Annotated in this window: 44 protein-coding genes, 4 tRNA genes and 1 pseudogene (2 of these 49 running past the window's edge); 20 read left to right on the forward strand and 29 right to left on the reverse strand. The window is 67.7% G+C overall.

Annotated features, from left to right (window positions below; genetic code table 11):
- On the reverse strand, positions 1–238 hold the 5' portion of the coding sequence (locus tag ACAM26_RS12065) for a (2Fe-2S)-binding protein (protein WP_369613756.1). 227 nt of this gene lie to the left of the window's left edge; only the first 238 of its 465 coding nucleotides appear in the window; the start codon lies at positions 236–238; its stop codon lies off the left edge, out of view.
- Between the two features lie 288 nt (positions 239–526).
- On the opposite strand from ACAM26_RS12065, the gene ACAM26_RS12070 reads away from it, so the two are divergent.
- Together ACAM26_RS12070 and ACAM26_RS12075 are read left to right on the forward strand one after the other, a co-directional pair.
- The gene (locus ACAM26_RS12070; protein ID WP_123142900.1) at positions 527–1,615 is read left to right on the forward strand and encodes an efflux RND transporter periplasmic adaptor subunit; all 1,089 of its coding nucleotides are present in this window, start codon (positions 527–529) and stop codon (positions 1,613–1,615) included.
- Positions 1,612–4,719 (forward strand): efflux RND transporter permease subunit, encoded by a 3,108-nt coding sequence (locus tag ACAM26_RS12075; RefSeq protein ID WP_369613757.1) that lies wholly within the window; start codon positions 1,612–1,614, stop codon positions 4,717–4,719. Before ACAM26_RS12070 ends, ACAM26_RS12075 begins: the two co-directional genes overlap by 4 nt.
- Here the strand turns inward: ACAM26_RS12075 and ACAM26_RS12080 are convergent.
- Together ACAM26_RS12080 and pgl are read right to left on the reverse strand one after the other, a co-directional pair.
- The gene (locus ACAM26_RS12080; RefSeq protein WP_369613758.1) at positions 4,676–8,143 is read right to left on the reverse strand and encodes an EAL domain-containing protein; all 3,468 of its coding nucleotides are present in this window, start codon (positions 8,141–8,143) and stop codon (positions 4,676–4,678) included. The two genes, ACAM26_RS12075 and ACAM26_RS12080, sit on opposite strands and share 44 nt — an antisense overlap.
- Before the next feature lie 177 nt (positions 8,144–8,320).
- Positions 8,321–9,007 carry a 6-phosphogluconolactonase gene (pgl, locus tag ACAM26_RS12085; RefSeq protein WP_123141013.1) on the reverse strand — a complete coding sequence of 229 codons (687 nt, stop codon included), beginning with the start codon at positions 9,005–9,007 and terminating at the stop codon, positions 8,321–8,323.
- Between the two features lie 158 nt (positions 9,008–9,165).
- On the opposite strand from pgl, the gene ACAM26_RS12090 reads away from it, so the two are divergent.
- Together ACAM26_RS12090 and ACAM26_RS12095 are read left to right on the forward strand one after the other, a co-directional pair.
- Positions 9,166–10,173 carry a response regulator gene (locus ACAM26_RS12090; protein ID WP_369613759.1) on the forward strand — a complete coding sequence of 336 codons (1,008 nt, stop codon included), beginning with the start codon at positions 9,166–9,168 and terminating at the stop codon, positions 10,171–10,173.
- 338 nt (positions 10,174–10,511) lie between these two features.
- Positions 10,512–11,462 carry a serine hydrolase gene (locus ACAM26_RS12095; protein ID WP_123141015.1) on the forward strand — a complete coding sequence of 317 codons (951 nt, stop codon included), beginning with the start codon at positions 10,512–10,514 and terminating at the stop codon, positions 11,460–11,462.
- Positions 11,463–11,942: 480 nt separating this feature from the next.
- On the opposite strand, the gene cysS is transcribed toward ACAM26_RS12095, so the two are convergent.
- Positions 11,943–13,331 (reverse strand): cysteine--tRNA ligase, encoded by a 1,389-nt coding sequence (gene cysS / locus ACAM26_RS12100; RefSeq protein ID WP_369613760.1) that lies wholly within the window; start codon positions 13,329–13,331, stop codon positions 11,943–11,945.
- 58 nt (positions 13,332–13,389) lie between these two features.
- A complete protein-coding gene (locus ACAM26_RS12105) occupies positions 13,390–13,887 on the reverse strand; it encodes a hypothetical protein (protein WP_369613761.1) in 498 nt (165 codons plus the stop codon).
- Between the two features lie 284 nt (positions 13,888–14,171).
- On the opposite strand from ACAM26_RS12105, the gene ACAM26_RS12110 reads away from it, so the two are divergent.
- Together ACAM26_RS12110 and ACAM26_RS12115 are read left to right on the forward strand one after the other, a co-directional pair.
- Positions 14,172–14,660 (forward strand): peptidylprolyl isomerase, encoded by a 489-nt coding sequence (locus ACAM26_RS12110; protein ID WP_123141017.1) that lies wholly within the window; start codon positions 14,172–14,174, stop codon positions 14,658–14,660.
- A gap of 74 nt (positions 14,661–14,734) precedes the next feature.
- Complete coding sequence (locus ACAM26_RS12115) at positions 14,735–15,472, forward strand: UDP-2,3-diacylglucosamine diphosphatase (RefSeq protein WP_123142903.1); 738 nt, start codon at positions 14,735–14,737, stop codon at positions 15,470–15,472.
- On the opposite strand, the gene ACAM26_RS12120 is transcribed toward ACAM26_RS12115, so the two are convergent.
- The 7 genes from ACAM26_RS12120 to ACAM26_RS12150 all read right to left on the reverse strand — a co-directional run bounded on the left by ACAM26_RS12120 (position 15,469) and on the right by ACAM26_RS12150 (position 24,069).
- Positions 15,469–18,093, reverse strand: a complete 2,625-nt coding sequence (locus ACAM26_RS12120) for an ATP-binding protein (protein ID WP_369613762.1) — start codon at positions 18,091–18,093, stop codon at positions 15,469–15,471. The two genes, ACAM26_RS12115 and ACAM26_RS12120, sit on opposite strands and share 4 nt — an antisense overlap.
- A gap of 48 nt (positions 18,094–18,141) precedes the next feature.
- Positions 18,142–18,612 carry a rhodanese-like domain-containing protein gene (locus ACAM26_RS12125; RefSeq protein WP_123141020.1) on the reverse strand — a complete coding sequence of 157 codons (471 nt, stop codon included), beginning with the start codon at positions 18,610–18,612 and terminating at the stop codon, positions 18,142–18,144.
- Positions 18,613–18,781: 169 nt separating this feature from the next.
- Positions 18,782–19,444: a response regulator gene (locus tag ACAM26_RS12130; protein ID WP_132229417.1), complete on the reverse strand. Its 663-nt coding sequence runs from the start codon at positions 19,442–19,444 to the stop codon at positions 18,782–18,784.
- Positions 19,444–21,057, reverse strand: a complete 1,614-nt coding sequence (locus tag ACAM26_RS12135; RefSeq protein WP_369613763.1) for a histidine kinase — start codon at positions 21,055–21,057, stop codon at positions 19,444–19,446. Before ACAM26_RS12135 ends, ACAM26_RS12130 begins: the two co-directional genes overlap by 1 nt.
- A gap of 12 nt (positions 21,058–21,069) precedes the next feature.
- Positions 21,070–22,863 carry an ABC transporter ATP-binding protein/permease gene (locus tag ACAM26_RS12140; RefSeq protein ID WP_369613764.1) on the reverse strand — a complete coding sequence of 598 codons (1,794 nt, stop codon included), beginning with the start codon at positions 22,861–22,863 and terminating at the stop codon, positions 21,070–21,072.
- A gap of 205 nt (positions 22,864–23,068) precedes the next feature.
- A complete protein-coding gene (locus tag ACAM26_RS12145) occupies positions 23,069–23,533 on the reverse strand; it encodes a hypothetical protein (RefSeq protein WP_369613765.1) in 465 nt (154 codons plus the stop codon).
- 98 nt (positions 23,534–23,631) lie between these two features.
- Positions 23,632–24,069, reverse strand: coding sequence for a hypothetical protein (locus ACAM26_RS12150; RefSeq protein ID WP_369613766.1), 438 nt, complete (start codon positions 24,067–24,069; stop codon positions 23,632–23,634).
- Positions 24,070–24,094: 25 nt separating this feature from the next.
- On the opposite strand from ACAM26_RS12150, the gene ACAM26_RS12155 reads away from it, so the two are divergent.
- From ACAM26_RS12155 to ACAM26_RS12185, 7 genes are all read left to right on the forward strand, one after another.
- Entirely contained in the window at positions 24,095–24,805 is a 711-nt protein-coding gene (locus tag ACAM26_RS12155; protein ID WP_369612975.1) for an IS1 family transposase, read from the forward strand.
- A 766-nt stretch (positions 24,806–25,571) separates the two neighbouring features.
- Complete coding sequence (locus tag ACAM26_RS12160; RefSeq protein WP_369612975.1) at positions 25,572–26,282, forward strand: IS1 family transposase; 711 nt, start codon at positions 25,572–25,574, stop codon at positions 26,280–26,282.
- A 117-nt stretch (positions 26,283–26,399) separates the two neighbouring features.
- Positions 26,400–26,750 carry a S24 family peptidase gene (locus ACAM26_RS12165; protein ID WP_369613767.1) on the forward strand — a complete coding sequence of 117 codons (351 nt, stop codon included), beginning with the start codon at positions 26,400–26,402 and terminating at the stop codon, positions 26,748–26,750.
- Positions 26,750–27,802 carry an efflux RND transporter periplasmic adaptor subunit gene (locus tag ACAM26_RS12170; RefSeq protein ID WP_369613768.1) on the forward strand — a complete coding sequence of 351 codons (1,053 nt, stop codon included), beginning with the start codon at positions 26,750–26,752 and terminating at the stop codon, positions 27,800–27,802. The genes ACAM26_RS12165 and ACAM26_RS12170 overlap by 1 nt, the downstream gene beginning before the upstream one ends.
- 27 nt (positions 27,803–27,829) lie before the next feature.
- Positions 27,830–28,459 carry a hypothetical protein gene (locus tag ACAM26_RS12175; RefSeq protein ID WP_234526269.1) on the forward strand — a complete coding sequence of 210 codons (630 nt, stop codon included), beginning with the start codon at positions 27,830–27,832 and terminating at the stop codon, positions 28,457–28,459.
- A gap of 36 nt (positions 28,460–28,495) precedes the next feature.
- Positions 28,496–31,549, forward strand: a complete 3,054-nt coding sequence (locus ACAM26_RS12180; protein ID WP_369613769.1) for an efflux RND transporter permease subunit — start codon at positions 28,496–28,498, stop codon at positions 31,547–31,549.
- Between the two features lie 148 nt (positions 31,550–31,697).
- Positions 31,698–33,506: a diguanylate cyclase gene (locus ACAM26_RS12185; protein ID WP_369613770.1), complete on the forward strand. Its 1,809-nt coding sequence runs from the start codon at positions 31,698–31,700 to the stop codon at positions 33,504–33,506.
- A gap of 12 nt (positions 33,507–33,518) precedes the next feature.
- On the opposite strand, the gene ACAM26_RS12190 is transcribed toward ACAM26_RS12185, so the two are convergent.
- Entirely contained in the window at positions 33,519–34,301 is a 783-nt protein-coding gene (locus ACAM26_RS12190; RefSeq protein WP_123143082.1) for a c-type cytochrome, read from the reverse strand.
- 261 nt (positions 34,302–34,562) lie between these two features.
- Between ACAM26_RS12190 and ACAM26_RS12195 the strand changes: the two genes are divergently transcribed.
- The 3 genes from ACAM26_RS12195 to ACAM26_RS12205 all read left to right on the forward strand — a co-directional run bounded on the left by ACAM26_RS12195 (position 34,563) and on the right by ACAM26_RS12205 (position 38,748).
- Positions 34,563–37,430: a ribonucleoside-diphosphate reductase subunit alpha gene (locus ACAM26_RS12195; RefSeq protein ID WP_369613771.1), complete on the forward strand. Its 2,868-nt coding sequence runs from the start codon at positions 34,563–34,565 to the stop codon at positions 37,428–37,430.
- Positions 37,431–37,541: 111 nt separating this feature from the next.
- Complete coding sequence (locus ACAM26_RS12200) at positions 37,542–37,745, forward strand: 4-oxalocrotonate tautomerase family protein (protein WP_369613772.1); 204 nt, start codon at positions 37,542–37,544, stop codon at positions 37,743–37,745.
- 55 nt (positions 37,746–37,800) lie between these two features.
- On the forward strand, positions 37,801–38,748 hold the full coding sequence (locus ACAM26_RS12205; RefSeq protein WP_132229433.1) for a zinc metalloprotease HtpX: 948 nt from the start codon (positions 37,801–37,803) through the stop codon (positions 38,746–38,748).
- Positions 38,749–39,418: 670 nt separating this feature from the next.
- Here the strand turns inward: ACAM26_RS12205 and ACAM26_RS12210 are convergent.
- A protein-coding gene (locus ACAM26_RS12210) for an IS1 family transposase (protein WP_369613789.1) occupies positions 39,419–40,128 on the reverse strand; the annotation gives its coding sequence in 2 pieces (ribosomal slippage) (positions 39,419–39,847 and positions 39,850–40,128; 708 coding nt in all).
- Positions 40,129–40,204: 76 nt separating this feature from the next.
- Here ACAM26_RS12210 and ACAM26_RS12215 point away from each other — a divergent pair.
- The gene (locus ACAM26_RS12215) at positions 40,205–41,503 is read left to right on the forward strand and encodes a methyl-accepting chemotaxis protein (protein ID WP_123143086.1); all 1,299 of its coding nucleotides are present in this window, start codon (positions 40,205–40,207) and stop codon (positions 41,501–41,503) included.
- Between the two features lie 31 nt (positions 41,504–41,534).
- Here ACAM26_RS12215 and ACAM26_RS12220 read toward each other — a convergent pair.
- Positions 41,535–41,639 (reverse strand): annotated as a pseudogene (locus ACAM26_RS12220) (IS481 family transposase); the annotation flags it as partial.
- A 426-nt stretch (positions 41,640–42,065) separates the two neighbouring features.
- On the opposite strand from ACAM26_RS12220, the gene ACAM26_RS12225 reads away from it, so the two are divergent.
- Together ACAM26_RS12225 and ACAM26_RS12230 are read left to right on the forward strand one after the other, a co-directional pair.
- Positions 42,066–42,245, forward strand: coding sequence for a PLDc N-terminal domain-containing protein (locus tag ACAM26_RS12225; protein ID WP_062271220.1), 180 nt, complete (start codon positions 42,066–42,068; stop codon positions 42,243–42,245).
- Positions 42,246–42,293: 48 nt separating this feature from the next.
- Positions 42,294–43,973 carry a diguanylate cyclase gene (locus ACAM26_RS12230; RefSeq protein ID WP_369613773.1) on the forward strand — a complete coding sequence of 560 codons (1,680 nt, stop codon included), beginning with the start codon at positions 42,294–42,296 and terminating at the stop codon, positions 43,971–43,973.
- Positions 43,974–43,981: 8 nt separating this feature from the next.
- Here ACAM26_RS12230 and ACAM26_RS12235 read toward each other — a convergent pair whose 3' ends face one another.
- The 11 genes from ACAM26_RS12235 to ACAM26_RS12285 all read right to left on the reverse strand — a co-directional run bounded on the left by ACAM26_RS12235 (position 43,982) and on the right by ACAM26_RS12285 (position 53,186).
- A complete protein-coding gene (locus tag ACAM26_RS12235) occupies positions 43,982–44,860 on the reverse strand; it encodes a hypothetical protein (protein ID WP_123143088.1) in 879 nt (292 codons plus the stop codon).
- A gap of 19 nt (positions 44,861–44,879) precedes the next feature.
- Positions 44,880–46,631: a VWA domain-containing protein gene (locus ACAM26_RS12240; RefSeq protein WP_369613774.1), complete on the reverse strand. Its 1,752-nt coding sequence runs from the start codon at positions 46,629–46,631 to the stop codon at positions 44,880–44,882.
- Positions 46,628–47,317, reverse strand: coding sequence for a sensor histidine kinase KdpD (locus ACAM26_RS12245; protein ID WP_123143090.1), 690 nt, complete (start codon positions 47,315–47,317; stop codon positions 46,628–46,630). Before ACAM26_RS12245 ends, ACAM26_RS12240 begins: the two co-directional genes overlap by 4 nt.
- 44 nt (positions 47,318–47,361) lie before the next feature.
- Positions 47,362–48,981, reverse strand: coding sequence for a tetratricopeptide repeat-containing response regulator (locus ACAM26_RS12250; protein ID WP_123143091.1), 1,620 nt, complete (start codon positions 48,979–48,981; stop codon positions 47,362–47,364).
- A gap of 263 nt (positions 48,982–49,244) precedes the next feature.
- Positions 49,245–49,321, reverse strand: a tRNA-Met gene (locus ACAM26_RS12255).
- A gap of 73 nt (positions 49,322–49,394) precedes the next feature.
- Positions 49,395–49,471 (reverse strand) — tRNA-Met (locus ACAM26_RS12260).
- Between the two features lie 73 nt (positions 49,472–49,544).
- Positions 49,545–49,621 (reverse strand) — tRNA-Met (locus ACAM26_RS12265).
- Positions 49,622–49,695: 74 nt separating this feature from the next.
- A tRNA-Met gene (locus ACAM26_RS12270) sits at positions 49,696–49,772 on the reverse strand.
- A gap of 108 nt (positions 49,773–49,880) precedes the next feature.
- A complete protein-coding gene (locus ACAM26_RS12275) occupies positions 49,881–51,257 on the reverse strand; it encodes a hypothetical protein (RefSeq protein WP_369613775.1) in 1,377 nt (458 codons plus the stop codon).
- A gap of 32 nt (positions 51,258–51,289) precedes the next feature.
- Entirely contained in the window at positions 51,290–52,417 is a 1,128-nt protein-coding gene (locus tag ACAM26_RS12280; RefSeq protein WP_369613776.1) for a lipocalin-like domain-containing protein, read from the reverse strand.
- On the reverse strand, positions 52,398–53,186 hold the full coding sequence (locus ACAM26_RS12285; protein WP_123141364.1) for a M48 family metallopeptidase: 789 nt from the start codon (positions 53,184–53,186) through the stop codon (positions 52,398–52,400). Before ACAM26_RS12285 ends, ACAM26_RS12280 begins: the two co-directional genes overlap by 20 nt.
- Positions 53,187–53,329: 143 nt before the next feature.
- Here ACAM26_RS12285 and ACAM26_RS12290 point away from each other — a divergent pair, with 143 nt between their 5' ends.
- On the forward strand, positions 53,330–53,722 hold the full coding sequence (locus tag ACAM26_RS12290) for a DUF3775 domain-containing protein (protein ID WP_123141365.1): 393 nt from the start codon (positions 53,330–53,332) through the stop codon (positions 53,720–53,722).
- A 40-nt stretch (positions 53,723–53,762) separates the two neighbouring features.
- On the opposite strand, the gene dapB is transcribed toward ACAM26_RS12290, so the two are convergent.
- The 3 genes from dapB to dnaK all read right to left on the reverse strand — a co-directional run.
- Positions 53,763–54,578 carry a 4-hydroxy-tetrahydrodipicolinate reductase gene (gene dapB / locus ACAM26_RS12295; RefSeq protein WP_123141366.1) on the reverse strand — a complete coding sequence of 272 codons (816 nt, stop codon included), beginning with the start codon at positions 54,576–54,578 and terminating at the stop codon, positions 53,763–53,765.
- 63 nt (positions 54,579–54,641) lie between these two features.
- The gene (gene dnaJ, locus ACAM26_RS12300; RefSeq protein WP_123141367.1) at positions 54,642–55,784 is read right to left on the reverse strand and encodes a molecular chaperone DnaJ; all 1,143 of its coding nucleotides are present in this window, start codon (positions 55,782–55,784) and stop codon (positions 54,642–54,644) included.
- Positions 55,785–55,906: 122 nt separating this feature from the next.
- Positions 55,907–57,671, reverse strand: the 3' portion of a protein-coding gene (dnaK, locus tag ACAM26_RS12305; RefSeq protein ID WP_369613777.1) for a molecular chaperone DnaK. The gene runs 179 nt beyond the window's last position; only the last 1,765 of its 1,944 coding nucleotides appear in the window; its start codon lies off the right edge, out of view; its stop codon occupies positions 55,907–55,909.

The raw sequence follows: 57,671 nt of genomic DNA on the forward strand, positions 1-57,671 counted from the left end.
CGTCGGGCGAGAGCCCCTCGATGGTGGTCACCTCGCGCCCCGCGACCTCGCCCAGGGTCACGCCGCAGGAGCGCACCGGATCGCCGTCGAGGTGCACGGTGCAGGCGCCGCACTCGCCCTCGCCGCAGCCGAAGCGGGTGCCGGTCAGCCCGAGATGATCGCGCAGCGCCCACAGCAGGGGCATGTCGGGGTCGAGATCGAGCCGCACCGGCTCGCCGTTGAGGGTCAGGGTGATCATGGCATCCATCGCGTTCGGGTCGCGACCGGGCGAGACGCACCGGTCCCCAACCGGCCGGACCGCGCCGCGGGGTCCGCCGGAACCTGCCGCGGGGCCCGCCTGACGGCGACGCCGGTCTCTGTGGCGAGCACCCGGACGGCGCGTTAGGATTGCAAATTTCCACCCCGGGCGAAAGGGAGTCGACCGCGCCCGCGCGCTGAACCATTGCTCACCGGCACTGCCTCACTCGGGGTGAGACCGGTGCAGCGACACCCGCGCCACCGACCCAGCCGTCACAGGATCGACGTCATGCCCGTACCGCACCGCGCCCCCCCGCCCCACCCATTGCCGCTGCTGCTGACGCTGCTGTGCGTCGCGCCGCTCCTCGCCGCGGCGCCGCCGAGCGGGGTGATCGTGGCCACCGCCGCGCAGACCGAACTGGCCGAGCGCGTCGAGGCGCTCGGCACGCTGCGCGCCAACGAGTCGGTGATGATCACCTCCAGGGTCACCGAGACCATCGCCGCGCTGCACTTCGACGACGGCCAGCGCGTCGAGCGCGGCGCGCTGCTGGTGGAGCTGACCAGCGCCGAGGAACAGGCGCTGCTCGAGGAGGCGCAGGCGCGCCGCGCCGAGGCCGAGCGCCAGTACCGTCGGGTGAACGCCCTGGTCGCCCAGGACTCGGCCGCCGTGTCGCTGCTCGACGAGCGCCAGCGCGACCTCGAGACCAGCCGCGCGGTGCTGGTGGCGCTCGAGTCGCGGCTGGCCGATCGCGTCATCCGCGCCCCCTTCGCCGGGGTGCTGGGGCTGCGTCAGGTCAGCCCCGGCGCGCTGGTCGAGCCCGGCGACCCGATCACCACCCTCGACGACGACGCCGAGATGAAGCTCGACTTCACCGTGCCCAGCCGCTATCTCGCCGGGCTCACCCCGGGGCTGCGGGTCGAGGCGCGCACCCGCGCCCATGGCGAGCGGGTGTTCGTCGGCGAGGTGCGCGGCGTCGACAGCCGGGTCGACCCGGTGACCCGCGCGGTGCTGGTGCGCGCCATCCTGCCCAACCCCGAGCGGCGGTTGCGCCCGGGGCTGCTGATGCGTCTGGAGCTGCTGTTCGATCCGCACACGGCGGTGGTGGTGCCGGAGGCGGCGCTCCTGCAACGCGGTCAGCGTCACTTCGTGCTGGTGGTCGCGACCGACGGGACCGGACGGACGGTGGCCGAGCAGCGTGAGGTGCACATCGGCATCCGCCGTCCCGGCGCCGTCGAGATCCGCGACGGGCTGGACGTCGGCGAGCGGGTGATCACCGATGGCCACCAGCGGGTGCGTCCCGGCGCCGAGGTGCGGGTGCTCGCCGTCGATACGGGCGATGCGCCGCTGCAGAGGCTGCTCGAGGAGTCGGAGACGTGATCCTCTCCGATCTCGCCGTCACCCGCCCGGTGCTGGCCACGGTCTTCGCGCTGCTGCTGGTGGTCTTCGGGCTGGTCTCCTTCGACCGTCTGGCGCTGCGCGAGTACCCCGACATCGATCCGCCGGTGGTGTCGATCGAGACCGGCTATCCGGGGGCCGCGGCCAGCGTCGTCGAGACCCGCATCACCCGGCTGATCGAGGATCGTATCGCCGGGGTCGAGGGCATCCGCACCCTGGAGTCGAGCAGCGAGGACGGGCGCTCGACCATCACCGTCGAGTTCACCACCGATCGCGACATCGACGGCGCGGCCAACGACATCCGCGACCGCGTCTCCGGCGTGCTCGACCAGCTCCCCGACGAGGCCGAGCCGCCCGAGATCCAGAAGGTCGACAGCAACGAAGACGTGATCATGTGGCTCAACCTCACCGCCGAGGGGTTGAGCGTGCCGGCACTCACCGACTATACCCGGCGCTATCTGGTCGATCGGCTCTCGGTGCTCGACGGGGTGGCGCGGGTGCGCGTCGGCGGCGCCCAGGTCTATGCCATGCGCATCTGGCTCGACCGCAACGCGCTGGCCGCGCGCGGGCTCACCGTGGCCGACGTCGAGCAGGCGCTGCGCGCCGAGAACCTGGAGCTGCCCGCCGGCAGCATCGAGTCGCGCGACCGTCAGTTCAGCGTGCGCCTGAGCCGCGCCTTCGCCACCGCCGAGGACTTCGCCCGGCTGGTGGTGACGCGCGGCGACGACGGTCATCTGGTACGTCTCGGCGACATCGCCCGGATCGAGCGCGGCACCGAGGAGGACCGCACGCTGTTTCGCGGCAACGGCGTGGCCATGGTCGGGCTCGGCATCATCAAGCAGTCGACGGCCAACACCCTCGCCGTGGCCGAGCGCGCCAAGGCCGAGATGCGCCGGCTCAACACCAGCCTGCCCGAGGGCATGGTGATCCGCCAGAGCTACGACTCCTCGGTGTTCGTCGCCGAGGCCATCGCCGAGGTCTACAAGACGCTGGCGATCGCCATCGCGCTGGTGGTGCTGGTGATCTATCTGTTTCTCGGCAGCGTGCGCGCGATGCTGGTGCCGGCGGTGACGGTGCCGGTGTCGCTGATCGCCACCTTCACCGTGCTGCTCGCGCTCGGCTTCTCGGTCAACATCCTCACCCTGCTGGCGCTGGTGCTGGCCATCGGGCTGGTGGTCGACGACGCCATCGTGGTGCTCGAGAACATCCACCGCCGTATCGAGGAGTATGGCGAGAGCCCGCTGGTGGCGGCCTATCGCGGCGCCCGTCAGGTCGGCTTCGCGGTGATCGCCACCACCCTGGTGCTGATCTCGGTGTTCGTGCCGATCGCCTTCCTCGAGGGCGATCTGGGGCGGCTGTTCGGCGAGTTCGCGCTGACCATGGCCGCGGCGGTGGCCTTCTCCTCGCTGGTCGCGCTCACCCTCTCGGCGAGCCTGGCCGCACAGATCCTGCCCGCGAGCCACCAGCCCGGCGCACTGGCCCGCACCGTCGACCGCGGCTTCGTCTGGCTGCGCCGCGGCTACGCGCGGCTGCTCGGGGTGCTGCTCGCGCGCCCCTGGGTGGTCGGACTGGCCTTCGCGCTGACCCTCGGCGGCGCCGCCTGGCTGCTCGATCAGCTGCCCCAGGAGTACACCCCGAAGGAGGATCGCGGCGCCTTCTTCGTACTGGTCAATGGTCCCGAAGGCGCCTCCTTCTCCTACATGGAGGAGTACATGGACGAGATCGAGCGCCGATTGCTGCCCTATGCCGAGTCGGGCGAGGCGATCCGCGTGCTGGTGCGCGCGCCGCGCGCCTTCGGCACCCTGGAGCGCTACAACTCGGGGATCGTGATCATGGTACTCGCCGGCTTCGATGCGCGCCGCTCGGGCTGGGCGATCATGGACGAGGTGCGTGCGCGGCTTGCCGACCTGCCCGGGGTGCGCGCCTTCCCGGTGATGCGCCAGGGCTTCGGCGCACGCATCCAGAAGCCGGTGCAGTTCGTCATCGGCGGCGGCACCTACGACGAGCTGGCCGCGTGGCGCGACGCCCTGGTCGAGTCGATCGAGACCGACAACCCCGGCCTGGTCGGGCTCGACTGGGACTACAAGGAGACCAAGCCGCAGCTGCGCGTGGCGATCGACTACGACCGCGCCGCCGACCTCGGGGTACGTATCGAGACCATCGGGCGCACCCTCGAGACCATGCTCGGCTCGCGTCAGGTCACCACCTATCTCGACGACGGCGAGGAGTACGACGTCATCCTCGAGGGCGAGCGCGACAGCCAGCGCACCCCCGGCAGTCTGGAGAACCTCTATGTGCGCTCGGCCCACGGCGACGCCCTGATCCCGCTCTCCAATCTGGTGCGGGTCAGCGAGCAGGCCGACTCCCAGCAGCTCAACCGCTACAACCGCATGCGCGCCATCACCCTCTCGGCCAACCTCGCCCCCGGGGTCTCGCTCGGCGCGGCGCTCGATGCGCTCGATGCGCGCGCCGCCGCGCTGCTGCCCGAGCACGCGCGCATCGACTACCGCGGCGAGAGCCGCGACCTGCGCAGCGGCGCGGCGGGCATGGCGCTGGTGTTCGGGCTCGGGGTGCTGGTGGTCTTCCTGGTGCTGGCGGCGCAGTTCGAGAGCTGGATCCACCCGCTGGTGATCATGCTCACCGTGCCGCTGGCGATGGCCGGGGCGCTCGGCGGGCTGTGGCTGAGCGGGCAGACGCTCAACATCTACAGCCAGATCGGGCTGATCATGCTGGTCGGGCTGGCGGCCAAGAACGGCATCCTCATCGTCGAGTTCGCCAACCAGCTGCGCGATCAGGGACGCGAGTTCCGCGACGCGCTCACCGAGGCGGCCGACGTGCGCCTGCGCCCGATCGTGATGACCGGCATCACCACCGCCGCCGGCGCCGTGCCGCTGCTGCTCTCGAGCGGCGCCGGGGCCGAGACCCGGGTGGTGATCGGCACGGTGATCCTCGCCGGGGTGATCGCCGCGACCCTGTTCACCCTGTTCGTGGTGCCGGTGGCCTACGACCTGCTCGCCCGGCGCACCGACTCACCGGCGGCGCTCAGGCGCCGTCTGCAACGCGAGGCGGCGGCGCGGCGCGACTGAGCCAGTCGCGCTCGAGCACCTCGGGGTCGAGCGGGCGGGCGTAGAGGAAGCCCTGTACCTGGTGACAGCCGTGACCGCGCAGGAAGGCCGCCTGCGCCTCGGTCTCGACGCCCTCGGCGATGGTCTCGAGGCCGAGCGCGGCGCCGAGTGCGATGGTCGCCTTGACGATCTCGGCGTCGCTGGGGTTGTGGGTGACGTCCTTGACGAACTCGCGGTCGATCTTGATCTTGTCGGTGCGCAGGTTGCGCAGATACTGCAGCGACGAGAAGCCGGTACCGAAGTCGTCGATGGCAAAGCGCACGCCGATCTCGGAGAGACGGATGATGTCGGCCTGGGTGCGCGCATCGGCCTGGATCAGCACCGTCTCGGTGAACTCCAGCTCCAGCTCATCGGGCCGCGCCCCGGTGCGCTCGAGCACCGCCAGGATCTGCTCGGCGAAGGCGTCGTCACCGACCTGCTCGGCGCACAGATTGACCGCCACCCGCCCGAAGACCAGCCCGCGCTCGCGCCACGCGCGCGCCTGCCGACACACCGCCTCCAGCACCCAGGCCGAGATCGGGCGGATCATGCCGCGCCGCTCGGCGACCTCGATGAAGGCGCCGGGGTGGAGCAACCCGCGCTCGGGATGGCGCCAGCGCACCAGTGCCTCGACCCCGACCAGCGCGCCGCTGCGCAGATCGACCTGCGGCTGGTAGTGCAGCCACAGCTCCTCGTGCTCGAGCGCGCGCACCAGCTCCGAGGCGATCTGGATCTCGTGGCGCAGCTGCTCGGTCATCGCATCGGCGAAGAAGGCATGGGTCCCCCGCCCCGCCTCCTTGGCCTTGTACAGCGCGACATCGGCGCGCGCGATCAGGTCGTCGACATCGAGATCGTGACGGTCGGCGACGGCGATGCCGATGCTGGTGTTGGTGCTGATCGCGCAGTCGGCGAGGGCGAAGGTGTCGGTAAAGCAGGCCACCACCTTCTCGGCCAGCGCCGCGGCCTCGCCGGGGTGCGTGATCGGCACCTGCAGCAGCGCGAACTCGTCGCCGCCGAAACGGGCGAAGACGTCGCTGGCGCGGACCACCCCGCTGATGCGCCGCGCCACCGCGCACAGCAGCTCGTCGCCGACCGGATGGCCGAGGCTGTCGTTGACGTCCTTGAAGTGGTCGAGATCGAGCATGTGCAGCGCGAAACGCTGGCCCGAGCGCCTGAGCAGCGCCAGCGCCCGGTCCACCTCCTCCTTGAACAGCATCCGGTTGGGCAGCCCGGTGAGCCCGTCGTGGAAGGCCAGATGCTGGATCTCGGCCTCGACGCGCTTACGCTCGCTGATGTCGTGGAAGGTCACCACCGCACCCTCGATCCGCCCCTCGCGCAGGATCGGAGTCGACCAGTACTCGACCGGGAAGTGACTGCCGTCGCCGCGCCAGAACACCGCGTCGCTGACGTGATAGGCACGGCCCTCGCGCATCGCCCGCAGCATTGGGGTGTCGGTCTCGCCGATCGCACTGCCGTCGGGGTGTGAGTGATGGATCAGGGCGTGGATGGCACGCCCGGTGAGCTGCTCGGCCGGGATGCCGAGCAGCCGCGCGGCGGCCGGGTTGACGAAGGTCGCGCGCGCCTCGGAGTCAAGCCCGAACACCCCCTCGGTGCTCGAGTCGAGCAGCAGCCGCGCGCGCTCCTCGGCCTGGCGGGTGGCGCGCTCGACCCGGTCGTGCTCCATCACGATCGCCGCCAGGTCGGCCGCCGACTCGATCAGTTCGATGTCCTCGTCGCTGGGGCTCGAGACCTCGGTGGCATAGATCGCGAAGGTGCCGAGCACCACACCGTCGGGGGCGATGATCGGCTGCGACCAGCAGGCACGCAGCCCGGCCTCATCGACCAGGGCGCGGAAGTCGCGCCAATAGGGGTGCTGGTGCAGATCGCTGGCGACCACCCGCTCACCAGTGCTCACGGCATGGCCGCAGGAGCCGACGCCGCGACCGACGACGACCCCGTCGACAGCCCGCATGTAGGGCTCGGGCAGGCGCCGCGCGGCGGCATTGTGCAGGGTGCGGGACGTCGGCTCGTAGCGATGAATCGAGCACAGCGCCCACGGCGAGATCCGCTCGATATAGTCGATGATCGCCTCCAGCACCGCCCGCTGGGGACGACCGCGCGCAAGCATCTCGAGCACCCGGTTGCGCCCGTCGAGCAGGGTCCGCGAGCGGTGATAGTCGGTGATGTCGTGGGCGACGCTGACAAAGCCGATCACCCGTCCCTGCGCATCGCGCCGGTAGTTCCACTCCACCTGCAGATCGATGACCCGACCGTCACGGGTGAGGTTGCGGTTGAAATAGGTCGTCGGCGGTGGCTGCAACCGGGCGAAGCGGCGCAGGTCCTCGGCAAGCCTGTCTCGGTCCTCGGCAAAGACCAGCTCGGTGGCGTGCATCCCCACCAGCGCATCGCGGCGGTAGCCGAGCAGCCGCGAGGCGGCCGGGTTGGCATACCGGATCACGCCATCGAGATCGAGCTCCATGACCGCGTACTGCTGCACCTCGACCAGGGTGCGAAATCGTCCCTCGCTCTCACGCAGCGCGGTCTCGGCGGCGCGCTTGCGATCGAGCATGCGCGCGGCGGCGCGGGCGATCAGCGCCGACTCGCGAAAACGCATCCGTACCGGCTCCAGCGCCAGCTCGGGATTGCTGCCGGCGCGCGCGAAGAAGCGTACGAAGGCGACGACATCGGCGCGGGCATCACGCCCGACACGCCATGCCAGCACCAGCACGACGAGCAGGATCAGCCCCAGCCCGACGGCCAGGGTAAGCAGCTTGGCGCGCAGATCGGCGCCGACGGCGCGACGACGCTCCGCGACCACCTCCTCGAAGCGATCGAGCAGACAGCCGGCACCGACATACCAGCCCCAGGGCGCGATCGACTCGACATAGCTCAGCTTGGGCGCGGCACGCCAGCCCGGGAAGGACGGCATCAGATACTCGACGAAACCGCCGCCGGACTGGGCCGTGGCGATCAGCTCGCGCACCACCGGGCGTCCGCTGGCGTCGGTGACCCTGAGCACATTGCGCCCGCGCACCGGACCGAGCAGCGAGATCCCGTCCCAGCGCCCGGCGAACAGCAGCGCCTCGCTGCCCTGGTTGCGGATCTCCAGCCATTCCAGTACCCGGCGTTGCGCCTCACGTTCCAGACGCGCGGCCTCGGCGCCGCGCGCCGCCTCCACCGCGAGCAGCTGGCGCTGATAATGGGCGAAACGCACCGCCTCGCCGACCCGCGCCTGCAGCCCGGCGCGAACCTCGCGCAGATGGTAGGCATGCAGCGACTCGGTCTCCTGGTACAGGGCATGGAGATCGAACACCACCACCGTGATCATGCTGAACACGGCAGCGGCGATGGAGACGACGAGGGTCTTGCGAGTCAGGCTCGCGACGAAAGAGGCGGAACTGGGCATGGATTCGGGTACATCGGCATCGGCCAGCGACGCCGGCGCAGCGACGTCCGCGGAAGAGAACGGCGCCCGATCCCCGGACGCATGTCACACATCAACGGACGTCGCTTCCATGGCGTCACCCGATCAAGTCCTGCATTCTAGCCGCGCTGCAGCAAGCGGAAAACAGCAGCGCCGCGATCATCCCCAGGCCGCCGCATCGACCAGCACCTCGGCCCCGGCGGCCTCGGCCACCCGCGCCACCGGCAGCCCCGCCCCGGCGCGCCAGCGCATCAGCGCCTCGCGCTTGCCCGCGCCGGTGACCAGCACCAGCGTCTCGCGCCCGGCGGCCAGCGCGCCCGGGGTCAGACTGACCCGGTCGGCGGGCGGCTTGGGGGCCTGATGGACCGCCATCGTCAACGCCTCATCCTCGGGCATGGCGTGCCCGGGGAACAGGCTCGCGGTGTGACCGTCCTCGCCCATGCCCAGCAACACCAGATCGAACGGCAGCAAGGGCGCGATCAGCTCGGCGTAACGACGCGCCGCCGGCTCGGCACCGAGTTCGGCGGGGATCGGCAGGTGGTTGCGCGGCGGCAGACCGACCGGGTCGAGCCAGGCGGCGGCGATCGCGTGGCTGTTGCGCTCCGGATCATCGGCGGGGAGACAGCGCTCGTCGCCGTGCAGCACCAGCCAGCGCGACCAATCGCTGCGCGCGCGCGCCAGCCGCGCATAGACCTGCAACGGGGTCCGCCCGCCGGCGGCCACCAGCACGAAGCGTCCGCGCGCGGCGATCGCCCGCCGCGCCGCCTCCAGAACGCGCGCGGCGACGACCTCGGCCAGCGCCTCCGGGGTGTCATGCAGCTGGAATCCGACACCGGTGACAGACATGCTAGGATCTCCTCCAGTCATTACACTAAATGCGGATGGGGGCGCGGGCGCGGCGCGCCAAGCCCGCACCGCGCGGCTCGACACCCGCCGGCACGCGCCGACACACCATATTCGCACGTCACCCCGCCCAAGGGACGGGGCTTCTCGCGGAGGATTGGATGAAGATACTGCTGGTCGATGACTCCAAGTCGGCGCGCTATGCGCTGCGGCTCCAGCTCCAACGCCATGATGTCGAGGTCGAGACCGCCGACTCGGCCGAGGCCGCCTTCGAGATCCTCGAACGCGAGCTGCCCGACGCCATCCTGATGGACCACATGATGCCCGGGCTCAACGGCTTCGAGGCGCTCGAGGTGCTCAAGCAGAACCCGCGCACCGCCGCGATCCCGGTGGTGATGTGCTCCTCGCACGAAGAGGCCGACTTCGTCGAGACCGCGCGCCGCAAGGGCGTGCTCGGGGTGCTGCCCAAGTCGGTCGCCCCGGAGCGCCTGCCCGAGATCCTCGAGGAGCTGCGCACGGCCTTCGCCCAGCCGACGGCCACCGCGCCCGCGGCCACCACGACGGAACCGACACCGCCACCGGCACCGACCACGCCCCCCCCCACGCCGGCCAGCGCACCGGCCATCGACATGGCCGAACTCGATGCCCGCGTCTCCGCGCAGATCACCCGCACCCTCACCCCGCTGCTCGAGGACCTGCGGCGCGATCTCAGCGAGCAGCTGCGCGCCGAGGTTCGCCAGCAGCTCGACGCTCGTCAGGATATCTCCGAGGCCGAGCTGCAGGCACAGATCCGCGCCGCCCTGCCCGACCTGCTGCCGGACCTGCTGCGCATCGAACTCGAGGGCGAGCGCGCCCGGGTCGAGGAGATGATCGACGCCAGCCACCCCCAGCCCGAGGCGCTCTCGACCCTGGTCGAGCAGGCGCTGCAGGCGCACCTCGACCCGCTCGCCGAGCGCACCACCCGCCAAGCGCTGGTCGCCGCCCGACGCGAGGTCCAGGAGCAGAGCGAGACGATCGCCACCCAGGCCCACGCCGAGGTCGCCGAGGGGCTCGCGGCGCTACAGGCGCAGCTCAAGGTGGTGCGGCTGTGGGCGCTCTTTGCCGCGCTCGTCGGTATCGCCGCCGCCACCGTGGTGTGGCTGCTGCTCGGCGGTCTGGCTGCGGGATAAGCCGCGCGCGCTCATCCCGCCCCGGGATATCAAGCCGCTTCAAGTTACGCGCTGATGGCATTGAGACATCAGCGCTTTTCTAGTGCACACTCCTTGTCATTTCGATGTCGCCCGCCTATCCTTTTGCGGGTTCGTCACGGCCCGTGACGAGTGCGATCATCACAACACCCGCCGGCGCCACGCCTCGCACCCCTGCCCGGCGTCTCGTACCGGCGGCACGCACGGCCCCCTCCATGCTCGACGCTCGCCGCCAGCGAGGAAGGCGTGGCCCGGTGAAACACACGCGGCCGCGCCCCGCCGACCGCGTCATGCAATCCTTGCCTCGGAGGGTTCGAGTTATGTATGAGTTCGCGGACGGCGGCGAGCAGCCGGCTGCCGACGACAACGGCTTCTTCATCGATCGTCGCAACTTCCTCGCCGCACTCGCCGCCACCTCGGCCGGCCTGCTCGGCGGCAGTCCCAGCTTCGTCGAGGCCGCCGCGCGCGATCACTCGCTCAACCACCAGGTCAACGACCTGGTGCAGCGACTCCGCCGCAAGGGCATCGTGCAGCCCAACGAGCAGACCTCCTGGTCGGTCTACGACTTCAGTACCGGCAAGAAGCTGGTGGCGATCAACGAGGACGTGCAGCGCCAGGCGGCGAGCATGATCAAGCCCTTCGTCGCCCAGGCCTACTTCTATCAGGTCACGCGATCGAGCCGGGTGCGCTACAACGACGATGTGCGCCATCACATGGAGCGGATGATCCAGCGCAGCAGCAACAGCGCCACCAACTGGCTGATCGATCGGGTCAGCGCAAACCGGGGGCGGCGCGGTCCGCGCGACGTCGAGGCCGAGCTCAAGCAGCATGCCCCCGGCATCTTCCGCCAGACCCGTATCATCGAGAAGATCCCCCCGGGCGGCGGCACCTACGCCAACAAGGCCTCGGCGCACGACTACAGCCGCTTCCTCTACGCCATCTGGAACGATCGCCTGCCCTACAGCGCCGAGCTGCGACGGCTGATGTGCCTGCCCAACAACGACCGCATCGTCACTCGGGTCTCGGCCATCGCGCACCCGCTACAGGTCTGCGACAAGACCGGCTCGACGGCCAAGCTGTGCGGCAACATGGGCATCATCGAGGCGCGTGACCGGCGCGGGCGCAAGCACGCCTATACCATGATCGGCATCATCGAGCGGCCCTCCCGAGCACAGAACTACACCCAGTGGATTCGCAGCCGCGGCGACGTCATCCGCCAGGTCTCCAACCTCGTCTACCTGCACATGAAGGACCGTCACGGGTTGGTGTAGACGGGGCGCGGGCGGGTCCAGTCGCCAGTCGCCAGTCGGGTTGAACCGCGAAGGCGCGGAGGACGCGAAGGAATGCGGGGATTCGGCGTCGTTGGTTGGATGAGCGGTGCATCGATTGGGTAGCCGATGGCAACCCAATCGACGTGCTCGGGAGGATGAGCTTCCAGCCGTCAGCCGTCCAAACAGCTTGAACCGCCAAGATACCGTCTTGCCCGTCAATCGCCGATCATGCACACCAACCTCCCCGACTGGAGGCTGGAAGCTGATCGCTGGAAGCTGGTTCGAACCGCAAAGGCGCGGAGGACGCAAAGGGATGCGGGGGGGCGTCGTTGGTTGGATGAGCGGTGCATCTAGTTGGGTTGCCGATGGCAACCCAACCCAGGTGATGGGCGGCTCGAGTCAGCGACCGGCTCACCTTCACGCCGACGCTCGGGCATCACACCCGCTGGCGGCTGAAGGCTGGTGGCTGGTCGCTCCCTCTCAACCGCGCCGCCAGGTGGTGCCCTGGGCGCCGTCCTCGAGGACGATGCCGGCCTCGGTGAGGGCGTCGCGCAGCCGGTCGGCCTCGGCCCAGTCGCGCGCGGCACGGGCGGCCTGACGCTGGGCGATCATCGACTCGATGGCGGCATCGTCGAGTCCATCATCCGCCCCGTCACCACCGCGCAGATAGCGCTCGGGGTCATCCTGGAGGATACCGATCACGCCGCCGAGCCGACGCAGCTCGGCGCCGAGCGCAGCGGCCTGCTCCGGCTCGCCGGCATCGCGCGCGCGGTTGACCTCGCGCGCCAGCTCGAAGAGCACCGCCAGCGCCTCGGGGGTGTTGAAGTCGTCGTCCATCGCCGCGGCAAAGCGGGTGGCGAACGCGCTCTCGGCCGGGGCCTCGGCCTCGGGCAGGCCGCGCAGCGCGGTGTAGAGGCGGGTGAGCGCACCGCGCGCCGACTGCAGCTGCTCGTCGGCGTAGTTGAGCGGGCTGCGGTAGTGGCTGGTGAGGATGAAGTAGCGGATCTCCTCGGCCCGGAAGCGCTCGAGCACCTCGCGCACGGTGAAGAAGTTGCCGAGCGACTTCGACATCTTCTCCTCGTTGATACGCACGAAGCCGTTGTGCATCCATACCTCGGCGAAGGGTTCGCCGGTGGCCCCCTCGGACTGGGCGATCTCGTTCTCGTGGTGGGGGAACTGCAGGTCGGCCCCGCCACCGTGGATGTCGAAGTGGTTGCCGAGGCAGCAGGTGCTCATCGCCGAGCACTCGATGTGCCAGCCCGGACGCCCCTCGCCCCAGGGCGAGGACCAGCTCGGCTCGCCGGGCTTGGCCCCCTTCCACAGTGCGAAGTCGAGCGGGTCGCGCTTGGCCTCGCCGATCTCGACCCGGGCGCCGGCGCGCAGGTCCTGCGGGTCCTTGCCCGAGAGCTTGCCGTAGCCGGGGAAGCGCGAGACGGCGTAGTACACATCGCCGTTGTCGGCGGCATAGGCCAGCCCCTTGTCGATCAGGGTGGCGACCATCGCCTGGATCTCGTCGATGTGCGCGGTGGCGCGCGGCTCGCTGGTCGGCGGCAACACGCCGAGCGCGGCGGCGTCCTCGTGCATCGCGGCGATGAAGCGCTCGGTCAGCGCGGCGCAGGATTCATCGTTCTCGGCGGCGCGACGGATGATCTTGTCGTCGATGTCGGTGATGTTGCGCACATAGGTCACCTCGTAGCCGAGCGCACGCAGATAGCGATAGACCACGTCGAACACCACCATCACCCGGGCGTGGCCGAGGTGGCAGTAGTCGTAGACGGTCATGCCGCACACATACATGCGCACCTTGCCGGGCTCGAGCGGCTGGAAGGGGGTCTTCTGGCGGGTCAGGCTGTTGTAGATCTGTAGCATCGGGGTGACTTGGACTTCTCGCATTCCCGCGCGCGGCGCACGGACCAAAGCGTCAATGTTAGCAAAGGCGCGCCGTGAAGGGAGAGCCGCCAGCCGCCAGCCGCCAGCCGCCAGCCGCCAGCCGCCAGCCGCCAGCCGCCAGCCGCCAGCCGCCAGCCGCCAGCCGCCAGGATTGAACCGCAAAGCCGCAAAGGGCGCAAAGGGGTTCGAGTTGCAAGACCAGCCACCAGCCGCCAGCCACCAGTGGGAGTGCGCCCTCGACGACAGCACGGCTTGCCCGCATCCGTGACGCACGTTCTTGGCGCCAGTGTTTGTGGATATCCAGCCACTGGCGGCTGGAGGCTGATCGCCGGCGGCTCTTCTTCCCTTCGCGGTTCAATCCCGGTTGCAAGCGACCAGCCCCCAGCGGCGTGCCCTCGACCTCGACGACAGCACGGCTTGCCCGCATCTGTGACGCACGTTCTTGGCGCCAGTGTTTGTGGATATCCAGCCACTGGCGGCTGGAGGCTGGCGGCTGGAGGCTGATCGCCGGCGGCTCTTTCCCTTCGCGGTTCAATCCCGCTGATCGCTGACCACTGGCGGCTGGTCGCAGCCGGCCGCTTCACCTTTCACGTATCCAGCAAAGCCCTTACCATGTAACATCTGCGACCTTTGTGACCATCGGGCGGCCCCTGTGCCGACGGTGGTCGGGGTCCGGCCGAAGGGGTCAGACCAACACAGGCCGAGGGGTAATCCGTCCCCGGTGATGCGCCCCAGCGCCGAAGCACACAAAACCGTCGCCCTTGCGGGCGACCCGCTGTCCACCCCGTCCGCGAGGACGGGCCTCTCGCGGAGAGATTCATGATCAAACTCACCACCAATCACGGCGACATCCTGATCGAGCTCGACACCGAGCAAGCGCCCAAGACCTGCGCCAACTTCGAGCAGTACGTACGCGACGGCCACTACGACGGCACCCTCTTTCACCGCGTGATCGACGGCTTCATGATCCAGGGCGGCGGCATGAGCGCCGACTTCACCGCCAAGCCGACCCGTCGTCCGATCGAGAACGAGGCCAACAACGGGCTGAAGAACCTCACCGGCACCCTCGCCATGGCCCGCACCATGGAGCCGCACTCGGCCACCGCGCAGTTCTTCATCAACGTCGCCGACAACGGCTTCCTCGATTATCCCGGTCAGGACGGCTGGGGCTATTGCGTGTTCGGCCGGGTGGTCGAGGGCATGGAGACCGTCAACGCGATCAAGGGCGTGAGCACCGGCAGCCGCAACGGCCACCAGGACGTGCCCGTCGAGGACGTCGTCATCGAGCGCGCCGAGATCGTCGACTAGCGCGCCATCGCTCCCCGGCCCCCGCTCCGCCCCTGGCGCGGGCGGCCCCATCCCAGCCGATGCGACCCGACCCCATGGACGAGACACTCTTCGTCTCCGATGTCCATCTCTCACCGCAACGACCCGAGCTGACCCGGCTGTTCCTCGGCCTGCTGGCCGGACGGGCGCGCCGCGCCGAGCGTCTCTACATCCTCGGCGACCTGTTCGACGCCTGGATCGGCGACGATGACGACGAGCCGCTCCACCGCGAGGTCGCCGCCGCGCTCGCCGCACTCACCACCGCCGGCACCCGCTGCTTCATCCAGCACGGCAACCGCGACTTCCTCATCGGCAGACGCTTCGCTCGCGCCAGCGGCTGCCGGCTGATCGGCGACCCACACCCGATCACCCTCGACGGCGAGCGGGTGATCCTGATGCACGGCGATCTGCTCTGCACCGACGATCTCGCCTATCAGCGCTTCCGCCGCCGCGTGCGCAACCCGCTGGTACGGCGGCTGTTCCTGTGGCGCTCGCTGGCCTGGCGCAAGGCGCTGGCGGCCGACTATCGCCGCCGCAGCGCGGCGGCCAACGCCGACAAGAGCGCCGCGATCATGGATGTCACCGAGACGACGGTGGTGCGCTATCTGCGCCGTCATCGCGCCACCCGGCTGATCCACGGCCACACCCACCGTCCCGCCGATCACCGGCTGACGCTTGCCGGTCGCCCCGCCCTGCGCATGGTGCTCGCCGACTGGGACGAGCGCGGCGGCGAGCTGCTGGTCCACCGCCCCGGCAGCGGCTTCCATCGCGAGCCGCTGCGCCCCGCCGACTAACGCGACAGCGCCCGCGCGATCGCCGCGGCCAGCTCGTCCCAGGTCACCGGCTTGAGCAGCACCTCGGCGATACGCAACCGCACCAGATCGGCCTGCTTGATGGCGCAACCGTCGCCGGTGAGCATCAGCACCGCGATGCCGGTGTCGTTGCGACGGATCCGGCGCACCAGCTCCAGGCCGCTCATCCCCGGCATCATCTGATCGCTGATGAGCAGCTCGAAGCCGCCCTCGTCCTGCTCGAAACGGGCCAGTGCGGTGGCGGCATCGGCGCAGGCCTCGACCCGCGCGCCGGCACCGATCAGGGTCTCCTTGAGGTGGTGCAGGATCACCGGCTCGTCCTCGACCAGCAACACCCGCAGCCCCTCGATGTCGACCGGCTCGGCGCGCTCCGCGCTCGTCGGCTCGGGCGTCGAGCGGGGCTCGACCTCGGCGCTCGGCGGCAGCAGGATGTCGAAGCAGGCACCGCCGCCGGGCGCGGTGTCGATCAGCACGTGCCCGCCGTAGGTACGCATGATCCCGGAGACCACCGCCAGCCCCATCCCGGCACCCTCGCCGAGGCGCTTGGTGGTGAAGAAGGGCTCGAAGATCTGGTCGCGAACACTGGGGGCGATGCCCGGTCCCGAGTCGCTGACCCGGATACAGGCCCAGCCGCCCCGGACCTGCTCATGGCAGATCGCACACTCGGCCTGTTCGAGATGACGCAGCCTCACCCCCACCGAGATCCGCCCCACCCCCTGCATGGCATCGCGGGCGTTGATGCAGAGGTTCATCAACAGTTGCTGGAGATGGATCGGGTCGACGGTCACCGTCGGCGAGCGCGCCGGCCATTCGGTGACGATCTCCAACGTCGCCGGCAGCACCGAACGCAGCATCGAGAGGATCTCGCGCAACTTCGGCACCAGCAGCAGCGGTCGCGCCGACTCGGAGCGCTCGCCGCGCGAGCACACCAGCAGCTGACGCACCAGCGCGCGGGCGCCGTTGACCGCCGCCATGACCTGTTCGAGCTGGACGTCGAGCCGTGGCTCTTGGGCGCCGAACTGACGCCGTGCCAGCTCCGCCACCCATTGGATACTGGCCAGGGTGTTGTTGAAGTCGTGGGCGATGCCGCTGGTGAGCTGGCCGATCGCCTCGAGCTTCTGCGCCTGCTGCAGGGCGCGCTGCAAGCGCGCCCGCTCGGTCTCGGCGCGCTTGCGCTCGGAGATGTCGCGGATCACCGTGACGATGTACTCCTCGCCCTCGGTGCTGGCGTGATGGGCGTTGACCTCGACCTCGAAGGAGCGCCCGTCGGCCAACTGGCCGTCGAGCTCGAAGGTCAGCCGACCGTCGCGCCGCACCCGTTCGAGCACGCGTGTCCAGCGTGCCGTCGAGCCCAGCGCGCCACCGAGATCGGTGACGCGCCGCTCGAGGATCTCCGGCGCCGAGCGCCCGACGAAATCGCAAAAGGTCTGGTTGGCGTCGAGATAACGGGCGGTGCGCGGATCGACCACCGCGATCATGTCGGTCGAGCAGTCGAGCAGATGACGGAAGCGGCGCAGCGAGCGCTCCGACTCGCGGTTGCGCTGGCGCTGACGCTCGCGCACGAAGATCGTGATCGCCCCCAGCAGCACGCAGAGAAAGAGCACCAGCGGCAGGGTGGCGAGCAGCGCATAACGATAGATCCGCCAGTTGGCGCGCTCGTGGACCATCAGCCAGGGCACGCCGTCGAGCTGGACACTGTGCATCCGCGCGCCGTCGAACATCTTGGTGACGCCCTGATAGGCACGCGCCAGGGCGAACAGCGCCGGGCGCGACTCGGCGAGCGAGGCGGGATAGCCGCCCGTCTCCGGCCCGGCGGCGGCGATCACCCGGCCGGTCATGTCGACGACATAGACCCGATCGCCCGAGCCCTGCTCGGGACCGAGATAGGCGCCGATCCGATCGAGCGTGAGATCGAAGCCGACGATGCCGTGGAAACGCCCCTCGCCATAGACCGGCGCACCGAAGGTGACCATCGGCCCACGCCCGGCGGCATCGAGATAGACCTCGGAGACATAGGGCCGACGATGCGGATTGCGCGCCGGCAGCCCCTTGGCGTAGAGCTCGAAGTCGTGGATCGCCTCGGACATGAACAGCCGGTCGAACGGCAGATAGGGATAGAGCGACATGAAGCCGCGCGCCGAGATGTAATAGACCCAGGGCGTCTGCGGATAGGCGCGACGCACCCAGCGAAAGGCCGGCTCGAGCGCCAGCGCCATCGCCAGCTCGCGGTGCAGCGCCGGATCGTCCTCGAGCGGCCCCTCCCCGGTGAGGTTGAGACGCGCCTCGGGGCGCGCCGGCGGCGCCAGCCCGACCAGACCATAGCCGTCCTGGTCGGGGACCGGGCCGAGCAGCCGCAGTCGATCGAGCGCGCGCGGCCCGGGATCGGCCAGCCCCGCCTCGGCGGCGGTGCGCAGCGCATCGGCGGTGTCCAGCGCGCGGTGGGTCACCGCGCCGAGCAGCAGCGCCAGACGCTCGCTGCGATGCTCGAAGCGCGCCACCTCCCCGTGGATGGCGACCAGGCCGTGGAGCACGACGCCCCCGAGCAAGGCCGCGAGGATCGCCAGCCGCACCAGCAGGGTCTGCGCCCGCGCCCGCGCCGGCATCAGCACAGCCCACGCAATGACAATGACGGCGCGATCATCCCGCAGTCCTCAACGCCGCTCGGGATTGATCTGATCGGGCCGCAGCCTGGGGGTGAAATAATCATCGGCGGCCTCGGGGGCGACCTCGGTCCCGGCGGCATCGACCAGCGGCTGGTCGTCGTCCTTCCAGCCGCGCAGCCCGAGACGCAACGACACCACCTGCCGATAGCCGAGCACCTGCAGCGCGTGCGCGGCGAGCACGCTGCGATTGCCCGAGCGGCACACCACCACCACCTCGCGCTCGCGCGCTTCGACCAGCGCGGGGACGGTCTCCTCGTAGTCCCACTCGCAGGCCGACTCGAGGATGCCGCGCGGCACGTTGATCGAGCCCGGCAGATGCATGGCGGCGAACTCCTCGGGTTCGCGCACGTCGACGATCAGCGGCGCCGGCGCGCGCTCGAGCCGCTCGGCCAGATCCCAGGGCATGACCTCGCGGACCTCGGTCAGACAGTGCTGGATCAGTTGCAGAAAACGCTTCATGCGGACACTCCCCCCTGCGCCTCGCACGCGATCCACCGCAGGCCGTCGCAGACGGACACGAAGCGAATGGACCGCGCTGCACAACGCCCGACGCTTCGGCTCGGCGCCAGGCAAAACGGTTCATTGGATCATCATTGCGTGGATTTTGTCATTGATAAACCGAAAGCGCTCAGGATTCTCCCGCGCCGCCACGCGCGCACAGCCCGCGCTCGACGGCGATCACCGCCGCCTCCACCCGCGAGTGCACCTCGAGCTTGCGCAGGATCGCCTTGACGTGGAGCTTGACGGTGCCGTCGGAGATCCCGAGGCGCCGCGCGATCGCCTTGTTGCTCTGTCCCTCGGCGAGATGACAGAGGATCTCCTGCTCGCGCGGGGTCAGCTCGGGCGCGCCGCCGCTCGGGGCCGCGCCGGCGTGCCCGCCCTCGGCCTGCACCGCGCGCGCCAGCACCACCGCCAGCTCCGGGGCGACCACGGTGCGCCCGGCGACGATGTCGCCGAGTGCGGCGATCAGCGCGTCGGGCTCCATGTCCTTGAGCAGATAGCCCTGCGCGCCCTGCTGCAGCGAGGTGATGACGTCGCGCTCCTCGGCGCTGGTGGTGAGCATCGCCACCGGCATGCGCAGCTCCGCGGCGCGCAGCGCGCGCAACAGCTCCAGCCCGGTGAGCTGGGGCATGCGCATATCGAGCAACACCACGTCGGGGGCGTGCTCGCGCGCCCGCGCCACCCCCTCGGCGGCGTTGCCGACGGCCACCACCTCGATGCCGCGCCGTTCGAGCAACGCCTGCAGCCCGAACCGGAACAACGCATGATCGTCGATCAGCAACACCCGCATCAGTCCGTCTCCCAGGCCGGGCGGCGCCCGGCGTCGAATACCACCTCGACCCGGGTGCCCTCGCCCGGCTCGCTCTCGATGTGCAGCGCGGCGTCGATGCGCCGCGCCCGCTCCTCCATGATCGACAGCCCGATGTGCTCGCCGGGGTGGGCGCCGTCGACCGGCGCGCTGAAGCCCACCCCGTCGTCCTCGATCAGCAGCACGTAGCGCGCCCCCTCGCGGGTGAGCAGCACCCGCACCGTGTGGGCGCGGGCGTGCTTGCGGATGTTGGCCAGCGACTCCTGGGCGATGCGCAGCAGTTGCAGCTCGGCGGCGGCGGCCAGCTCGAAGGGCCGGGTGTCGTTCTGGAACAGCACATGGATGCCGGTCTCGCCGCCGAAGCGCTCGGTGAGCTTGGCCAGCGCCGGCACCAGCCCGCGACGATCGAGCGGCGCGCGAAAGCTCGCCAGCAGCTCGCGCAGCTCGGTATGGGCCTCGTCGAGTCCGTTGCGGATGCGCGCCAGATCGGTGCGCGCGGGCGCCGGGATCGGCGCCTCGGCCAGCGCGTCGGCGAGCATCCGGCACTGGAAGCGCAGGCTCGCCAGGGTCTGGGCGAGCGAGTCGTGCAGCTCGTGGGCGAGCGCGTTGCGCTCCTCGACGATCGACAGGCGCCGCGCCTCGGCGTCCGAGCGCTGCTTGGCGATCGCCATGCCGAGATGATGGCCGACGGTGAACAGCAGATCCATGATGTCCTCGCGCATGCTCACCCCGGGGCGGTCGACGAAGATGCTGTAGACCCCGAGCAGCTCGTCGCGATGCTCCAGCGGCACCGTCACCACCTCGACCTCGGAGCTGGCGAACATCCGCCGCCCGTAGATGCGGGCGCAGTAGCGCGCGTCCTGATCGCAGAGGATCTCGCCGGGGGCGAGCACGTTACCGCACAGACAGAGATCGACCGGGGCCATGTCCTGCTCGCGCACCAGATCGTCGTCGAGCCCGATCGCGCCGACCAACCGGCGGCTGCCGTCGGGCTGCACCAGGCGCACCGTCGCCGCGCGACCGTTGACCATCTCCTTGAGCACCCGCAGGAAACGCAGCAGCAGCGCCTCCAGGCTCTCGGCCTGATGGATGCCGGCGGCAACGTCGTAGAGGATCTTCAGCGAGGCGGTCTTCTGCGCCAGACGCCGGGTCTGGCGCGCGACGCGGTTGTCCATGTCCTCGTAGAGATCGGTCAGCTCGGCGTTGAGGTCGCGGATGTCCTCGGCGATCGGCGCCAGCACGCCAAAATCACGCAGCTGCTCGCTCGCCCCCGGCTCGCCCTGACAGACCCGCGAGAGCGACTGCTCGAGCCGCGCCAGCGGCGCCAGCAGACCGCGGCGCAGCCGCCGCCACACCAGCGCCAGCGCCGCCGCGCCGAGCAGCGCGGCGGCGAGCGCGAGCGCCCGCGTCCAGTCCGCCGGCACCGGCGCCGCGAGCGCCGCCAGCACCACCGCGCCGAGCGCCGCCAGCACCACCGCGCCGAGCAGCGCCAGCAGCGGCGCGCGCAACCCCAGCGCCGCGAGCAACGCGCGTACCCGCCGCCCCTCGTCGAATCCCTCCGCGCTCAGGCGTCGCCGCGCGCCACCGATCCGCATCGTCCATCCTCCCTAGCTCGACTGCGCGCCCTCGCGCTGCTGCAACTCCCACATCGCCGCGTACTGGCCGCCGGCGGCGAGCAACTGCTGGTGGGTCCCCTGCTCGCGGATACGCCCGGCCTCCATCACCAGGATGCGGTCGGCCTCGACCACCGTCGAGAGACGGTGCGCGATCACCAGGGTGGTGTGGTTCTCGGCGACCTCGGCCAGGGTCTGCTGGATGGCCTGCTCGGTGTGGCTGTCGAGCGACGAGGTGGCCTCGTCGAAGACCAGGATGCGCGGGCGCTTGAGGATGGTGCGGGCGATCGCCACGCGCTGCTTCTCGCCGCCGGAGAGCTTGAGCCCGCGCTCGCCGACCACCGTCTCCCAACCATCGGGCAGCGACTCGATGAAGTCGCGAATGTGCGCCATCTCGGCGGCCTGCTCGATCTCGGCGCGGCTCGCCCCGGGGCGACCGTAGGCGAGATTGTAATAGATGCTCTCGTTGAACAGCACGGTGTCCTGCGGGACGATGCCGATGGCCGCGCGCAGGCTGTCCTGGGAGACGGCGCGGATGTCCTGACCATCGATCAGCACCCGCCCGCCGATCGGATCGTAGAAGCGAAACAGCAACCGCGACAGCGTCGACTTGCCCGCGCCGCTGTGCCCGACCACCGCCACCGTCTGCCCGGCGGGGATGGTGAAGTCGACATCGCGGAGGATGGCGCGCTCGGGCTGGTAGTGGAAATCGACGTGCTCGAAGCGCACCTCGCCGGTGCGCAGCGCCAGCGCCGGGGCGCCCGGGGCGTCCTCGATCTCGGGCTCGCGTTCGAGCAGCTTGAACACCAGATCCATGTCGGCCAGCGCGTACTTGATCTGGCGATAGACGATGCCGAGCATGCCGAGCGGGATGAACAGCTGCAGCAACAAGGCGTTGACCAGCACCAGATCGCCGATGCTCATGCTGCCGTCGACCACCCCGCGGGCGGCGAGGATCATGATCAGGGTGACGCCGACGGAGATGATCGCCCCCTGGCCGAAGTTGAGCACCGACATCGAGTTCTGGCTGCGTACCGCCAACCCCTCCCAGGCGTCGAGGGTGGCGTCGTAGCGTTCCAGCTCCAGGCGCTCGTTGCCGAAGTACTTCACCGTCTCGTAGTTCATCAGGCTGTCGAAGGCCTGACTGTTGCCCTGCGAGTCGAAGCGGTTCATCTGGCGGCGGTAGTCCATCCGCCACTCGGTGATGGCGAAGGTGAAGACGAAATAGACCGCCACCGTGGCGAAGGTCACCAGGGTGAAGCTCAGCGCGTACTGCCCGAGCAGCACCACCGCGATCAGCAGGAACTCGACCACCACCGGCAGCACGCTGAACACCACATAGTTGAGGATGGTCGAGACCGAGCGGGTGCCGCGCTCCAGATCGCGGCTGATCGCCCCGCTCTGGCGCCCCAGGTGGTAGCGCAGCGAGAGCCGGTGCAGGTGGGTCAGCACCCGCGTCGAGAGCCGACGCATGGCGCGATAGCGCACCCGCGCGAAGACCACGTCGCGCAACTCGTTGAACAGCGAGGACGAGAGCTTGAGCGCACCATAGCCGAGCAGCAGCGTCAGCGGCAGCACCAGCGCCTGGGTCTCGGGGTGCTCGAAGGCATCGACGATCTCCTTGAGCAGCATCGGCACCCCGACGTTGGCCACCTTCGCCAGCACCAGACAGCCGATGGCCAGCGCCGCGCGCCCCCGAAACTCCCAGAGGAAGGGCAACATCGCCCGCAGATTGTGCCAGTCACGGCGGTCGCCGTGGATGCGCTCAGTGGCGGAGATTCGTTTCATGGGCATGGCTTGAGCCGGCGCGCCGGCTTGGCTGGAGGTGGAACAACGGACGTCGTGGCGCACCACGCCGGGGCACGAGACCCCGACCGGCACGTCCGGCGTTCAGGGGAAGCAATTATGCGGCCAAGTAGGGGAAGGACTCCAGCATGGATGAAAATAAAATCGAGAGGAGCCAGGGCGGCTCAATCACATAAAGCAAAAAAAGTTATGACCGATGCATTCTTTCAACTAAGTAATGAAGACCAAGCAAAGTAACTACTAGCAAACTGGAAATCATCCAAAAATAAACAGCCCAAGCAAAAACCTTAAAAAAACAATACAAATAACCATGAAAATGGGCAGAAACATTGAGATAAACCAAACCAAAAACATACAAAGCAATCGAAATTATTGCGCAATAGCCAAAAATAACCGCTAAAAACCGCCTCCGAGTCAAAGCCTCGATCTCTACAGCCCCATGCCGAAAAACCTTTAATGTAAGCGGCCTACCTTTCATCACCGAATCTAAATTCTCACTCTCAAAGCTTGAAACCGCAGCAAGAGATGCAATATAAAAACCAACAAGAACACCCATCAAAGAGTTAACCCCCTCAACCAATCCTTTTTTATCAAAGCTAAAAAAATCAGAACCCCAAATAAAATAGCCAAAAAAAAACAAAAAAGAGAACAAGACCAGGATAAATCCATTGATACCAAAATATATCAGGGCTCTTCAGCCGCAAAAAAGCAAAAACAGCAAAAATCTTGAGATGCTTTCGAAAAGCCATGTCAACCACTCAGCGAAGCGGTTAAATCAATCATTTTATCAATTACATCAAAACGAAAATCATCGCATCGCGAAGTAAGCGAGCAATCAAAGCCTTCAATTAACTCACTTTGAATAAATGCTTGCTCAAGCATTACCTCCTCCCCCCCTTCAAGCTCGGCACGCTTAACCGCACCATCAGGGGACTTAATTCTTACAAAAAACTTTCCACTATCTACATCACCAAAAAAATTCCCAGCCTGCGCAAAGGCTCTCCGAAAAACATTTTTAGCTTGATCCTCGTCAACCGAACGCCCCACCATAAATCGAGTCTTATAAACCTCTTTCGTAATGAAATTATCTTCATCCAACCCGCCACTTTCACTTTTATAGCCAACAAACTCAATATCCTCAAGCCGGTAGTGCCCTGACCGATAGGTTTCGATAAGATCAGAATCCATTTCTTTAAGGTTGAAGAAAATGTATCTGACATGTCCGCAGTGTCACTCCAACCATGTGACCAAAAATGGATTCAACCGGCTGAAAAAGCAGTTATACAAGTGTCAAGATTGCGGTCGCCAGTTCGTTATCCATCCTGCCAAGGGGCAGGTTTCTCAGGAAACCCGCGAACTGATCGATCGGTTGCTGCTGGAAAAAATCTCCCTGGCCGGAATTGCCCGTGCGGTGAAGGTCTCCGAGGCTTGGCTGCAGAACTACGTGAACGAGAAGTACAAGAAGGTTCCTCGTCAGGTCGCGCTAAAAAAAAACACCACATCCTACGGAGTAATCCTGGAGTGCGACGAACTGTGGTCCTTTGTCGGAAAACGCCTGAACAAACAATGGATCTGGCTCGCTATGGATCGCCTGACCCGGCGTATCGTCGGGGTCCATGTTGGCGATCGTACGGAGCGCTCCGCACAGGCTCTGTGGGATTCCATCCCAGCGCAATATCAGACTTCCGCTCCCGTCTACACAGATTTTTGGAGCGCCTATGCGCGGATCATCCCGGCACACCGACATTATCCCAGTGCGAAGTCACAAGGGGAAACCAACCATATCGAACGGTTTAACGGTACACTCCGGCAGCGTATCTCCCGCTTGGTGAGAAAGTCGCTCGCGTTCTCGAAGAACCAGGAAAACCATCTTGGTGCACTCTGGAACTTCATTCATCACTACAACGCCAAGATGTGCGTGTGATTCATTGTGGGAAGCCAAACACATCGAGAGATTCAAAACCCTATCGGTCAGGGCACTACCCTCAAGCCGACCTTCTCGCAAAGCATCCTTTATTTTTTTAGACTGACACCCATCGATATCACAAACCGCCCTAACCATTCTTTTCCCACCGGCACCAGAAACGACCTCTTTCTTATAACTTTCATCATTGCAAACCCAATTCAAATAATCTCTTAAAGAGGAAACGTAAACACCCGGAACCCTCTCTATTAATATAACATGCCGACCCACCTCATCCGGCTCTTTTTTAATCAAAACATGAGAAGTATAAATGCCGCCCTCATCTTCTTCTTTATACACATCCCGAGACTTTAGACTTGAAAAATTAACTAAAGAAAAATCGGATACCTTTTTATTTGCTATGTTTACAAGAAGACAGTAAAAATCACGATAACTACAAACCTTCTCACACCACATTATTCGCGATCCACAAGAATATTCACGAACAAAATTACCGCCACTAAATCTTCTATAGAAAAAAGAAATAAGGTCACTCACAACAAAAACAGAATCAGAAGCTTTTCCAGCACGGTTTCTAATGCAAAAACTACCAATAAAAACAAAACGAAAAACCGATGAAATAGACATAAAAACCTGTTGACTATGAAATATCAGAAGAAAATTTCTAAACTAAAAGATATAATCACAAAAAGATTTTCGGTAGTGCCCTGACCGATAGGTTTCGATAAGATCAGAATCCATTTCTTTAAGGTTGAAGAAAATGTATCTGACATGTCCGCAGTGTCACTCCAACCATGTGACCAAAAATGGATTCAACCGGCTGAAAAAGCAGTTATACAAGTGTCAAGATTGCGGTCGCCAGTTCGTTATCCATCCTGCCAAGGGGCAGGTTTCTCAGGAAACCCGCGAACTGATCGATCGGTTGCTGCTGGAAAAAATCTCCCTGGCCGGAATTGCCCGTGCGGTGAAGGTCTCCGAGGCTTGGCTGCAGAACTACGTGAACGAGAAGTACAAGAAGGTTCCTCGTCAGGTCGCGCTAAAAAAAAACACCACATCCTACGGAGTAATCCTGGAGTGCGACGAACTGTGGTCCTTTGTCGGAAAACGCCTGAACAAACAATGGATCTGGCTCGCTATGGATCGCCTGACCCGGCGTATCGTCGGGGTCCATGTTGGCGATCGTACGGAGCGCTCCGCACAGGCTCTGTGGGATTCCATCCCAGCGCAATATCAGACTTCCGCTCCCGTCTACACAGATTTTTGGAGCGCCTATGCGCGGATCATCCCGGCACACCGACATTATCCCAGTGCGAAGTCACAAGGGGAAACCAACCATATCGAACGGTTTAACGGTACACTCCGGCAGCGTATCTCCCGCTTGGTGAGAAAGTCGCTCGCGTTCTCGAAGAACCAGGAAAACCATCTTGGTGCACTCTGGAACTTCATTCATCACTACAACGCCAAGATGTGCGTGTGATTCATTGTGGGAAGCCAAACACATCGAGAGATTCAAAACCCTATCGGTCAGGGCACTACCAGATTTTCAATAGCAAGTAATTTACTAAAGTAAACCAAAAATAGAGGCCACACAACGATGTTACACCCAGAACAATCCGGCTGCGCCCTGCACGAGCCGTTCGCGCTTCAGGTGCTGGGTGAGGAGATGGCGCCCGAGTTCCCCGATCGTTGCATCGTGGTGATCGAGCCGACGCCGCAGTGTATCGACGGGGCCTATGTGTTCGCCGAGGTCGAGGGGGTGCGGTGGTTTCGGCAGTACCGGCGCGACGCGGCGGGCGAGCGGTTGGTGGCGCTCAATCCGCGCTATCCCGAGATCCGGCTCGACGGGCTGGAGTGGGCGGTGCTGGGGGTGATCATCCAGCGCAACATCCGCCGTCAGGTCAAGCACTACGACTACAGTCTCGCCACCGATCTCACCGGCCAGTGATGTCCCCTTCTCTCCGCGCGGCGCTGTCGTTGCCGCTGGTGTTGGCGCTGCTGCTCGGCGGCTGTGGTGAGGAGACGTCGTCCCAGGCGCGCGCGGCGCGGCCCGCGCCCAAGGCGCATCTGGTCGCGGCGCTGCAGGTGGCGCCGAGCGCGGTGCCGATCACCCACGAGCGCCCGGGCTCGCTGCGTTATCGTCGGCTGGTGCGGGTGTTCAATCAGGAGGAGGGGCGGATCACCGCGCTCGATCTCTACGAGGGCGACCGGGTCGAGCGCGGTCAGTTGCTGGTGGCGCTCGACGATCGGCTGCTGGAGGCCGAGATCGCCGCGGCGCACGCCACCCTCGAACAGGCCGAACTCGATCTGAAGCGGCTCGAGGACCTGCGCGCGCGCCGCGCCGTCTCCGAGTCGGAGGTGAGCCTCGCGCGCACCGCGCTGCGGGTGGCGCGCGCCGAGCTGGAGCTGCTGGAGACGCGCCGCTCCTTCACCCGGATCGAGGCGCCCTTCGCCGGGGTGATCACCGAGCGGCTGGTCGAACCGGGAGACTTCGTCTCCAAGAACACCCAGTTGCTCGCGCTCGCCGACCCGGACTCGCTGGTCGCCGAGGTCGCCGCCTCCGAGCTGCTGCTGCCGCACCTGGCCGTCGGCGACGCGGCGAGCCTGCGCATCGACGCGCTCGGCGCGCAACGCTTCCCGGCGCGGGTGCTGCGCATCCACCCCAGTCTGGAGCGACGCACCCGCCAGGGCATCGTCGAGCTGGCGCTCGACCCCATCCCCGCCGGGGCGCGCGCCGGGCAGTTCGTGCGCGCGCGGCTCGAGAGCGCGCCGGTCGCGCGGCTGCTGATCCCCTTCAACGCGCTGCGGCGCGATCGCCAGGGCGAGTTCGTCTGGCTGATCGACGCGCAAGGTCGCGCGGCGCGGCGCGCGGTGCGCAGCGGGCTGCAGGTGGAGGACCGGGTGGAGATCCGCGACGGGCTCGCCCCCGGCGAGCGGGTGATCACCCGGGGTTTCCTCGGGCTGCGCGCGGGCAAGGCGGTGGATGTCGTGTCAGACTGAGTGATCCCACCGCCACTGACGACAGCCATGCCTATTGCACCGATGCACATCGAACGTCTCTATCAGGCCGTCGAGCTGGTCAGCGCCAGCCGGTTGCGCGCCAACGCCCCCGCGCTCACCCGGCTGCACAGCTACCCGGCGCTGCTCGGCGCCGCCCAGGCGCCGGCGAGCGACACCACCGAGGCCTTCCTGCGCTGCGCCGCCCTCGCCCACGCCTGGAGCACGCAGGCGCTGCGCCTCGACACCGCCGAGCTGGGCGCGGCGATCGCCGCCTTCGACGCCGCGCGCGCGCCCGAGGCGGTGGTCGGCAGCGGCCTGATCGACCCGGTGGCGGCCTGTCTCGGCTCGCTGGAGAACGCCGCGACCCTGCTCCATCTGGCCAACCCCGCGCGCTTCTCGCTGTGGGACCGCGAGCTGGAGGCGGTGCACCTCGGCGAGCCGCCCTCGGAGTATCACATGGGGCAGGCGCGCAGCTATCTGCGCTTCCTCGCCACGGCGCAGGAGGTGATCGCCCACCCGCTGTTCCTCACCTTCCACCATGCCTTCTGCACCGCCCACCAAGCGCGGTTGCAGCGCCTCGGTATCCCGCCCTACCCGCTCAGCGAGCTGCGGGTGGTGGAGTCGGCCGCCGCCGAGCTGGCCCGCGCCGGGCGCTGAGGGGCGGCGGTGGTCGCGGCGCTGTCGAGCTGGTCGGTGCGCCACCCCATCGGGGTGGTGGCGCTGACGCTCGCGGTGATGGTGCTCGGCGCGCTCTCGCTGAGCCGGCTCAACATCGACCTGTTGCCGCAGATCGTCTACCCCGACGTGCGCGTGCGGGTGCTCGACCCCGGCGTGCCGGCGGAGGTGATGGAGGACGAGTTCACCCGGCAGCTCGAGGAGCAACTGGCGATCACCGAGGGGGCGATCGCCATCCAGTCGCAGACCAGCGAGGGGCGCAGCGCGGTCGATCTCTCCTTCCGCTACGGCACCGACATCGATCAGGCGTTGCAGGACGCCAGCGCCCGACTCGACCGCGCCAAGCGTTTCATCCCCGACACCGACGAGCCGCCGATCATCTACAAGCGCGACCCCTTCCAGTTGCCGGTGGCCGAGTACGTGGTCGGCTCCGACAACCGCGACCCGGTGGCGCTGCGCGCCTGGGTCGACTACCGCCTCGCCCCGGCGCTGCTCAACCTGCCGGGGGTGGCCGCCGCCGAGGTCGGCGGCGGGCTCGAACGCGAGGTGCAGGTGATCGCCGATCAGTACCGTCTCGCCGCGCTCGGGCTGGATGCGCGCGATCTGGAGGCGCGGCTGCGCGAGACCAACCAGGACGTCGCCGGGGGACGGTTGCGGATGCCCGAGGGCGAGATCAGCGCCCGCGCCCAGGGGCGCTTCGAGTCGGTCGCCGAGATCGCCGCGCTGCCGCTGCGTCTCACCGAGGCCGAGCGCCCGACGGCGCTGCTGCGCCTCGACGAGGTGGCGCGGGTGATCGACGGCGCGGCCGAGGAGCGGCTGCGCATCCGGCTCGACGACCGCCCCGGGGTCAAGCTCTCGATCCAGAAACAGCCACTGGCCAACACCGTCGCCGTGGTCGATGCCGTCGACCGGGAACTCGAACGTCTCGCCGCGCAGCGGCGCATCCCCGAGGACATCGCCATCGAGCGCGTCGACGATCAGGCGCGCTACATCCGCCAGTCCCTGGCCAACGCCATCGGCGCGGCGGGCAGCGGCGCGCTGCTGGCGATGGCGGTGGTCTATCTGTTCCTCGGCAGCCTGCGCCGCACCCTGATCATCGGCTCGGCGATCCCGATCGCGGTGCTGGTGACCTTCATCCTGATGGCCGCCAACGGGCTGACCTTCAACATCATGACCCTCGGGGGGCTGGCGCTCGGCATCGGCATGCTGGTCGACAGCACCATCGTGATGCTGGAGAACATCCAGCGCCACCAGCGCGCCGGGCGCGCCCCGGAGGCGGCGGCCGACGCCGCCGCGCGCGAGGTGACCAGCGCGATCGTCGCCTCGACCTCGACCAACCTCGCCGCGGTGCTGCCCTTCCTGTTCATCGGCGGGCTGGTGGGGCTGCTGTTCGAGGAGCTGATCTTCACCATCTCAGCGGCGATCCTCGCCGCCATGGTGGTCGCGCTGACGCTGGTACCGGCGCTCGCCGGGCGCGTCCCGGCGGCCTCAGAGGGGCGCGCGCGCGCGGCCATCGACGCCGCCGTCGCGGCCCTGCAGCAGGGTTACGCGCGGCTGCTCGGGCGGCTGCTCGGCTGGCGCTGGGCGGTGCTCGGGGTGTTCATCGCTGCGCTTGCCGCGAGCCTGCCGTGGCTGCTCGCCGCGCCGCAGAGCTTCCTGCCCGAACTCGACGAGGGCGATGTGCGCATCAGCCTCACCGCCGACGACTGGGTCGACATCGAGCACATGGACGCGCTCACCCGCGCCGTCGAGTCGGTGGTGGCCGAGCAGCCGGGGGTGCGCGCCATCTTCACCACCGTCGGCGGCTTCGTCTTCGGCCGGTCGAGCTTCGAGAGCCCCAACCGCGCGAGCCTCCAGGTGTTGCTCGACCCGCTCGCCGAGCGCGCGCTCGACACCCCCGCCTGGATCGCCGCCACCCGCGCGGCGATCGCCGAACGCGCGCTGCCGGGGCTGCGCGTGAGCCTCTATACCCGCGGTATCCGCGGCATCCGCTTCAACCGCGGTGACGACGACCTCAGCCTGCGCATCCAGGGGCCGGACCTGGCCGAGCTGGGGCGGCTCGCCGACCGGGTGGTCGAGCGGCTGGGCCGTGTCGAGGGGCTGAGCAACCTGCAACACAGCTACGAGGAGGTCGACCAGGAGATCGCCATCCGTCTCGACCCCGAGCGCGCGGCGAGCTTCGGGCTCGATGTCGAATCGGTCGGCACCCTGCTGCGCTATGCGCTCGAGGGGCGGCTGGTGGGCGAGTATCTCGACGGCGACCGCGCCATCGACCTGCGGCTGCGCCTCGATCGCGAGCAGCTCGACACCCCCGGCGATCTGGAGTCGATGATCCTGTTCAGCGCCACCGAACCGCGCCGCGCGCTGCGCCTGGGCGATCTCGCCGAGGTCGCCTTCCTGCCCCAGCCCTCGACCATCCTGCGCGAGCGCCAGCAGCGCATGGTCGAGATCAGCGCCTCGGTCGACCCTGCGCTCGGACTGGAGCGGGCGATCGGCGCGGCGCTGGCCGCCGCCGCCACGATCGAGCTGCCGCCGGGCTACAGCCTCTACGAGGGCGGCACCCTGGAGACCCTGCAACAGGGCCGCGAGATGGGCCGCATCCTGCTCGCCCTAGCGCTGCTGCTGGTGCTGGTGGCGATGGCGGTGCAGTACGAGTCGGTGCGCAACCCGCTGATCATCCTCTTCTCGGTGCCCTTCGCGCTGATCGGGGTGGTGCTGGGGCTGTGGCTCACCGGGCTGGGGGTGTCGATGCCGGTGTGGCTGGGGCTGATCATGCTCGCCGGCATCGTCGTCAACAACGCCATCGTGCTGGTCGAGTTCATCGAGCTGGAGCGGCGCGCCGGACACGCGCTGGAGACGGCGATCCTCGCCGCCGCGCGGCTGCGCCTGCGCCCGATCCTGATGACCACGCTGACCACGGTGGTCGGCATGCTGCCGCTGGCGCTCGCCCTCGGCGAGGGCGCGGAGATGCTCCAGCCGCTGGCGGTGACCATCGTCGCCGGGCTGGCCTTCTCCACCCTGGTCTCGCTGCTGCTGGTGCCGGTGGTCTATCGGCTCGCCGCGCGCGGGTGAACACACCGGGCTTGTCGCCGTGCGTCTCGCAAGGGATGATGTCGTTCAAGGGATTGAGCCTGGACGGGCGGGTCTCCGCCAGGAGTGTGGCTCAGGGTCGCGGAACCGATCCACGCGGACATATCCGGTTCCGGAGTCAAACCACACTATGCACCAGACCGATCCCAGCCAACGCAGCTTCGACACCGACCACGCGATCGAGATCGCCCCGCGGGTCTGGTGGGTGGGACACGTGCTCACCGACGACCCCTTCCAGTGCCACGTCTATCTCATCGAGCAGGGCGACCAGTCGGTACTGCTCGACCCCGGCTCGCGGCTGACCTTCGCCGCCACGCTGCGCAAGATCGAGGAGATCATCCCCTTCTCGGCGATCCGCTACTTCGTCTGTCATCACCAGGACCCCGACATCACCGCCTGTCTGCCGGTGATCGACGAACTCGTCGACCGCCCCGACGCCGTGCTGGTGACCCACTGGCGTTGTAGCGCGCTGTTGCGCCACTACGGCCTGGAGCGGCTGCCCTTCTGGCTGGTCGACGAGCACGACTGGCGGCTCCAGCTGCCCGAGCGCGAGCTGCGCTTCGTGTTCACCCCCTATGCCCATTTCCCCGGCGCCTTCTGCACCTTCGACGCCGAGACCGGGGTGTTGTTCTCCAGCGATCTGTTCGGCGGCTTCACCGAGACACCGGCGCTGATGGCCGAGGACATCGGTTACTTCGAGGCGATGCGCCCCTTCCACGAGCACTACATCCCCAGCCGCGACATCCTCGTCCACGCCCTCGACCAGATCGCCCGTCACCCGGTCAGACTGATCGCCCCGCAGCACGGCTCGATCATCCCCGCGCCGCTGGTCGGGCCGATCATCGAGCAACTGCGCGAACTCGACTGCGGGATCTATCTCTTCGCCGGCGGGGTCGACACCGACATCCGTCGGCTCTCGCGGCTCAACCGGACGCTCGGCGAGATCACCCGCACCATGCTCTACTGCCGCGACTTCCACGACATCGCCGCGCGGCTGCTGGAGGTGGTGCGCCGCAGCCTGCCGGTGGCGCGGATCGATTACTATCTCGAACTCGCCGACGGCGAGGCGCTCGGTCTGGTCGCCGACGGGCAGGAGCAGCAGCGCGCCGAGCAGGTCCCGGCGTGGCTGCGCGCGCTGCTCGGCATCAGCCGCACGCACTGGCTCGGCGACAGCGCCGGGCGCTGTCTGCACGGTCACCCCCTCCACGACGAACGCTTTTGCTGTCACACCGGTGACGAGGGCGCGATGAGCCTGCTGCTGCCGCTGTTCGCCCGCGAGAGCGAGCGGCTGGAGGCGATCGCCCATATCCATCTGGAACACCCGATCGAGATCGGCGCGCACGAGCGCCAGCTCATCGCCCAGCTGACGGTGCCGCTGCAGGTGGTACTCGAGCGCGAGGCGATCTACCGCTCGATCGAGGCCGAGCGCACCCGCACCTACCAGCGCTCGATCCGCGACTCGCTCACCGGGCTGTTCAACCGTTTCTACATGCAGGACATCATCGAGCGTCAGTGCCACGCCCAGGACCGCGGCGGTCCCCAGGTCGTCGCGCTGATGCTCGACCTCGATCACTTCAAGCGGATCAACGACCACCACGGTCATCCCGTCGGCGACGCGCTGCTGCGTCAGGTCGCGACCCTGCTCCACGGCTCCATCCGCGACGGCGACGTGCCGGTGCGCTTCGGCGGCGAGGAGTTCATCCTGTTCCTGATGGATGCCTCGGCCGAGCAGGGACGGACCCTCGCCGAACGGCTGCGCGCACGCATCGCCGCCCACCTGTTCGTCCTCGACGACGGGCTCGAACTCCGTCTGACGGTGAGCATCGGCGGCGCCCTGCGCCGCGCCGGCGAGCCGCTCGACGCCCTGGTCGAGCGCGCCGACAAGGCGCTCTACAGCGCCAAGCAGGCCGGACGCGACCGCGCGGTGTTCGCCGGCTAGCGCCGGCGCGGCTCAGCGCGGCGGCAACGGCGGCGGTGGGGGTGGCGGCGGGGGCGGCGCCATGCCGAGCGGCTCGCGCACATAGGCCGGGAAGTCGGGGTTGACCCACTCGGCCGGCGCCACCTTCTCCGGCGGCAGCGGCAGACGCGAGCTGTAGTCGAGCACCGCGGCCTGCTCGCGCGGACCGAACTGGGCGAGCAGCTTGGTCATCTCCGCATCCGAGTTACGCCGCCGACCGGTGGCGATCGCCTCGAACTGACGCATCAGATAGGGGAAGTGCTGACCGGCGAGCTGGGGCGCGAGACGCTCGACATCGCCCTCGCCCTCGGCGCCGTGACACTCGGCGCACTGCGCCTCGTAGAGCTCGCGCCCGAGATCGAGATCGACCCCCGGGCCCCGGGCGTTGTCGGCGGTCATCGGCAGGGTCGCGACATAGGCGGCGACATCGGCGATGTTCTGCGGCCCACCGAGGATACGCGGCAGCGCGAAGGGATACATCAGCGGGTTGTCGCGATTGCCCGCGCGGATGTCGGCGAGCTGCTTGATGACCACCTCGGGGAGCTGACCGGCGATCTGCGGATAGGCCCCATCGGGACTGCCCCAGCCCTCGGGGCGGTGGCACACGGCACAGGTCAGATAGACCCGACGGCCGTTCTCGATATCGGGCGTGAGCTGGCTGGCCCGGTCGAACTCGGCCTGCGCGAGCGACTTCGGATCCGGCTGCGCCGACGCCAGCGGGGCGACGAGCAGCGCGAGCGCGCACAGGACCGGGCGCGCGAACACTGGCTGGGACATGGCATCTCCTTGCGAGTCATCGACAACGATCGCAGCAACCTAGGGCGCGGAGCCCGTCCCGAGCTTATGGGAGCAGGCTCCGGCTTGGCAAGCCGGGGAGTACACGGAGCGCGCGCGCCGCATGCTCCACCGGGCCAAGTCATCAATATATTGTGGTTGACACCCGAGAAAACGCACATATATTGACACGCCATCCCGCACACCCCACCACGGCCACACCCCCAGATCGGCCGTGGACAGACACCTCACAAGGAGATCTCCATGTCCGCCGACAACACCGCAAGCCCGGATCAGCAGACGCGCGCGCCAGCCGGTCCCCAGGGCGGTCCGACCCCGGGCCGGTTGCAGGTGATCCGGCGCAACGGCAAGGTCACCGGCTTCGACCCGAGCAAGATCGCGGTGGCCATGACCAAGGCCTTCCTCGCCGTCGAGGGCGGTAGCGCCGCCGGCTCGACCCGCGTCCACGAACGCGTCGAGGCGCTCACCGAGCAGGTCGTCGCCGCCCTCACCCGCCGTCTGCCCGGCGGCGGCACGGTGCACATCGAGGACATCCAGGATCAGGTCGAGCTGGCGCTGATGCGCGCCGGCGAGCACCCGGTGGCGCGCGCCTACGTGCTCTATCGCGAGCAGCACGCCCGCGCCCGCGACCAGCGCCGCGAGCCCGTCCCGGCGACGAGCGACACCCGCCCGGCGCTCACCATCACCGGCGACGACGGCAGCCCCCGCCCGCTCGATCTGGCGCGGATGACCCGACTGGTCGACGAGGCCTGTCGCGGACTCGACTGGGTCGACCCCCAGGCGATCGTCGACGAGACCCTGCGCAACCTCTTCGACGGCGTGGCCGAGCGCGACGTGCGCCAGGCGCTGGTGATGGCCGCGCGCACCCAGATCGAGCGCGAGCCCGAGTACAACCAGGTCGCCGCGCGGCTGCTGCTCGACATCCTCCGCCGCGAGGCGCTGGGCGCGCTGGGGCTGGCCGAGGGGGTCGAGACCCAGGCCGACCTCGGCGAGCGCTACGGCGCCTATCTCGCGGCCTATGTGGCACGCGCCATCGAACTCGAACTGCTCGACCCCGAGCTTGCCCGCTTCGACCTCGACCGGTTGGGCGCGGCGCTGCGCCCCGAGCGCGACCTGCAGTTCGGCTATCTCGGGTTGCAGACGCTCTACGACCGCTATTTCATCCGCACCCGCGACGCGGTGCGCCTGGAGCTGCCGCAGGCCTTCTTCATGCGCGTGGCGATGGGGCTGGCGATCAACGAGTCCGATCGCGAGACGCGCGCCATCGAGTTCTACGAGCTGCTGTCGAGCTTCGACTTCATGAGCTCGACCCCGACGCTGTTCAACTCCGCCACCCTGCGCCCGCAGCTGAGTTCGTGCTACCTGACCACGGTGGCCGACGACCTCGACGGCATCTACAGCGCGATCAAGGACAACGCCCTGCTCTCCAAGTTCGCCGGCGGCCTGGGCAACGACTGGAGCCGGGTGCGCGGCATGGGCGCGCACATCAAGGGCACCAACGGCAAGAGCCAGGGCGTGGTGCCCTTCCTCAAGGTCGCCAACGACACCGCCGTTGCGGTCAACCAGGGCGGCAAGCGCAAGGGCGCGGTGTGCGCCTATCTCGAGACCTGGCACATCGACATCGAGGAGTTCCTCGACCTGCGCAAGAACACCGGCGACGACCGCCGCCGCACCCACGACATGAACACCGCCAACTGGGTGCCGGACCTGTTCATGAAGCGGGTGGCCGAGGACGGCCCCTGGACGCTGTTCTCGCCCGACGAGACCCCCGACCTGCACGATCTCAGCGGCGCGGCGTTCGAGCGCGCCTACTGCGACTACGAGGCGCGCGCCGCGCGCGGCGAGCTGCGGGTGAGCAAGACCCTCAGGGCGGTCGATCTGTGGCGCAAGATGCTCGGCATGCTGTTCGAGACCGGTCACCCCTGGATCGCCTTCAAGGACCCCTGCAACCTGCGCTACACCAACCAGCACGCCGGGGTGGTGCACAGCTCCAACCTGTGCACCGAGATCACCCTGCACACCAGCGACGCGGAGATCGCGGTGTGCAACCTCGGCTCGGTCAACCTCGCCGCCCACGTCACCGCCAAGGGGCTCGACCTCGAGCGGCTGCGCCGTACCGTGCGCACCGCCATGCGCATGCTCGACAACGTCATCGACTACAACTTCTACAACGTCCCCCAGGCGCGCGAGGCCAATCGGCGCCACCGCCCGGTGGGGCTCGGCATCATGGGCTTCCAGGACGCGCTCCATCGTCTCGGGCTGTCCTACGCCAGCCCCGAGGCGGTGCAGTTCGCCGATCGCAGCATGGAGGTGCTGAGCTACTACGCGATCGAGGCGAGCTGCGAGCTGGCCGCCGAGCGCGGGCGCTACCCGAGCTTCGAGGGCTCGCTGTGGAGCCGGGGCATCCTGCCGATCGACAGCATCGCCCTGCTCGCCGAATCGCGCGGCGAGTATCTCCAGGTCGACACCACCACCACCCTCGACTGGAACGCGTTGCGCGCGCGGGTGCGCGAGGTCGGGATGCGCAACTCCAACTGTCTGGCGATCGCGCCGACGGCGACCATCAGCAACATCGTCGGGGTCAGTCAGTCGATCGAGCCGACCTACCAGAACCTGTTCGTGAAATCGAACCTCTCGGGCGAGTTCACCGTGGTCAACCCCGAGCTGATCGCCGAACTCAAGGCGCTCGGGCTGTGGGACGAGGTGATGGTCAACGACCTCAAGTACTACGACGGCTCGCTGCAACCGATCGAGCGCATCCCCGAGACGCTCAAGCAGCGCTATGCCACCGCCTTCGAGATCGACCCGCGCTGGCTGATCGAGGCCGCCGCGCGCCGCCAGAAGTGGCTCGATCAGGCACAGAGCCTCAACCTCTACATGGCCGAGCCGAGCGGCAAGAAGCTCGACAACCTCTACAAGCTCGCCTGGGTGCGCGGGCTGAAGACCACCTATTACCTGCGCTCGCAGGGCGCCACCCACGTCGAGAAATCGACCCTCGCCGACAACCAGCGCGCCAACCGCCTGAGCGCGGTCGGCGGCAGCTACGGCACCGCCGAGCAGACGCCACGCGCCTGCGCCATCGACGATCCCGAGTGCGAGGCCTGCCAGTAGCAACCCGCGCGGACGGCGCGGCGGCGCCGTTCGCGCCTACGACTCAAGTCAACGCGAAGCGCTGTGGATTAAGAGACCACTGCTCGATCAATAACGGCCCAGGAGACCACCATGCCCTACGTCAACATCAAGATCACCCGCGAGGGGGCGAGCGCCGAGCAGAAGGCCGAGCTGATCAGCGGGGTCACCGAGCTGCTCGCCCGGGTGCTCGACAAGAACCCGCAGACCACGGTGGTGGTGATCGACGAGGTCGAGACCGACAACTGGGGGATCGGCGGCGAGACGGTGACACGCCGCCGCGCCGAGAGGCGCTGAGCACGGCGAGGCGGCGCTTGTCCGCCGCGCCCTCCGTCGCCATCATCAGGTGGTGATGGATACCCGACGACTGACCACGCACCGCCGACTCAACCAGCTACACACCGCCGCGCTGCTGGCGGTGCTCGCCACCCTGCTCTCGACCCTGGCCTGGATCCTCGGCGGTCCCGATCTGGCGCTGCTCGCCCTGGTGGTGGTGGCGGCGCTCTATCTGTTCACCCCGCTGGCCTCGCCCCGTCTGGCCCTTTCGCTCTATCGCGGCCAGCTGCTCGCGCCGCATCAGGCCCCGGCGCTCTATCGGGTGCTCGAGACCCTGGCCGCGCGCGCCGGGCTGCCTCGGGTGCCGCTGCTCTATTACATCCCCTCGCGGGTGGTCAACGCCTTCGCCACCGGCGGTCCCTGGTCCTCGGTGATCGCCGTCTCCGAGATGACCCTGCGTCGGCTCGACGAGCGCGAGCTGATCGCGGTGCTCGCCCACGAGGTCGGCCACATCGCCAACGACGACCTGCGGGTGATGGCCTTCGCCGATCTGGTCAGCCGACTCACCAACCTGCTGAGCCTGATCGGCCAACTGCTGGTGCTGATCGCCCTGCCGCTGGCGCTGCTCGGCGGGGTCGAGGTGCCCTGGGCGGCGCTGCTGGTGCTGGTGTTCGCGCCGACGTTGAGCGCGCTGGCGCAGTTCGCGCTCTCGCGCAGCCGCGAGTTCGAGGCCGATCGGCGCGCCGTCGAGCTCACCGGCGACCCCGAGGGACTGGCGCGTGCGCTGGCGCGCATCGAGCGCCTGCAGGGCAGCGGCTGGGAGCGGCTGCTCGCGCCCCATTGGCGCCTGCCCGAACCTTCGCTGCTGCGGACCCACCCCTCGACCGAGGCACGCATCGAGCGACTGCGCGCACTCGCCGCGCCACCTCGCCCGAGGCTGCCGACCGGCCCCGGCGGGCTGCACCCACCCCTCTCCCCGGCACCCGCACCGCGGCGCTCTCATCTCTGGGGGCTGTGGTCGTGAGTGATCGCTCACGCGCCCTCCCATGTCGGGCCGATATCCAGACGGCGATCAAGGAAAATAGCCACCACACGCTTGACGCCCCTCCGGGGGCCGTCAACCATCATAGGATCCAGCCTCGACACGCCCCGGCGTGCCACACTAAAGGCACACTCACCGGGCCAATTCGGCTCGCGACTCATCGCGCAAAAAGCCCCGGACCAAGTGATCGTCCTGACCCTGGTGTCATCACACGCAAACGGACGCGCGCGATTGAACATGAGCGTCTGATTCACGCGGCTTACCGTCAGTCGTGCCGGCTGAATTGGCGGTAGCGTTACCAACGAAAAGCGAACACATTCCCGATTCCAGGTGCGAGCAGTGTCTTGAACGAGCAGATCGCATATGCTAAAGCTGCGCAGGGAAGATAGCCGAAACGAAAGATCCCGTCACGAGCGTATATCCGCAGAGACGTAGACCCCGTATTGAAAACCGAAAGAAGGCGAATGCCGTTCACAGGGCCATTGAAACAGACCGCATTGACTGAATAGGTGCCTTTTCAAGAAAGAGTCAAAGGTAGCGGGGTAATCTTGTTGACCCGCTATGACTCTCTCGTATCCTTGAGGATTAACGGGTAGTGCCCTGACCGATAGGATTTTGAATCGCTCAATGTGTTTGGCTCACCCGCAGTGAGTCAAGCGCACATCGTTTCGTTGTAGTGATGAATGAAGTGCCAGAGTGCACCCAGATGGTTTTCCTGGTTTTTCGAGAATGCGAGCGACTTTCTCACCAAGCGGGAGATACGCTGCCGGAGTGTACCGTTAAACCGTTCGATATGGTTGGTTTCCCCTTGTGACTTCGCACTGGGATAATGTCGGTGTGCCGGGATGATCCGCGCATAGGCGCTCCAGAAATCTGTGTAGACGGGAGCGGAAGTCTGATATTGCGCTGGGATGGAATCCCACAGAGCCTGTGCGGAGCGCTCCGTACGATCGCCAACATGGACCCCGACGATACGCCGGGTCAGGCGATCCATGGCGAGCCAGATCCATTGTTTGTTCAGGCGTTTTCCGACAAAGGACCACAGTTCGTCGCACTCCAGGATCACTCCGTAGGGTGTGGTGTTTTTTTTAGCGCGACCTGACGAGGAACCTTCTTGTACTTCTCGTTCACGTAGTTCTGCAGCCAAGCCTCGGAGACCTTCACCGCACGGGCAATTCCGGCCAGGGAGATTTTTTCCAGCAGCAACCGATCGATCAGTTCGCGGGTTTCCTGAGAAACCGGCCCCTTGGCAGGATGGAGAACGAACTGGCGACCGCAATCTTGACACTTGTACAACTGCTTTTTCAGCCGGTTGAATCCATTTTTGGTCACATGGTTGGAGTGACACTGCGGACATGTCAGATACATCTTCTTCATCCTTAAAGCAAGAGATTCTGATCTTATCGAAACCTATCGGTCAGGGCACTACCGATTAACGATGGTTATCGATCACCATTCCGTGCCCACGGCACTGCGGGAGTTTCGGCATGAAATCAATCGACTGAGCCGCCTGATGACCCTTGCCTTTGCAGGCATTGCCCTGCTCGGCGCGCTGCTCTGGCGATTCTCCGACGACTGGATCTGGCCGCTCGGAGTGCTGATCGGTTTCACCGCCGCGTGGTACCTGCGATCACGCATCCCAAGGCACCTCGAAAATCTCGAAAAGATCCAACGTGAGCGTGAGCGTTTCTTCATGGGCATCTTGGATGCATGCGATCAACCCTGCTCAGTCACAGCGATCGGCGAACCGGGAGACAAGGAATGGCGATGGCTCTACGTGAACCATCCGGTTCGGGCTGCTTTTGGCAAGCCTCTTAGCGAGTTTCTCGATCGGCCTTGCCATGAGTGGGGCGCCAATATCTGCAAGACCGAAAATTGCGGTAGAGCGTGTCTGAGCAAAGGACAGCCGAACACAATATTCGCTCAAGACTTCGGAGGTGGGCTGAACCATTTCCGGGTCTATACCAAGACCGTTGAGGATTTATCTGGCCAACCGGCTTATGTCGTGGAATGGGTGGATCCTCAGGAGGAGCTGAAGTTCCAGATGTCGCGCGCCAGTGATCGCGTCCAAGAGCTATCGACGAGCACCGCTCATGCAATCCACGAAGTCTCGGGAAACATCAAGAGCGTCGCTACCGCCGCTGAAGAGCTCTCGTACTCGACCTTAGAGATTAGCCGCTCGGCCGAGACTACGGTAGCTACGGTGAACACCGTCGAAAAGATCGCGCAACAGGTCGGCGACGAAGCACAGGAAGCGGCCGACGCCATACGCGCCTTGGCAACAGTTGGCGAGCAGATCTCGATGATGAGCACGGTCATTCGAGAAATCGCCAACCAAACCAACCTTCTGGCGCTGAACGCGTCGATCGAGTCGGCTCGCGCCGGGGAGCACGGGCGCGGCTTCGCGGTCGTGGCGAACGAGGTCAAACAGCTGGCTCAAAAAACCCAGGAAGCCACGCAGCAGATTGCCGAAAAGACCGAAGAAACGCGCCTCCAAATCGCCGACAACGTCGGTCGGATCGTCAACTTGTCGGAGCGAGTGACCGAGGCGAGTCGCCAGATCGGTGAAGTCAGATCCTCAATGCAGTCGGTCGCGGCCAGCGTCACTGAGCAGAACGCAGTGGTGGAGGATATTGCCCGCAATGGGGCCGAGGCAGCACAGGCCACCGACGAAGCGGCTAACCTCGTGAAGAGTGCTCTCGAAGCGGCCGAGGCGTTACGTGACAAGGTGAAATAGGGGTGTGGGGACAAGCTCAAACAAGCGCGAGTTAGTTCTCAAGCCCCCTGAGATTGCATACCCGCTTATTGAATAGCTCAGGGTGTTTCTGCGCCCATTCCTTGAGCGCTTGAATCGGAGCGATGCGTCCGAGCGCTGAGGTTTCCCCGTTTTTTCGACTGGCGCGCATCGAGCGACTGCAGGGACGCGGCTGGGAGCGGCTGCTCGCGCCCCATTGACGCCTGCCCGAACCTTCGCTGCTGCGGACCCACCCCTCGACCGAGGCACGCATCGAGCGACTGCGTGCACTCGCCGCGCCACCTCGCCCGAGGCTGCCGACCGGCCCCGGCGGGCTGCACCGCCCCTCTCCCCGGCGCCCGCACCGCGGCGTGCTCATCTCTGGGGGCTGTGGTCCTGAGCGATCGCTCACGCGCCGCCCCCATGTCGGGCCGATATCCAGACGGCGATCAAGGAAAATAGCCGCTGCGCTTGACGCCCCTCCGGGGGTCGTCAACCATCATAGGGTCCAGCCTCGACACGCCCCGGCGTGCCCGGGGCGAACCGGATCACCAGGAGTCGATCGATGTCGATAGAAGTCAGCGGATTTTTTGGATTACTGCTGCTGGTACTGAATGTGTGGGCCATCGTCAGCACGGTGCAGAGTCGTGCCGGCACCCTCTCCAAGGTGCTGTGGATCGTACTGATCCTGCTCCTTCCCCTGCTCGGCTTCATCCTCTGGCTGTTACTCGGCCCCAAGCGCTGAACCGGCACCACACGCCCAGCGTCCACCACCCAGAGGACTCGCGTCCACATGGCCTCGCAAGACACCAATCACTGGAAAGAGAAGTACTACGGGACGCTCGACACCCTGGAGGCGAAGGAAAAGGCCTGGGCGCAGATCGAGAAGACGCTGCGTTACGCCGTCTCGCGCCTGAGCCTCGCGGTGGAGACCCCGGACAGGACGTTCGAGGAACAGCTCGAGTCCTTGCGTCAGGCGATCCGCAAGAACGCCACGGCCAAGCAGATCGGCCTGCTGATGGAGGACATCTCCGAGTCGATGCTGCGTCTCGACGAGCAGCGCGCCCAGCCCGACGACCTCGATCGCGCCATCGCCCGGCTCGACGACCTGCTCGAGCAGCAGCGTCTCCCCGGCGCGCTGAAGAAGGAGACCAAGACGCTGCGCAAGCGGCTGCGCGATGCGCGACGCGAGCCAGGACTCGGCGCCGCGCTCGCCGCCTACTCCGACTATGCCCGCACCCTCACCGACTGGCTCGCCAGCTCCGAGCAAGGCAGCGAGGGGCTGTTCGGACGGCTGTTCGGCGGACATCGCGAGAGCGGCGCCGAGGAGACGCCGACGGAGCTGGTCGACCTCGACACCCAGCCTGCCGAGATCGAGGCCCCGCTGCCGCCGAGCGATGACCTCACCACCACGCTCGATCCGTCGCTACCGGCCTTCAACCTGGTGCTGCTCGACCTGATCCACCGTCTCGACCTCCCCGAGACCTTCGCCAAGCAGTTCAGCGCCATCACCACGCTGCTGCGCGACGAGCCGAGCGCCGAGACCGCCGAGCGCGCGGTCACCGAGATCGCCGACCTGCTGGCACGCGCGCGTCATCATCTCGAGCAGGAGAAGAAGGACATCGAGCACTTCCTCTCCCAGCTCACCGGACGGCTCGAGGCGCTCGACCGCTATCTCGAGGCCTCGTTCGGGCAGCGTGAGGAGAGCGCTCGACAGGGCGCCTCGATCGATGCCGACATGTCCGCCGAGGTCGCCCGCATCCGCCGCTCGGTCGACGCCGCCCAGGACGTCGATCAGCTCAAGCTCTCGATCCAGGGGCACCTGAGCAACATCCAGCAGCACATGGATGCCCGACGCAGCCTGGAGCAGGAGCAGCTCAACCAGGCGCGCGCCGAGATCGATCATCTCAAGCAGGAGCTGGGCAAAGTCCAGGAGGAGAGCGGCGAGCTGCGTCAGTTGCTGCACGAGGCACGCCAGCGCGCGCTGTTCGACAGCCTCACCGGGCTGAGCAACCGGCTGGCCTATGACGAGCGCATCGCCCAGGAGTGCGAGCGCTGGGCGCGCTACGGCCACCCGGCGGTGCTGAGCATCTGGGACGTCGACTTCTTCAAGCGGATCAACGACCGCTTCGGTCACACCGCCGGCGACAACGTGCTCAAGATCCTCGGCAAGCTGTTGCGCACCTCGATCCGCAAGAGCGACTTCGTCGCCCGTTTCGGCGGCGAGGAGTTCATGATGCTGCTGCCCGAGACCTCGATCGAGACCGCACTCGAGGTCGCCGAGAAGCTGCGCGAGCAGGTCGCCGCCTCACGCTTCCAGTACCGCGGTCAGCCGGTCCCGGTGACCATGTCCTGCGGGCTGGCCGCCTTCGTCGAGGACGACACCCCGGAAGACGTCTACCGCCGCGCCGATGCCGCGCTCTACGAGGCCAAGCGTTCCGGGCGCAACTGCTGCCGGGTTCACGGCGGCTGAGCGCAACCTCAGCCCTTGTCCTTGCCCTTGGCCTCGTCCTCCGGGGTCTCGAACAGATCGCTGAGTTCCTCGAGCTTCTCCTGCCAGATCTCCTCGTCGTCCCCCGCCTGCTGCTGGTCCTCGTCGGTCTCCTCGCCGATCTCGAACTCATCGGCCAGCTCGAAGCTCGGCGCCTCCATCTCCTCGGCCTCCATCTCCATCTCCATCTCCTCAGACTCGGGCGCATCGGCGTCGGGCTGGGGCTGGACTGAAGGCTCGGGCGCAGCGGCATCGAAATCGGCGCCGGCCTCGGCGAGCAGCGCGTCGATGTCGTCGATCACATCGGCGTCCTCGCCGCCCCCCGTCGTCTCGGTCGGGCTGGCGGCAGCCGCGGCTGCCTCCTGCTGCTGGGCGCTGAAGGCGGCGTTGTACTCGTCCATGAGCTGGTTGAGGGTCTTCTTGGTGTCGCCGAGTTCGGCCTCGAGCTGCGCCTTGGCGTCCTCGAGATCGGAGAGCTGCTCGACATCGACCATGTTGGTCGGGGTCATGTGCACCAGTGGCGCGAGCACCTTGGTCAGCTCCTTGGGCAGGTCCTGGAGCTTCTCGCCGCTGCGTTCGAGATAGATGTCGAGCATCGCGTTGTAGAAGGCGCGCTCGCGCTCCAGATACTCGTCGACGGTCGACTGCAGCTCATCGCCCTCGAGCTGATAGGTCGCGGCGAAGACCCCGGCAAGCGCCTCGCGGCGTGCCTCCTCGCCGGTATCGACCTGCTCGAGCACGGCGCTGGCGTCGGCCTGGGCCTGTCTGTCGCCCTTGCGCTGGCGCCTGAGCATGAAGAAGAGCACGCCCCAGGCCACCAGGGCGAACTCGACGCTGAGGATGAGGCCGCCGATCTCGATCGCGCTCATGTCGTCTCCCCCGTGCCCATCACGCCTCCGCAGCGGCCTGCTTCGCCGCGGCCCGCTTGAACAACCACCAGGTCAGCCCGAGCGCGGCGGCGAGCAGCAGGTTGCCGCCGAGCACATAGAGCGCGAACACCAGCCAGGAGAACTCGCCCGGCGGCGGCGCCGGCGGCTCCTCGACGGGCGCGGTGAAGGCGAACTCCAGGGTCTCGTCGGGGGGTTCGAGCAGGATCGAGCTGCCGTTGACGGTACGCGCGGCCAGCCGCGCACCGACCCGATAGCTGCCGGGCTGTGTGACCGGCAGTTCGTAGAGCATCGGCAGGGACGTCGGCGCGGCGATCTCGAGCAGCGACTGCGCGCCCCCGGGCCCCTCCAGCCGCACATAGCCGAACAGGCTCTCGGGGGCGACCTGATCGCGCTCGAGATTGAGCACCACCCGCAGCAGCGCAGGCGGCCTGGGCGCGGCGTCCTCCGCCGCCGCGTCACCGTTCTCGCTCGGCGAGGCGGGGTCGAGCACCCGCGCCTGATAGTCGAGGGTCAGCGGCGTCGGGGTGACGCGCAGACGACGCTGCAACTGACGCTTGAAGGTCTCGCCGTCGATCAGCAGGCTGAGGTCGTAGACCCCGGCGGCGAAGGCGTTGGCCTTGATCTCGGCGGTGAAACGGTTGCGTGCCGGGTCGAGCGCGAGCGGCTGGTCGATGCGCCGGGTCGGATCATCGGCCAGGGTGAGGATCGCCTTGGCCGAGAGCAGCTTGAGGAAGTCGGTGCGGGCGACCGGCGCACCGTGATCGGTGATCCAGGCCTCGAGCCTCAGGGTGTCGCCCGAGTGCAGCGCCGCCGGCACCGGGGCGGCGTCGATACCGAGATCGGTGACCACCGCCACACGGTTGTCGGGGTCGAGCCCGCCGTCGAGCGTCCAGCGCCCGGGCGCCGGGCGCTCGATGGTGACCAGGTCGTAGCCGGGCTCGCCGCGCCACTGCACCATGGGACCGTGGGCGGTGGCCGAGAGGGTCTGGCCGTCGGGACTGACCAGCCGGGTCTCGCCGCCGGGGGCGCGGAACACCAGCAGGGTGAACTCGGAGACCTGGGCGTCGATCTCGAAGTGATTGCCCTCGATCGGCACCGTGGTCGGCGCCGCCGACTGTTCGAGCATGTGGAGGAAGACCCGTTGCAGCTGCTCGGCGCTGGAGGCCGACTCCAGCCAGCCGCCGGTACGCTCGGTGAGCGCCTCGAGCAGCTCGGTGTCGACGTTGTCGGAGAGCGCCACCGCGTGCACCTTCACCCCCAACTCGCGCAACCGGTCGAGCTGCTCGGAGAGGATGCGCCGACGCGAGGCGACATCGCGGGTATCGTCCTTGGCGACGTCGACCAGCCCGTCGGTGAGCAGGATGACGTGGCGCGCGCCCTCGCCGGGCGGACCATCCCAGTCGGCGGTGGCGGCCTTCAGCGCCGCCTCGATATCGGTGAACAGCCCGCGCGAGTGCACCTGGCGGAGGTTCGCGGTGGTGCGCCGGCGCCAGTCGTCGTCGACCACCCCGGGCGCGGCCAGCACCTCGGCGCCCTCGGCGAAGGTCCAGACCCCGGCGCGCGCGCCGGCCGGGAGCAGCGAATTGACCAGCCGCAGCGCCGGTACCCGCAGGTTCTTGGGGTCGTTCTGGCGCATGCTGCCGGAGACGTCGATCAGCAGTCGCACGTCCTCGGGCGCGGCGAACGGCGTGGCGGGCAGGAGCAGCAGGCAGAGCAGCAGCGGCCAGGATCGCACGGAGAGACGACTCACGGCAGCCACAGCTCGAAGCAACCACCGGGGAGATGATGGGCGTTGCTCAGGCCGATCCGCCCGAACGCTTCCGGGGTATGGTGCAGCCGCGCCACCTGATGGGCGAAGTAGAGCCCGAGCCGGGTGCGGCTGGTGCCCGGCGCGGTCTCGGACTCCGAGGACCAGTCGGGCTGCCCGTCATCGGGCAGCAGATCGATCACCGCGGCGGGGAAGCCGGCGCCGTCGTCCTCGACGCGAATCACCAGCATGCCCTGCTCCTCGGCGGCGCTGAGCCGGATACGGGCGTGGGCATAGCGCTGGGCGTTGCCGATGCTGCTGGTCAGCACCCCGCGCACCAGTTCCCAGTCGAAGTAGCCGGTCAACTCGGGGTCGCAGTCGTAGTCGAGATCGAGACCGAGCGCGGTGCACACCGCCTGGCACTCGGCGACCACTTCCTCGCAGAACTCCTCGAGGTTGTGCGCGGCGATGCGCACCGCGAGCTGGGCGTTGCCGAGCTTGTAGAGGGTGAGCAGCTGTACCAGGTTGTTGTTGGCGCGCTGCACCTCGTGCTTGATCAGGCTCGCCTTGCGCGGGTCGGCGAGCTGGTTGGCCGGATCGTCGACCAGATCGTCGAGGCTGTTGAAGATCAGCCCGAGCGAGTTCTTGATGTCGTGGATCGAGGAGGCAAGGATGTCTGAGAAATCCATGTGTTCAGAGCCGTCCGGTTCTAGGCCAGGGCGCACAGGCCCGCTCAGGTCTCGGTCGCCAGTCGCTGCAGGCGCGTCTGCACGTCGTTGAGCCGCCAGTCACCCGGGGCGACGTGCTGGACGCGCTCGATGTAGCGCCGTACCAGCTGGATCTCCTCGGGCGAGGTGCCGTTGCGCTCCATCTTGATGATACAGGCCTTGGCGGCGTTGAGGTTGATCGTCTTGTTGGCCGGCATCTCGTCGGCGGCCTGGCGCAGCAGCTCGATGGCCGCGCCGAACTCGCCCTGCTTGATCAGCCGCACCCCCTGGTTGTTGGTGCGTACCACGTCCTGCTGGATGGCGCGGATGGCCGCGTCGGCCTCCTCGGCGATGCCGCTCTCCTCGCACACGTGCATCACCTCGGCGAGGAAGGCGTGATCGTCGTGGTTGTTGGCGATCGCGGTGCGCAGATAACCCGTGGCCTTCTCCGGCTCGCCCAGCTCCGAGCAGGTCTTGACCATCTCCAGCGCGAGCTGTGGCGAGGCCAGCTCGCCGAGCGCGTTCATCGCCTCGCCGGCGGCGGCGAAGGCCTCGGCGGCGCCCTGGGCATCACCCTTGCGCCGCTTGACCACCGCGGTGGTACTGGCCTTGTAGAAGGCCGCCTCGGGGTCGTCGCCGAAGGTCTTGTCGATCTCGCCGATCACCTTCAGTGCCTCGACGTGCTTGTCGTTGGCGCTCTTGGCCTTGGCCAGTCCGGCATAGATCGAGGGGTGATTGTGTACCGAGTGCTTGGCGAAGGCCACCGCGCGATCGAAGGCGCTCTCGGCGACCTCGCGATCGTCGTTGCTCAGCGCCAGCTCGCCGAGACGCTGCTGGCGCTCGACGCTGCGCGGCGAGAGCTTGGCGCCCTTCTGCAGGGTCTTCTCCGCGGCGGGAAAGGCCTTCTGCGCGAACTGGGCGCGCGCAAGCCAGTCGTAGCCGGGGATGAAGTTGGGGTCGAGCTCGAGCAGACGCTCGAACACCTCCTGGGCGGCGACATACTGCTTCTGCTGGAACAGCACCCGCCCCTTGCCGAGATGCGCCCAGTTGAGGTCGCGCCCCTCGAGCACCTCGTCGTAGATCGCCATGGCGTCATCGTAGCGATTGGCGGTGATGCAGGTATCGGCCTTGAGCCGCAACAGCTCGGCGAGATTGCGCGGCTTGCCGGCGATCAGGGTGTCGAGCGCGGCGATCGCCCCGCCATAGTCCTTGGCCACCAGCGCGCGGTTGACCTCGGCGAGGTCGGACTTGCGCTCGAACAGCTTGGCCAGCCGGGTCTTGATCAGCTCCTTGGTGAAGGGCTTGGCGAGATAGTTGTCGGGGGCGAACTCCACCGCGCCCATCACCATCTCGCGGGTGTTCTCGGCGGTGACCATGATGAAGATGGTATCGACCCCGATCAGCGCGCGATGGCGCGCCTCCTCGAGCACCTGCTGGCCGTCCTTGCCGCTACCGAGGTTGTAATCGCACAGCACCACATCGTAGTGACGGCGCTCCATCAACCCGATCGCCTCGTTACCATCGCGGGCCTGGTCGATGCGGGTGACGCCGAGCGAGTGCAGGATGCTGCGCATCACCGAGCGCATGTCGGAGAAGTCGTCGATGACCAGATAGGTTTTCTTGGAGAAATCGGCCGGTGGCGCCATCTGACTTGCTCCCCGCGGTGCTGGGCTGGATAGGGATGCCGATCGGGTCGACACCTTCCTGCACATGGATGCGCCCTCGACCTCGGGCAAGGGTCGACCCGATCGCGCCCGGACCGAAGCGCCGGGGCACCGAACGCCGGGCGGTGATATCGGAACCGGATCACAAAAGGGATGCTAACGCCCGCCTCGTCCGGCGGCAAGACATCGAAGGGGTGCGATAGAAACAAAAACGGCCCACAACACGAATGCTGTGGGCCGAGATGTGGTAGCGGGGGCAGGATTTGAACCTACGACCTTCGGGTTATGAGCCCGACGAGCTGCCTGACTGCTCCACCCCGCAACTGAACTGTGTGCCCGCTTGGGCCGGGTCTTGCGACCCTGTCGAGCGGTCTTGCGACCGGCGCGACGAGATGTGGTAGCGGGGGCAGGATTTGAACCTACGACCTTCGGGTTATGAGCCCGACGAGCTGCCTGACTGCTCCACCCCGCAACTGAACTGTGTGCCCGCTTGGGCCGGGTCTTGCGACCCTGTCGAGCGGTCTTGCGACCGGCGCGACGAGATGTGGTAGCGGGGGCAGGATTTGAACCTACGACCTTCGGGTTATGAGCCCGACGAGCTGCCTGACTGCTCCACCCCGCAACTGAACTGTGTGCCCGCTTGGGCTGGGTCTTGCGACCCTGTCGAGCCGGTCTTGCGATCGGCGCGACGAGATGTGGTAGCGGGGGCAGGATTTGAACCTACGACCTTCGGGTTATGAGCCCGACGAGCTGCCTGACTGCTCCACCCCGCAATCGAGACCGAGAATTATAGGGACGACTGTGGAGGGGCGCAAGTCTTTTTTCCGTCAAGGTCTTTCACCCCGCCGGACACGGCACCGCGAGCGCCGATGCGGGGACGCTCACAGGGTCTTGAGATACTCGAGCAGCGCGCGGCGCGCCGCCGGGGCGAGCCGGTCGCCGAAGTCGTGCCCCTGGTTGCCGTAGCCGTGGAGGCTGGTGTCGTAGATGTGCTTGCGCTCCGCCCAGCTCATCGCCGCCGACTTGCCCGCGGCGAGACGCCGGTAGCGCCAGCCGAGACGCTCGGTGTCGTACTCGGGCAGCGCCTGGCCGCTGCGCTGGTGGCGCCAGAAGGCCGGGCGCGCGCCGCTCTCGAGCAGGTCGGCGAGCGTCGGCACCGCGCCGTTGTGCAGATAGGGCGCGGTCGCCCAGATACCGTCGAGCGGCGGCGCGACATAGCCCAGCCCGGGACGCGAGCGTCCCAGCTCGCCATAGAAGGAGTCGTGGAACCAGTCGAGGAAACGATCGGACTCGGCGAAGGCCGCCCGCGCCAGCGCCGGGTCGGTGCCGACCTTGCCGAGGGCGACGAGCTTGTTCGGATAGCGCCCGTCGGCGCCCTGGGTGCCGTGACAGCTCGCGCAGCGATCGGCGAACACGCGCTCGCCGACGCGCGCCAGCTCGGCGTCGATCGGATAGGGATAGGGCGGCGGGCGCAGGGTGGCGAGATAGGCGCGCACGTCGACGAACCAGGCATCGATCGCACGCGCCTCGGCGACGCTGTCGGTACAGGTGGTCGAGGCCAGGATCATGTAGCGCACATGATCACCGCGCCCCTCACCGTTGTAGAAGACCGCGTGCTTCTTGGCGAGGTGCCACCAGGGCGGCACGCTCACCGGCAGCGGACGTGTCGGCGGCGGTGCGATCAGCGGCGTATCGGACCAGGCCAGGGTCTGCGGGTCGCGATGGGCCATCAGCGCCAGGGTGAGGTTGTTGGCCGAGTTCACCCCGACGGTGTCGGTCATCATGTAGTCGGCGATGCGCCCGATACGATCGGCCCAGCGCCGCCAGGCCGCGCGCTCGGGGCCGGGCGCGAGCCCCGCGCCGAGCGCCTCGATCGCCACCAGCGGGTCCTCGGTCAGATCGAGGAACTCGTTGCCCAGCCCGATCACCAGCTCGCCCTCGAGCGGCGCGGCATGACAGCCGAGACAGTTCGAGGTCACCAGCTCGACCCCGGCGGGGTCGACATGGGCGGTGAGCATATAGGGCAGCTCGGCGTTGCGCCCGGTACGCCCGGCGGGATTGAGCGCCGGTGCGCCCCCCGCCCCGGCGCGCGCGGCATAGGCGGCATGGGGCGGGCCACAGGTCACCACCGCGCGATTGAGCAGGGCATCGCGCCCGCGCACCGGATCGCCCGGGCGTTGCTCGGCGGCGGGGATGCGCCCGGCCTCGGCCTTCTCACCCGGACGGTCGCAACCGGCGAGCGCCAGTGCGAGCAGCATCCAGGACCAGCATCGACGATCACGCCAGCGCATCATTCACCCTCCCCGCGTATCCGCTGCCCCGGCCCGCCGGACTCGACCCAGCCCCAACCATCGATCACACGCCCCTCGACGCTGCCGGCGACCCGCACCGCCACGCCCGGCGCGATCGGCCCCGGCGCATCCTCCCAGGGCGCCAGCGCCACGGCCAGCGCGAGGGCGGGGATCTCGAGGCGCCAGCGCGCCGGGTGCGTGCCGCGCTCCTGCGCCTCGAGACGCAGCTCGCGCCGTCTGAACGCGCGCACCTGACCGTCGTCAGTGACCAGCACGCAGCCCGGGATCGGTCGCCCGCCCGCCTCGGCACGACGCAGCTCGACACAGGCCAGGGTGCGGGCCTCGTCGAGCTGGAGCGTCAGCCGGGTGAGGCGCAGCCCGACACCAGCACCCTCCCCGCCCCCGGCCCAGAGATGCTCGAACCAGGCGCGCCCCTCGACCGCGCGCGGCCGGCCGTCGACGAGCAGCTGCCCGCTCACGCTCAGCCCCGGCAACAGATAGCCTTGCGGGCCGGCGGTCGTCGCCTCGGCGCCGAGGGTCGCGGCAAGCCGCGCCAGCCCGAGCGCCGGGGCGCCGCCGGCGAGCACCAGCCGCCTCCCGACAGCATCCTCGAAGCGCAGACGCCAAGGCGGGCGCCCCGGCCCGAGGTCGAGCGTCCAGTCGCGCACCCACACCCGCGGCGGGTCCGCCGTTGCCCCGGCCAGCCCGAGCACGGCGCGGGCGCGGCGCTGCTCGAACGCGACCCCGACCGGTCCCAGCCGCTGCGACCAGCCCCACAGCAGCCGATCGCCGCGCCAGGCCGAGAGCGGAGGATCGGGCGGTGTCGCCAGGGTCAGGCGGACGACCCCCAGGGTGAGCAGATGCGCCCGTCCATCGGCCTCCTCGACCCGCGCCTGGAGCCGCCACAGCTCCAGCCCCTGGGACGGATGGGCGCCATGATCGGCGGGCAGGCTCAGCGGACCCGGCACCGCGCCGGGGGCGAGCAGCGCGGCGGCCCCGGCGAGCAGCGCAGCATCCTGCTCGACGGGGGGCGGGGGCGCTTCGCAACCGCCGAGCAGCCCGGCCAGCGCCAGGATCGGCAGCCGGGCGGCGTACCAGCCTCGTCGCTCAGCGCGCCTTCCACACATAGATCGCCTCGGCCTCGGGCAGCAGCTCGCGCAGCTGCGCGAGACGGGTGGTATCGACCGGGTGGGTGCTGAGGAACTCGGGCGGTGCCGCCCTGCCCCGGCTGGCGGCCTGGAAACGCTGCCAGAAGGCAATCGCCTCGCGCGGGTCGTAGCCAGCGCGGGCCATGTAGAAGAGCCCCAGACGGTCGGCCTCGAGTTCGTGGGCACGCGAATAGGGCAGGATCACCCCGAGCCGGGCGCCGACGCCATAGGCCTGTACCGCCAGATCGCTACCCGGCACGCCCTGGGCGCCGAGCACCGCCGAGAGCAGTCCGGCGCCGAGTCCGGCGAGCATCTCCTGGGAGCGTTGCTCGGCGCCGTGACGGGCCACCACATGAGCGATCTCGTGGGCCATCACCGTGGCCAGCCCGGCATCAGTGCGGGCGATCGGCAGGATGCCGGTGTTGATCCCGACCTTGCCGCCCGGCAGGGCGAAGGCGTTGGGGCTGGGGTCCTCGAACAGCACGAACTCCCAGCGCGCCCCGGGCAGCTCGACGACCCGGGCGATACGCCGCCCGATGCGCTCGACGCGCGCCTGGGCGGCACGGTCGCGGGCGCGCGGCAGCTCGCGCTTGATCTGCGCGAAGCCACGGGCGCCGAGCCTGGCCTCCTCGGCGTGATCGATCAGCATCAGCTGGCTGCGCCCGGTCTCGGGAGCGCTGGCGCAGCCCCACAGCATCAGCGCCAGCAACCAGGGCAGCAGCCGGCGGGCGGGCGACGAGGGGGACATCCGGGGGCTCTCTCGTGCAGTGATCATTGCAGGGCAGATGGGGACGGAGACGGCGCGCCACCACCCCGGCGCGGCGGTGTACACTGGCCATTCGACGACGCACCGCATCCCGCGGCCGGACTCCGTCGAGAGCGAGGAGATCGATGAGCAAGCTTCACATCCAACCCCAGACCCTGTGCCAGATCATCGGCAAGGTCCGCGAGTTCCAGGCCAAGGAGGAGGTGGTGCTGCCGGACGTCCCCTCGAGCCCGACCGAGGACTGGGGACTGCAGATGCTCGCCGACCACAGCGACGACATGGCGCTGGTGGCGATGACCGAGGCCATCGCCGAGATGAGCCAGCGTCAGCGTGCCGAGCTGGTGGCGCTGATGTGGCTGGGGCGCGGCGACTACGAGCTGGAGGACTGGGAGACGGCGGTCGATGACGCCATCGGCGAGTATTCGCTGCGCGCGGCGGCCTATCTGCTGGTCCACCCGATGGTCGCCGACGACCTGGAGGAAGGGCTGATCGCCTTCGGCTACTCCTGTCAGGACTGAGCCGGGTCGTCGCCCCGCCGGCGGCGGGGCGACGGGCGACTCAGTAATCGCGCAGCCCGAGCACGTCCTGCATGTCGAACTGGCCGCGCGAGCGCGCGCCGATCCAACCGGCGGCACGCACCGCACCGCTGGCGAAGGTCATGCGGCTGGAGGCCTTGTGGGCGATCTCCACGCGCTCGCCCTCGGCGGCGAACCAGACGCTGTGCTCGCCGACCACATCGCCGGCGCGGATGGTCTCGAAGCCGATGGTACGGCGCTCGCGCGCGCCGGTGTGACCCTCGCGCCCGTAGACGGCGACCTCGTCGAGATCGCGCCCGAGCGCCTCGGCCACCACCTCGCCCATGCGCAGCGCGGTGCCCGAGGGGGCATCGACCTTGTGACGGTGATGGGCCTCGATGATCTCGATGTCGACCTCGTCGCCGAGCACCCGCGCGGCGATGTCGAGCAGCTTGAAGGTCAGGTTGACGCCGACGCTCATGTTCGGCGCGAAGACGATGCCGATCGACTCGGCGGCCGCGGCGATCGCCGCACGCCCGGCCTCGTCGAAGCCGGTGGTGCCGATCACCATGCGCTTGCCGGCGCCGCGGCAGAGTTCGAGATGGGCGAGCGTGGCCGCCGGCGCGGTGAAGTCGATGAGCACGTCGAAGTCGTCGAGCACCGTCGCCAGCTCGGCAACGAGGGTCACGCCGAGCGCGCCGACCCCGGCCAGCTCACCGGCATCGGTGCCGAGCAGCGAACTGCCCGCGCGCTCGGTGGCGGCGCCGAGCACCACGCCCTCGGCCTCGGTGACGGCCTGTACCAGCGCGCGTCCCATGCGCCCGCCGGCACCGGCCACTGCGATCCTGATGTCTGTCATGTGAAGGATGTCCTTGTTGGCGGATGACGCACCGCGCGCGGCGCGGTGCGGCGAGTGCCGGGCCTAGAGCCCCATCTTCTCGAAGAAGCTCTTGACCCCGTCGAGCCAGGAGTGCGATTGCGGGTTGTGGCGCGAGCCGCCCTCGCGGACGCTCTCCTCGAAGTCCCGCAGCAGTTCCTGCTGACGCTCGGTGAGGTTGACCGGGGTCTCGATCACCACCTTGCAGATGAGATCGCCGACCGGGCCGCCGCGCACCGGCTTCACGCCCTTGCCGCGGACCCGGAACATCTTGCCGGTCTGGGTGCCGGCGGGGATCTTCAGCATCACCTTGCCGTCGAGCGTCGGCACCTCCAGCTCGCCGCCGAGCGCGGCGGCGACGAAGCCGATCGGCACCTGGCAGTAGAGGTTGCTGTCCTCGCGGGTGAAGATCGGGTGCGGCTGCACCTGCACCTGGACGTAGAGATCGCCGGGCGGACCGCCGAGTTCGCCGCGATCGCCCTCGCCGGCGAGGCGGATGCGATCACCGGTGTCGACGCCGGCGGGGATCTTCACCGACAGCGTCTTCTCCTCCTGCACCCGGCCCTGGCCACGACAGTGCGAGCAGGGCTCCTCGATCACGTGCCCGGTGCCGCGACACTCGGGACAGGTCTGCTGGATGGAGAAGAAGCCCTGCTGCATGCGCACCTGACCGACACCGCCGCAGGTGGGACAGGTCTTGGGCTTGGTGCCGGGCTTGGCGCCGCTGCCGCCGCAGAACTGACAGTCGACCTGGGTGGGGATGCGGATGCTGACATCCTTGCCGTTGACCGCCTCCTCGAGCGTCAGGCTGAGGTCGTAGCGCAGGTCGACCCCGCGCTGGGCGCGGCGTCCGCCACCACCCCCGGCACGGCCGCCGAAGATGTCGCCGAAGACGTCGCCGAAGATGTCGGAGAAGGAGCCGGCGCCGCCAAAGTCACCGGCGCCGCCGAAGCCGCCCGGACCGCCTTCGACCCCGGCATGGCCGAACTGGTCGTAGGCCGAGCGTTTCTTGGCGTCGCTGAGGACGTCGTAGGCCTCCTTGGCCTCCTTGAACTTGGTCTCGGCATCCGCGCCGCCGTTGCGGTCGGGATGATACTTCATCGCCAAGCGGCGAAAGGCCTTCTTGAGATCGGCCTCGCTGGCGTTGCGCTGAACACCGAGGACTTCGTAGTAGTCGCGTTTTGACATTGATTCATTCCAGCCGCAGCACGCCAGCCTCGGACGTGTTCATAAGCAGAAAGCGCACGGACGCAGAACGTCGGTACGCTTTCGCCACAAAGGTCGAGGCGGCCGCCTGGCGGCCGCTCACCTCACTTCTTGTCGTCTTTGACTTCTTCAAACTCGGCGTCGACCACATCGTCGGCACCGCCCTTGGCGCCGGACGACTGGGCGTCGGCGCCACCCTCGGCGCCGGCCTCGCCGCCGGCGGCCTCGGCGTTCTGGGCGTAGAGTCGCTCGGCCATCTTCGCCGAGGACTCGCCGAGGGTCTTGGTCAGCGCCTTGATGCGCTCCTTGTCCTCGCCACCCATGGCCTCCTCGAGGTCCTTGATGGCGCTCTCGATCGACTCGCGCTCGCCGCTCTCGACCTTGTCACCGAGCTGCTCCATCGACTTGCGGGTCGCGTGGATCATGGTGTCGGCCTGGTTGCGCGCGGCGACCAGCTCCTGGAAGTGACGGTCGTCCTCGGCGTGGGCCTCGGCGTCCTTGACCATACGCTCGATCTCGTCGTCGGACAGACCGGAGGAGGCCTTGATGACGATCGACTGCTCCTTGCCGGTGGCCTTGTCCTTGGCCGAGACGTTGAGGATGCCGTTGGCGTCGATGTCGAACTTGACCTCGATCTGCGGCACGCCGCGCGGCGCCGGCGGGATGTCGGAGAGGTCGAAGCGACCCAGCGACTTGTTGCTCGCGGCACGCTCGCGCTCGCCCTGGAGCACGTGCACGGTGACCGCGGTCTGATTGTCGTCGGCGGTGGAGAACACCTGACCGGCGGAGGTCGGGATGGTGGTGTTCTTCTCGATGAGCTTGGTCATCACGCCGCCGAGGGTCTCGATGCCGAGCGACAGCGGGGTGACGTCGAGCAGCAGCACGTCCTTGACCTCGCCGCCGAGCACGCCGCCCTGGATCGAGGCACCGATGGCCACCGCCTCGTCGGGGTTGACGTCACGGCGCGGGGTCTTGCCGAAGAACTCCTCGACCTTGGCCTGGACCTTGGGCATGCGGGTCTGGCCACCGACCAGGATCACCTCGTCGATCTCGCCGGCGGTGAGACCGGCGTCCTTCAGCGCGGTGCGGCAGGGCGCGATGGTGCGATCGACCAGCTCCTCGACCAGCGACTCGAGCTTGGCGCGGGTGAGCTTGAGGTTGAGGTGCTTGGGACCGCTCTGGTCGGCGGTGATGTAGGGCAGGTTGATGTCGGTCTGCTGGCTCGAGGACAGCTCGATCTTGGCCTTCTCGGCGGCCTCCTTGAGACGCTGCAGCGCCAGCGGATCGTTGCGCAGATCGACGCCCTGCTCCTTCTTGAAGGACTCGACCAGGTGGTCGATGATGCGCAGGTCGAAGTCCTCGCCGCCGAGGAAGGTGTCACCATTGGTCGAGAGCACCTCGAACTGGTGCTCGCCCTCGATCTCGGCGATCTCGATGATCGAGATGTCGAAGGTGCCGCCACCGAGGTCGTAGACGGCGATCTTCTGGTCGCCGCGCTGCTTGTCCATGCCGTAGGCCAGGGCCGCGGCGGTCGGCTCGTTGATGATGCGCTTGACATCGAGCCCGGCGATGCGACCGGCGTCCTTGGTGGCCTGACGCTGCGAGTCGTTGAAGTAGGCCGGGACGGTGATCACCGCCTCGGTGACCTCGGCGCCGAGATAGTCCTCGGCGGTCTTCTTCATCTTCTGCAGCACCTTGGCCGAGATCTCCGGCGGCGCCATCTTCTTGCCGCTGACCTCGACCCAGGCGTCGCCGTTGTCGGCCTTGACGATCTTGTAGGGGACCATGTCCTTGTCCTTGCTGACGACCGAGTCGTCGAAGCGGCGGCCGATCAGACGCTTGACCGCGAACAGGGTGTTGGTCGGGTTG

This window comes from Marichromatium sp. PS1, assembly GCF_041155115.1.
GTDB classification, from domain to species: Bacteria; Pseudomonadota; Gammaproteobacteria; order Chromatiales; family Chromatiaceae; genus Marichromatium; species Marichromatium gracile.

Coding starts and splice junctions, on each gene's coding strand:
- ACAM26_RS12230 (WP_369613773.1), top strand. CDS start 42,294: ATGGCCTCGCAAGACACCAATCACTGGAAAGAGAAGTACTACGGGACG.
- dnaJ (WP_123141367.1), bottom strand. CDS start 55,784: ATGTCAAAACGCGACTACTACGAAGTCCTCGGTGTTCAGCGCAACGCC.
- ACAM26_RS12165 (WP_369613767.1), top strand. CDS start 26,400: ATGTTACACCCAGAACAATCCGGCTGCGCCCTGCACGAGCCGTTCGCG.
- ACAM26_RS12200 (WP_369613772.1), top strand. CDS start 37,542: ATGCCCTACGTCAACATCAAGATCACCCGCGAGGGGGCGAGCGCCGAG.
- ACAM26_RS12130 (WP_132229417.1), bottom strand. CDS start 19,444: ATGCGGGTGTTGCTGATCGACGATCATGCGTTGTTCCGGTTCGGGCTG.
- ACAM26_RS12245 (WP_123143090.1), bottom strand. CDS start 47,317: ATGGATTTCTCAGACATCCTTGCCTCCTCGATCCACGACATCAAGAAC.
- ACAM26_RS12070 (WP_123142900.1), top strand. CDS start 527: ATGCCCGTACCGCACCGCGCCCCCCCGCCCCACCCATTGCCGCTGCTG.
- cysS (WP_369613760.1), bottom strand. CDS start 13,331: ATGCTACAGATCTACAACAGCCTGACCCGCCAGAAGACCCCCTTCCAG.
- ACAM26_RS12150 (WP_369613766.1), bottom strand. CDS start 24,069: ATGGATTCTGATCTTATCGAAACCTATCGGTCAGGGCACTACCGGCTT.
- ACAM26_RS12170 (WP_369613768.1), top strand. CDS start 26,750: ATGTCCCCTTCTCTCCGCGCGGCGCTGTCGTTGCCGCTGGTGTTGGCG.
- ACAM26_RS12285 (WP_123141364.1), bottom strand. CDS start 53,186: ATGTCCCCCTCGTCGCCCGCCCGCCGGCTGCTGCCCTGGTTGCTGGCG.
- ACAM26_RS12140 (WP_369613764.1), bottom strand. CDS start 22,863: ATGAAACGAATCTCCGCCACTGAGCGCATCCACGGCGACCGCCGTGAC.
- ACAM26_RS12190 (WP_123143082.1), bottom strand. CDS start 34,301: ATGTCCCAGCCAGTGTTCGCGCGCCCGGTCCTGTGCGCGCTCGCGCTG.
- ACAM26_RS12205 (WP_132229433.1), top strand. CDS start 37,801: ATGGATACCCGACGACTGACCACGCACCGCCGACTCAACCAGCTACAC.
- ACAM26_RS12195 (WP_369613771.1), top strand. CDS start 34,563: ATGTCCGCCGACAACACCGCAAGCCCGGATCAGCAGACGCGCGCGCCA.
- dapB (WP_123141366.1), bottom strand. CDS start 54,578: ATGACAGACATCAGGATCGCAGTGGCCGGTGCCGGCGGGCGCATGGGA.
- ACAM26_RS12135 (WP_369613763.1), bottom strand. CDS start 21,057: ATGCGGATCGGTGGCGCGCGGCGACGCCTGAGCGCGGAGGGATTCGAC.
- ACAM26_RS12095 (WP_123141015.1), top strand. CDS start 10,512: ATGTATGAGTTCGCGGACGGCGGCGAGCAGCCGGCTGCCGACGACAAC.
- ACAM26_RS12185 (WP_369613770.1), top strand. CDS start 31,698: ATGCACCAGACCGATCCCAGCCAACGCAGCTTCGACACCGACCACGCG.
- ACAM26_RS12275 (WP_369613775.1), bottom strand. CDS start 51,257: ATGCTGCTCGCACTGGCGCTCGCCGGTTGCGACCGTCCGGGTGAGAAG.
- ACAM26_RS12090 (WP_369613759.1), top strand. CDS start 9,166: ATGAAGATACTGCTGGTCGATGACTCCAAGTCGGCGCGCTATGCGCTG.
- ACAM26_RS12080 (WP_369613758.1), bottom strand. CDS start 8,143: ATGCCCAGTTCCGCCTCTTTCGTCGCGAGCCTGACTCGCAAGACCCTC.
- ACAM26_RS12235 (WP_123143088.1), bottom strand. CDS start 44,860: ATGAGCGCGATCGAGATCGGCGGCCTCATCCTCAGCGTCGAGTTCGCC.
- ACAM26_RS12115 (WP_123142903.1), top strand. CDS start 14,735: ATGGACGAGACACTCTTCGTCTCCGATGTCCATCTCTCACCGCAACGA.
- pgl (WP_123141013.1), bottom strand. CDS start 9,007: ATGTCTGTCACCGGTGTCGGATTCCAGCTGCATGACACCCCGGAGGCG.
- ACAM26_RS12225 (WP_062271220.1), top strand. CDS start 42,066: ATGTCGATAGAAGTCAGCGGATTTTTTGGATTACTGCTGCTGGTACTG.
- ACAM26_RS12290 (WP_123141365.1), top strand. CDS start 53,330: ATGAGCAAGCTTCACATCCAACCCCAGACCCTGTGCCAGATCATCGGC.
- ACAM26_RS12250 (WP_123143091.1), bottom strand. CDS start 48,981: ATGGCGCCACCGGCCGATTTCTCCAAGAAAACCTATCTGGTCATCGAC.
- ACAM26_RS12110 (WP_123141017.1), top strand. CDS start 14,172: ATGATCAAACTCACCACCAATCACGGCGACATCCTGATCGAGCTCGAC.
- ACAM26_RS12175 (WP_234526269.1), top strand. CDS start 27,830: ATGCCTATTGCACCGATGCACATCGAACGTCTCTATCAGGCCGTCGAG.
- ACAM26_RS12280 (WP_369613776.1), bottom strand. CDS start 52,417: ATGTGTGGAAGGCGCGCTGAGCGACGAGGCTGGTACGCCGCCCGGCTG.
- ACAM26_RS12125 (WP_123141020.1), bottom strand. CDS start 18,612: ATGAAGCGTTTTCTGCAACTGATCCAGCACTGTCTGACCGAGGTCCGC.
- ACAM26_RS12215 (WP_123143086.1), top strand. CDS start 40,205: ATGGTTATCGATCACCATTCCGTGCCCACGGCACTGCGGGAGTTTCGG.
- ACAM26_RS12120 (WP_369613762.1), bottom strand. CDS start 18,093: ATGCCGGCGCGGGCGCGGGCGCAGACCCTGCTGGTGCGGCTGGCGATC.